Here is a 52,880-nt window from a genome sequence, read left to right on the forward strand (position 1 = left end):
CCCGTCTGGGGCGTCCGCCGAAAGCGCTGTTCGCCGCCGCCTGCGGGCTACTGGAAGGGGTGCTGCGCTATATGGGCCAGCACAACCTGTTGCAAAGTGATATCAGGTTAGCCAGTTTTGACGATCACTATCTCTACGATTCGCTGACAATCCCGGTGGATACCATTCGTCAGGATAACCGCCAGCTGGCGTGGCACTGCTTTGATTTGATTAACAAATTGATCGAAGGGGAGACGCCGCAGCCGTTGCAGCGCAAGCTCAATGCCACCCTGCAGCGACGCTATAAGCCAGCGAAATAGCCCGGTTCGATACTTCAATAACTTTAATTAATTTAAGTTTTGGAATGGCCGATAACCATAAGGAATAATTCTCCTTGAGGTATTGGTTTATGTCGTTGAAAAAGTCGTCCCTGATCGTCCTGTTCTCGCTGCTTTTCTTCTTTGTTGTCAGCACTGTGACCAGCGTTGGCCTCATCATTAAAAGTAATAATTCCCTGGATAACGTCAACAAAGAGATCCAGGTTGTGCTGTCCATTATTGACCCCATCAACCATAGCCGTACGCTGCGCGTGCGGGTGATGGAGTATGTGAAGATGGTGGAAGCGGGCAATTCGGCCGACGGAGCTGCAAAGCTAACCGCCGTGAAGGAGGCGCTGACCAAAGCGGACCACGCCTTTGCGGCCTTTATGGCTTCGCCGCGTCTGACGGATGAAGCGCCGCTGGTGACTGCCTATCAGGACGCCTGGCAAAACTACCGCAACCAGGGGCTGGCGCCGCTGATCGATGCCGCCGAGGCGCACGATGTCGCCAAATTTAACGCCCTGATCCCGGAAGTCTCCCGCCTCGACCGCCAGTACGAGATCGTTCTCGACCAGGTCCTTTCCGTCCACCAGAAATATGCCAAAAGCCTGAACGAAGATGCGAGCAGTAACTTCGTCTCAGGCCTGGCGATCATTGCCGCTATTGCCAGCCTGTTTGTGGTGGTGATTGTCGCCGTCAGCATGCTGATGAAGCGCTTTGTCTTTGCGCCGGTTAACCTGGCGCGCGAGCACTGCAGCCAGATTGCGGCGGGCAAGCTGGACGTTCCGGTACCGGTCAAGGGGAGCGCACATAACGAAATCGATCATCTCATGAGCTCAATGGAGCAGATGCGTCAGGCGCTGCTGGCGACCATCGCCCAGGTGCGCGATGCGAGCCATACCGTAACGCACGCGGCGCAGGAGATTGCCTCCGGGAATATCGACCTGGCGTCACGTACCGAGCAGCAGGCTTCGGCGTTAACCCAGACGGCAGCGAGCATGGAAGAGCTGAGCGCGACGGTGGCGAACAATACCGACAACGTTTACCAGGCCGGGAAACTGGTGCAGGACGCGGTGAAAAATGCCCACACAGGTGAAGCGGTGACCCGTGAAGTGATCGACACGATGAACACCATCGCGGCGAACTCGAAGCGTATCGAAGACATTACCAGCGTGATTAACAGCATCGCCTTCCAGACCAACATCCTGGCGCTGAACGCGGCGGTAGAAGCGGCGCGCGCGGGAACGCAGGGCCGCGGCTTTGCGGTCGTGGCCAGCGAAGTGCGCACCCTGGCGCAGAAAAGCGCGGTGGCAGCTAAGGACATCGAGAACCTGATTGCGCAGTCGGTCTCGAGCGTGAAAAACGGCGCGGAGCTGGTCAGCCGCTCGGGCGAGGTGATTGACTCGATTATTTCGTCGGTGAATAAAGTGAATACGCTTATGGAGCAGATCTCCGTCGCTTCCGAAGAGCAGAGCCGCGGGATCAGTCAGGTCGGCCAGGCGGTGACCGAGATGGATGGCGTGACCCAGCAGAACGCCGCGCTGGTGCAGCAGTCCGCCGCGGCAGCGGCCTCGCTGGAAGAGCAGGCGCAGCAGCTTTCGCGGAGTATTTCGAGTTTTAGTTTGCCGGTGCAGGCTTGATTGTATGAGGGGGGCTCCGCAGGGAGCCTTTTTTGTATCTGGTGTAACCGTTTCTGTATAATTCAGGACGTCTCTATAGGCAGCACAAATCTAATATTAATTATCACCAGGGAAAATTATGTTAATTATTTTTAGTGGGCTACCCGGCAGTGGTAAAAGCACCGTTGCAAAAATAGTTACTCAAAGGCTGGGGGCGGTCTATCTGCGGGTTGATACTGTTGAGCAGGCCATTCGTTCAGTCTATGAACCGGGTGAGGAAACGGGGCCGGAGGGCTATTTTGCCATCTATGGTTTAGCAAGTGAGAATCTTAAGCTCGGCTCCACCGTTGTGACCGATTCCGTTAATGATATTAACCTTGTGCGAGATGCTTTCCGCAATATTGCTCTGTCGTTGAATGTCCCTTTCCTGGAAGTTGAAATTGTCTGCTCAGACGAAAAAGAACATCGTTATCGCGTAGAGAACAGAGTCTCTGATATCCCAGGGCTCACACCTCCTGACTGGAAACAGGTAAAAAACCGTGAGTATGAACCCTGGGAGAGAGAACATCTCATATTGGACACCGCCCTGTTATCAGCGGCAGAGTGTGCAGATAAAATCCTGGAAATTAAGAACGCTCTAAACCGGCCTTAAACGGTGAACAAGCGCCAGCAATGGCTTTCACGGGGCGTGTGAAAATACGCTCTCCGCAAAATTATTCATTCCCCCAAGCAATATTTCCCTTCCTCATCCGTCTACCTCATCACAAGCCATAATCAGTTACTGTAAACGAGGTAAACGCCATGAGAGATTTTGATATGCACGACAGAGGTCACGGGCGCGGATTCGGTCGCCACCGTATGGGCAAGGGTTTAGTCATCGGCGCGGTGATTTTCATCGTGCTCGGCCTGGTGGTGATGACCCTGTGGAACGCCTTGCTCCCGGCCATTCTCGGCGTGAAGGCCATTGGCTTCTGGCAGGCGCTGGGCATTCTGGTGCTGAGCCGCATTCTGTTTGGCGGGCTGGGTTTCCGTCCGGGGATGTTTGGTGCGCACCGCCGGATGCACGAGCGCTGGATGAACATGACGCCCGAACAGCGAGAGGCGTTTATTCAGCAGCGTCGCGAAGGGTTTGGTCGCCACGGTCGCGGCCACTGCGGCTGGCACGGTCATCGTGACGATAAGCGCGACGACGCCACGCCAAAAGCGCCGGAAGCAGAGTGAGCGAAATGAAAGCCGGGGAGGCGGGCGGATCCATGCTGATGTCGGCGCTTAATGCCTGCCGCGCCCGGCTGACAGCCTTCATTCGCGGACGGACGTCCGTTCGCGATGATGCCGACGACATTTTGCAGGAAGTCACCTATCAGCTGATGAAAGTGGAGCAGCCGGTCGAAAACGTTGCCGCCTGGCTGTTCCGCGCGGCGCGTAACGAGATGACCGACCGTGCGCGTAAAAAGCGCGAAGTGTCGCTCTCCGGCTATTTTACGGGCGAAGACGAAGAGGGTTTCCCCGAGGACGAGCTGGCCGAAACCCTGTTCGGCGTACCGCACACGCCGGAAGAGGAGTACCTCAAAACGCTGCTGTGGGAAGAGCTGGGGCAGGCGCTGTCTGAACTGCCACCGCCGCAGCGCGAGGTGTTTGAAAAGACCGAACTCCACGGCTACAGCATTAAAATGCTGGCAGAGGAGACCGGTGCCAGCGAACAGGCTTTGTTATCCCGCAAGCACAAGGCGGTGCTGTTTCTGCGCACGCGGCTGCGCGACGTCTATGACGCGCTGACGGGCGAATAGCGGCGACAGACAAAACCTTACACTTCCGGCACTTGTAGATTCATCACTATCGTTTATGATCGGGGCGTCTTGTTACTCTGGAACGTTATGCGCAACCGTCAGCTCCTCGGAAAATGGCTTTTGATCGTCACCTGTCTCGCGATGGCGCTTTGCCTCGTGCAGCGTGCGGTGATGCTCAACCATTTTTTACAGGGACTGGATCCGCAAATTTCACTGAGTGCAGATGCCCCGGCTCAAAGCAGCAATACCGAACAGCCCGGCCCGTCGCCCTGCCAGCTGGGCGCACACTCGCTGCTTTGCGCCCAGCCGCTGTTCTTCGACGGCGCGCTACCGGCCATTATTATCTTCTTCGCGCTGCTGCAGCTGTTTACGCAAGGGCGGGCATTGGCTCCCGCAGAGCAGCCCGTTCAGGCACCGCCTCCCCGAATACACCTTAAAAACTGCGTTTTCCGTGAATGAAAATCATCGTCCTCACACGATAATTTTCACTATTCACGGAGTAAAACATGGTTAACCTCTTCAGGGGATTCGTCTTCCTGTGGCTGTCCTGCATCGGCATTGTCCATGCGGCGGACACAGGCTGGCTGGTTTCCCCACAAAACGATCACGCCCGCATCCGCTTTCAGGCGGAGAGGGAGCAAACGCACGTTAAAGGCCTGCTCACCGTTGAGCTAAAGCCCGGCTGGAAAACCTACTGGCGATCGCCGGGCGAGGGCGGCGTCGCGCCGAAAATCAGCTGGCCGGAGGGCGTAACGGATAGCTGGTCCTGGCCGGTCCCGTCGCGCTTCGATATCTCCGGCATGACCACGCAGGGCTATCACGACAAGGTCACTATCCCGATTACGCTCGACGGGGTGAAGGGCGACACGCTCGACGGGACGCTCACGCTCTCAACCTGCAGTAACGTCTGTCTGCTGACGGACTACCCTTTGCACCTCGATTTTACCCAGCCGGTAGATGAGGGCTTCAGCAGCGAGTTCGAGCAGGCGATGCGCGCCGTGCCCGGTACGTCAGGCGTATCCAGGGATCTCTCCGCCTGGCTCGCTGGCGACAAGCTGGTGATTACCGGCACGACGGACGGGAAGTGGGATAATCCGGGGATCTACTTTGACCCGCTGGAGGGGGACATTCTTCCCGGCGAGCCGGTCATCAAACACGACGGCAATACCCTTCGGGTGACGGTACCCGTGACCGACGAATGGGGAGACAAGCCCGCCTCGCTGGAGGGCAAGAGGCTGTCGTTTGTGCTGACCAGCGGCGGCAATGCGCAGCAAACCACCATGACCGTTGGCGCGACGCCTGCTGCACCTTCTGCGCCTGAAGGGACGGGCAAAATGGTGCTCTTTGCGCTGCTGGGCGGGCTTATCCTCAACCTGATGCCCTGCGTGCTGCCGGTCATGGGCATGAAGCTTAACAGCATCCTGCAGGCGGGATCGGACAGGCGCGCCATCAGGCTGCGCTTTCTGGCCACCAGCGCCGGGATCCTCACCTCCTTTATGCTGCTGGCGGGGATGGTGACCGCGCTTAAGCTGGCCGGGGCGTCGCTGGGGTGGGGCATTCAGTTCCAGAACCCGTGGTTTATTGGCCTGATGGTCGCCGTCACCTTCCTGTTTGCGCTAAACCTGTTTGGCGCGTTTGAGATGCTGCTGCCTTCCGCCGCCACGGGACGGCTGGCGACGGCAGGGGGATCGGGGATTGGCGGCAGCTTCTGCGAAGGGATGTTCGCCACGCTGCTTGCCACGCCATGCTCCGCGCCGTTCCTCGGTACGGCGGTCGCCTTTGCCCTTGGCGCGCCGCTGCACTCGCTGTGGCTGATCTTCCTGATGCTCGGCGTGGGCATGAGCCTGCCGTGGCTGTTTGTCGCCCTGGTGCCGAAAACGGCCATGCTGCTGCCGAAACCCGGCCGCTGGATGAACACGCTAAAAGTCGTTCTGGGCCTGATGATGCTCGCCTCCAGCCTCTGGCTGGCAACATTACTGAGCGTGCATCTGGGCGAGGCGGTCAGCCAGATTGTGATGCTGGTGCTCATCGCCGTCGCGCTGGCGCTGTTCGCGCTGAAGGGGCAAAAATCCTCACCGCTGTTCTGGCTCGTGGTTATCGCGCTGTCGGCGTTTGGTGGGTATCAGGCGCGCGGGCTGCTTAACGCGCCGCCTGCCGCTCCGGCACAAAATGCTGCGCAGACCATCCCGTGGCAGCCGCTCAGCGAGGAGGCCATCCAGCAGGCGCTGGTGCAGGGAAAACGGGTGTTTGTGGATATCTCGGCGGACTGGTGCGTGACCTGCAAAGTTAACGAGCATCGGGTGCTGAATCAGCCGGACGTTATTGCCGCGCTGCGCCAGCCGGACGTGGTGGCCCTGCGCGGAGACTGGAGCCAGCCGTCCGCGTTTATCGCCGATTTTCTGGCGAAGCGAAACCGTTACGCCATTCCGTTTAACGCAGCGTATGGCCCCGGTCTGCCTGAGGGGAAAATCCTCTCGCCGCTGCTGGACAAGCGCACTCTGATCGCCACCCTGAACAACGCAAAAGGCTAACTGTGTTATGAAAAAATTCCTTATTACGCTTCTGCTCCTGCTGGCGCCGGTTCAGGTGTTCGCTGCCCAGCCGCTAACGCTGGACCAGGAGCAGCGTGCGCAGAAGATGGTGTATGATTTTCTGTTTAACGATCCAAACTCTCCGCGCATCGGCGCGAAAAACCCAAAGCTCACCCTGGTGGTGTTTACCGACTACAACTGCCCGTACTGTAAAAAATTCGATCCGTATCTGGAGAAGATCGTCGAAAAACACCCGGACGTGGCGGTGGTCTTTAAGTTTTTACCTTTCCGCTCGGAAAGTTCGCTAACCGCCGCGCGCGATGCGTTAACGCTCTGGCGTCAGGAGCCCGGGCAGTTTATGAAGCTTAACCACACTCTGATGGCGAAGAAGGGCTACCACGATGACGCCAGCATTCAGGAGGCGCAGAAGCGGGCGGGCGTGAGCGTCGCGACGCCGGATGAGGAGAGCCTGATGACGATCAAGCGCAGCCTGATCGTCGCGGAAAAAATGGGGATCCAGGGCACGCCCGCCACGCTCATCGGCGAGGGATTGCTGCCCGGCTGGGTGCCGTTTGAACAGTTCGACGAAATGGTCAGTGACGCACTGAAAAACCGCTAACCTGAAGGGGGCGGAATGCCCCCGACAAACCGGAGAGGGAAATGAAAAAATTACTGTTACTTTCAGCGTTGACGGCGTCAGGGCTGGCGCAGGCGGCTGAAGCCATACCGGACGTGGTGAAGCACTTCAGCGAGCAGCAGAACATTAAAATTATCAAGAAGCTGGATGCGTCCGGCGGCGCACCGGCCTGGCTGGGGCAGTATCAGGACATGGGCGTGACGCTCTTTTTAACGCCGGACGGCAAGCACGTCATCTCAGGCTATCTGTACGATGACAAAGGAAAAAACCTCAGCGAGGGCTATTTCCAGAAAGAGATCTACGCCCCGATGGGACGCGAGATGTGGAAGAACCTCAACGCGGCGCATCCCCTGAAGGAAGGGGCGGATAACGCCCCGCGTAAGGTCTTTGTCTTCGCCGATCCGTTCTGTCCGTACTGCAAGCAGTTCTGGGCCGAAGCGCAGCCGTGGGTGAAGGCGGGCAAGGTGCAGCTCAACACGCTGCTGGTGGCGTTTCTCAACCCCAACAGCGGACGTAACGCCTCGGCGATTCTGAATGCGAAAGATCCGGTTTCGGCCTGGCGCGAATACGAGCTTTCAGGTGGCAAAAAATTACCGAAGCCAGAGGGCGAGGCTTCCCGCGAAACGGTAGCGATCCTGCAGAAGCACCAGACGCTGATGGACAGCCTGGGCGCTAACGCCACGCCGGCCATTTACTATCTGAATGCGGAAAATGAGCTGCAGCAGGTGGTCGGTATGCCGGATGCGCAGCAGCTTGAGGCGATGTTCGGGCCGAAGCCGTAAAAAAACAGGCAGAAACGGGGCGTTTCTGCCTGATGGCATTTAGCTTCCCCAGCGTCCTTTCAGGTAGTTCACCGCCTGCTGGGTCTGCGGCTGGTTCAGGTAATCTTCCCGGAACAGGATGGTGCCGTTCACGTTGGGCAGCGAATCGTTGAGATCGAGCTGCTTTTTCAGCTCCGGCACGCCGCCCTGAACCGTCCAGTCCGGCTCGTTTCTCGACGGCTCGCCCACCTTGTAGAACGCAATGCCGATATACAGGCGAGTGTGGGTCGGCTTCACGACGTCGGCCCACCATTTGGTCAGCACGTCGTAGCGCGCGGCGTCCCGGGAGAAGGGCCAGTAAATCTGCGGAGCGATGTAGTCCAGCAGGCCCTGCTGAACCCACTGCCGCGTATCGGCGTAGGACTCATCGTAGGCCGCAGCGCCACGGGTGTCCGAGCCTGCCGGGTCAAAGGAGCGGTTACGCCACACGCCCGCCGGGCTGACGCCAAACTCAACGTCGGGCCTGGTCTGTTTAATCGCGCGGGAAACCTGGACGATCAGCTGCTGCGTGTTGTGTCTACGCCAGTCGGCCTTTGAGGCAAATCCCTGGCCGTACTGCCGCCAGGTCTGCGAATCATTGAGCGCGGACCCCGGCGATTCGGCGTAAAAATAATCATCGAACTGCACGCCGTCTACCGCGTAGTTCGCCACCACTTCGGTCACCACTTTGGTTATCCAGTCGCGCACTTCCGGAATGCCGGGGTCGAGCACAAAACGGTCGCCCGAGATGCGCACCCACTCCGGGTGCTGGACATAGACGCTGGACGGGGTCTCATAGGCGGTCCGGTTCAGGGCGGCGATGGTGGACGGTTTGGTGTTGGTCGACACGCGGTACGGGTTGAACCAGGCATGCACCTTCATGCCGCGCTTGTGCGCTTCATCCAGCATAAACTGCAGCGGATCGTATCCCGGATACTCGCCGATGTTGCCCGTCAGCATATCCGACCACGGCAAAATTTTTGATGACCAGAGGGCCGTGCTGTCCGGCTTCACCTGGAAAAACACCGTGTTAATGCCGAGGCGCTTAAGGTTGTCGAGCTTGCTTGTCAGCGCCTGCTTCTGCATCGCGATGCGCTGGTCCGCGCTGCGGCCGTTCACCGAGGCCACCGGCGGCCAGTCGAGACGTGAGACGGTCGCCAGCCAGATCCCGCGCATTGGCTCGTTTGCCTGCTGCGTCGGTTTGCTCGCGGTGGGAAGAGGGGTAACCAGTGATTTCGGCGGTTTGGAGGAGCAGCTCACAAGTAAAAGCGCGCAGGCAGCCAGCGCACCAATCCGTTTTACGTGTCGCGTCATTTGCGTATTAGCTCTTGATAATCCGACTGTTGGCCCAGGGATTAAAGGCGGGCGCCGCCTGTTCTGTGCTTACCTCATCGTTGAGGGAGTCCAGATACAGGGCTTCCACTTCCGCGCGCGCCCACGGGGTGCGGCGCAGAAATTTCAGGCTCGATTTAACGCTGGGATCTTTTCTGAAACAGTTAATTTTGATTCGGTCGCCCAGTTCGCTCCAGCCGTATTTTGCCACCAGGGCATTGACCATCATCTCCAGCGTTACGCCATGCAAGGGATCTTTGGAAATATGTGCAGTCATAGGTGTCCGGATGTCTCAATGTTTGTGGGGGCAGGGTTTCCGGTGAAAGGGTACAAGAAAGCAGGGGAAGCGGCAATTTTCCTTTTCCCTCGCTCATTTTATGACGGACTCCGTGCGCTGATTTTCACCAACCCTTTTTCCCGCCTTGTTTTCAATCGTAAACCCGATCGACACCTCATCCTGACCCACGGGCGTGACCGTCAGCGTTTTGACCATCGTTCCCGAATCAGCGGGGATCGTCATCGTCATCGTCCCCTTTGCCAGCACCTTAGCGCGCTGGGTGATGCGCCACGAAAGACGACACTCGCTGCACGGTTTCCAGGTGTCGTTGATGGCCCAGAGACGCACGGTCGCCGCCGTGCCGGATTTCCACTGCGGGGTGACCGGTTCAATTGAAGGCAGAACAGGCTGGTATGCGCGTTTTAACGCGTAAAAACCGGCTTTAGGCTGACGCAGGTAGTCCACCACGCCCCAGTTGATGGAGGGCCAGGTCTCGACAAACATAAAATGAAACAGGGCCGTCACCGGCTGGTAGCGCTGTCGGCGATAGCTCTCGGCCGCCGTGGCGACGAGCCGGGACTGATACGCCTGGGTATTGCGGATCATTTCCTGAATGTTGTTTCCGCGCGGTATACCGGCAAATTTAAACGTCTGAAAGGGCTGGAAGTTATGGTATTTCCAGACGCTCCAGCCGGGATCGTCGGCGGCGGTCGTTTTGGGCCAGCGATGCGCAGCCGGAATGATGGTTTTTAGCGTGGACCAGCGGGGCAGCGCCTGCGCGCCAAACTCGGTGATGATCCCCGTTTTGGCTGGCGCCAGCAGGTCGCGCACGGTACCGAAGTACCAGCCCGCCCAGTAGTGCTCCTCAACGGCGGAGAAGCGGTGCACGATGCGGGAGGTATCTTCGGCAAGCGTGTCCGCCACCCGCTGCGTGAGCTCGCGGTTGAGGTTTTTGTTCCAGTCCGGGAAGCGTTTTTCCATCCACGGCGAATTCCAGGGCGGTTCGTTATGGCCGCCCCAGACGATGATGGCGGGTGAGTTGCCAAACTGTTCGATCATCTCCCGCGTCTGTCGAACCGCATTTTTGGTAAAGGCGTCGCTGCTGTCGTAGCCCCACTGCAGCGGAACATCCTGCCAGATCATCATGCCCATCTCATCGGCAACGTCATACAGCGCGCGCCCGGCAACGTGTCCGTGCACGCGAATGGCGTTGGCGTTCATGGCTTCTGCCAGACGAAGATCGCGACGATATTTTTCTCGCGTCATGGTTCCGAGCCAGGGAGAGCCAATGTAATTGCTGCCCTTAACAAAAAGGCGCCTGTCGTTAATGAGCCAGCCTTTGTTGTCTGGCTGCTCTACGATCTTGCGCAGCCCGGTTCGGGTGACTGCCGTATCCATTAACCCTTTTTCATCCCGTAATGAGACGCGAACCGCGTACAGATGGGGTTTCCCGGTGCCGACCGGCCACCACAGTTTTGCCGCAGGCATGGGCAGCGTAACACGCGCGGAATGGGCGCCGCTTTCCAGGGTAACCGGAAAGTCTGCCTGGAAGCGTTTGCCGCTGAAATTGGCGGGCGTGGCGGTGAGCCGCACGGTTGCCGGGCCCTGACCGAGCGCGCGATAGCGAATCTCAGCCTTCAGTTCAGGGCTTTTCAGCCCCTGGGACCAGTCAGGCCGAAGGATGATTTCATCCAGGGTGGCGCCCCGGCTCAGATGCAGCCTGACCGGCGCCCAGATGCCGCCAGAGTTGGCGTCCTGTCCTTCCGGCGACCAGGCGCCGCCGGGACGCGTGTCATGCTGATTAAGAATCCCCTTCATGACCGTTTTATGCAGCGGCCAGACCTTATGCGGATCTTTGTAAGGGCTATCCACCCGAACCACCAACTGGTTGTGACGTTGTAACGCAGCGCTGGCGTCCAGCGAAAAGCGCTGAAAATAGCCCTCGTGCTTGCCCAGCGGCTGGCCGTTTAGCGTCACATCGGCAAGATAATCGACGCCGTCAAACACCAGGGTGCTCATCACGTCGGGCGGTTGAAGGGGGAGCGTAAATGCGTGCTTATACCACAGCGCGCCCTGATGATCGTACCCCGCGCTGTACCAGTTGGCAGGAACTTTCAGCCCGCGCCAGCCTGACGCGGGAGGAGGCGTGCCGTCGTTGGCGTCCTGAACCCGCCAGGTGCCAGCAAGTGACCAGCTGACCGGTGTCGGGTTCGCCGCCAGCGGTGGAATAAACAGCGCAAAGAGCAGCGCGCAGCTACGGGTCATGGTTCGTTTATCCCTCGCGCGTTGAGCCACGCCATCAGGCGCTGCGATTCCATTTGAAGTCGCCGGTTTAGCGTCGCAAGCTGTTGCCTGTCCTGCGTGTGCGCCTCGTTCTCCAGCGTCTGCAGCTGACGGGCGAGTAGCCCGAAATCCAGCGTGACGGCTTCTCCGCGCAGCTTGTGGGCCGCGCGGCGCAGCGCTTCGCGGTCATCGTTGTCGATAGCCCGGGCGATCGCTCTTATGGCCTCCTCCAGCCCTTCGCCAAACAGGGCCAGCAGCTCCTGTACCAGGACAGGGTCGTCAGCGCACTGTTTCAGCAGGCGCGCTTCATCAGGAAAAAGGGAGGAATCATCATGACGCTCAAGCACGCGAGCAATCTCCTCAGCGAGACGCTCCTGGCTGATGGGCTTGGCAATATAGCCGTCGAAGCCCATGTTAAGACAGCGCTCTTTATCCCCCTGCATAGCGTGTGCGGTCATGGCGACGGCAGGCTGAGCCGGTCCGGGCCGGGAGCGTTCCTCCTCGCGAAGCAGGCGAATGGCGGTTTCACCGTCCATCTCTGGCATCTGGAGATCGATAAGCAGAACGTCCCACACGCCCGCGCGCCAGCGCTCAAGCAGCGTGACGCCGTTATCGACGATCTGACAGGTATGGCCGAGACGTTCCAGCAGGCGCGCGGCGACCTTCTGATTGACCAGATTATCTTCAGCCAGCAGGATCCGCAGCCCCGTAGCGCCCGGGGCGCCCGGGGCGGCGACGGGGGCGGGGGCGGTTTCCCCCACGGTCTTCGGCGCACGTTCAAACGCCGAGGCAATCGCCTGATGCAGCTCGTCCTGAGCAATAGGCTTATGCAGATAGGTTTTGATGCCGATCCGCTTCAGCATATTGATATCAAAATGTCGGCTCATGGAGCTCAGCATGATGATATGGCTTTCAGAAATCTGCGGCAGCACCGAAAGCTCAAGGGCCAGCGACACGCCGTCCATATCCGGCATCTGCGCGTCCAGCAGGATCAGCGGCCATGCCGTTCCGGTTTTAACCCGGTTGATGGCCTCACTGGCGTTGTTAACGCAGGTGGGTTTCAGCCCCATCTGGCTCAGCATGGCGGCCAGCAGCCGGAGGTTAGTTTCGTTATCATCCACCACCAGCACGGGTTCACCGCTAAAGCGCTGGCTACGCGGGCGTTCCTCCGGGGCAAGAAACTGCGTCGCAAGCGGCAGGACGAAAGAAAATTCGCTGCCTTTCCCCGGCTCGCTGGTGACCGTTAACTCGCCTCCCATGGCCGCAACCAGCCGCGCCGAGATGGTTAGTCCGAGCCCCGTGCCGCCGTAGCGGCGGGTGGTTGAGTTATCCGCCTGGCTGAAGGCTTCAAAAATGGCCTTCTGCTTTTCAGCCGGGATGCCAATACCGCTGTCGCGCACCCGAAAACGCCAGTAGTCCTCGCTATCGCCGGGCTCAACAACCAGGATGACTTCCCCCTGGTGCGTAAATTTCAGCGCGTTGCCCAGCAGATTGGTCAGGATCTGGCGCAGCCGAGCGCCGTCGACCATTAGCACGTCGGGGACATCTGGGGCAATATCAACCAGAAGCTCAATGCCTTTTTCGCTCGCGCCCGGCATATGCGGGCGAATAAGCGACTGGATAAAGGGGCGGACAGGGACAGGTTCCGCCTCCAGCTCCACTTTGCCAGCTTCAATACGGGAAAAGTCGAGAATATCGTTGATGATATGCAGCAGAGACTGGGCAGAACTCATCACCAGCGTCAGGTAATCGCGCTGATCGGCGTTGAGAGTTGTGTCAAGGCACAGCTGGGTCATGCCAATAATGCCGTTCATCGGGGTGCGGATTTCATGACTCATGTTCGCCAGAAATGCACTTTTAGCCTCATTGGCTTTTTGTGCCTCAATGGCCGAGGCGAACGCCTGTATTTCAGCCTCCTTGCGCCGCGTAATATCCTGCAGCGTGCCAATCACGCGCTCGGCGTTTCCCTCAATAGAGAGCGTGACCACCTGGCCGGAGAGCAGCATCCAGCGCAGTCCTTCGGTAGGGTGATGCACGCGAATTTCACATTCAAAGACCGGACGATGATCCTGCTTCGAAGCGTGCAGCGCCTTGCGCAGCGCAGCGCGATCGTTCTCGTGGACCTGATTGAGCAGAAAACGCACCGGATATCGCCACTGGGTGCGCGACTGGCCCAGCATGGCAAGCAGGGTGTCGTTAACCTGTAACGCGTCGCCAGAAACCTGCCAGTCCCAGATCCCAATATGAATGGATTCCGCCGTCAGCAGAAAATCGTCGTGCAGCTGGTGACGCGCGCGCTGCGCTTCATCCAGCTCTGTAATATCGCTGTGCAGGCTGACAATACCGCCGTCCGCCAGGCGCTGATGCTGGACGAAGATCCGCCGCTGGCCCGCCTGCCGAACCTCACAGTGTTTATCCTGCCGACAGTTGCGAATAACCGACTCGCGCAGCGTCTGACGAAGGCCGGGGTCGACATTATAAACGGCGTCGATAAAGCGTTCCGCCAGCGCTTCAAGCGTTGTGCCCGCCTTCAGCCACGGGGTGATGACCGGATAAAAAAGGGCCACGTTGTGATTCCAGGCCTGCAGGCGTTCATCGCGGTCATAAATCATGACGGCAGCTGGCAGCGCGTTAAGATCGTATGTAAATGCGCTCATCGTGATCCTCCCTACGCGCGGTAGTGCAGTTCGGCCTGTCGGCGCAGGTATTCCAGCCCGGGCGCTATCGCCATCGCCCAGGCCGTCAGGATCTCATCGTCGCACTGCGGGTCGCGCTCGCTGACCGCGCTCAACATCGCTTCTCGCCAGAGCGCGAAAAATCGTGGGGGGAGGTGCAGGCCGTCGTCGCTTTGCTCCCGCGCCAGACGCTCGAGAAAATCAGGGACGATCAGGGCGCCGTCCACCGCAAGCATGGCGAAGAAACTTTTAAACAGGGTTTGCTGACCCTCTCGATCCGGCAGGCGAGAAAAATGTTGCTGCGTCTCGGGTGACATATGGACGAAGGCGTCATAGAACGTCTGAAAAAACGCTGTTTTGTCATTATTCGGAAAAACGCGGTTCAGACTGGATTCAAACAGATCGCGGTAAAACTTCACGGCGTCCTCCTTGCGGCGTTTTCGCCCGGCAGACAGTGCCCGACTGGCGTATATTCCTCTGCCACACGGCGCGTAAAGTAGCTCTCTTTCTTAGACCGGCGGGCGTCAAACAGCGGCCCGGCGTTGTGCTTAAAGAAAAGGGCTTCCAGAACCGTGGCATTGGTAGAAAGGGTCAGGGAGGCGTTGGTATCGCCCGTGGCTTCAAGGCGGCCTTCGTACCAGCCTTTCTGCGGATCGTTAAGGTGCTCGGTGACCGACATCAGCACGTCGGTATAAGGGGAGTCCCACAAGGCCCACAGCGCAAAGACCGCTTTTGTCGACACCTGTGCGAAGCGGGTGTAATCCCGGCCATCGTCGCCAACAGAGTTCCAGGCATAGCCATTTCCCCAGACGGTATCCTGTATATGCCAGGGCGCCTGAGGGAGCGCAAAATCTGCCCTTGCCGTCAGGATCTTCTCGGTCTCCCAGCGCGTTTTCTGGCTGAGCCAGACGTTTTCCGCCTGCTTGCGCAGGCGCTTTTGCCGATCGGCCGCAACGCCCTCTGGCTCCCAGCCAAACTCCAGGCCCGGCAGCATATAGGGAAGGGTAGTTATCAGGGAGGGCTGCCACGTGGTACGCGGATCGCGGGCATCCACAGCAAGGCGCCGCTGGGCGATGATGACGTGGTGCGCCGGGGGCGTAAACGCTTTATCCGGGGAAAATCCCCACAGATGAAACGCCGTCGCGGCATATTCGCTTTCGCCCAGGCGCAGCTCCTCACGGACCACCGGCTGGCCGTTTTGCAGGGAAGAGGACCACAGTTCGCCTTCAGCATCGATGACCGGGCAGAAGTTCCAGCGCAGAATGATTTTATCCAGATACTCGCTGTACTGCGGCTCCCGCTCAGCGGTGAGGCGCAAGGCGAGCATCAGACGAGCCATGTCGCGCGCGGACCAGCCATTTTTAGCGGGCTTGCCGCTAAAGTCGATCGTCGCTGCCGTCTGGCTGGAATAGAGCCGTCCTGGCGTCCGGGTCTCGGTCAGCATCAGGCGGTTGAGAGTGCCCATCAGCCGCGTCAGGCGGGCGTCATACTCGGCCTCATCAATCAGCCCCAGCTCTTTTGCCGCCAGCAGGGCGATAAGCGTATCGCCCATTTGCCAGAGCGTGACGCGGGGCTGTTTGTCGCTCCCGTTGACCAGTCCGGTTTGCGGCTGGGTATTGTTGACGAAATAGCGCCAGGCGATCGCCGCCCATTTCTGTTCTTCCGGCGTCAGGGCAGCGATACGCGCGCTGGAGTGCCAGCCGCCATTGATTAGCCAGCGCCAGCCAGCTCCCTGATGGCCAAACAGAGCAAAGATGACCACACCTGCGAGGAGTAATCCCGCGAGCCCTCTGGCTAAGGTTTTAAGCATTGCGCAGTCACCGGAGGCAGTTTAACCGGCTCGTCCGCGCTGCATGACGCGCACTGACAGGCCTGGCAGGCGGGTTTGGTGCGCTGCGTGACGCCGGCCCGGTCGCACCAGCTTTTTACGGCCGGCGTGCTGGCAAGGAACGGACGGCTGCGCAGGGCGTTGTTCTCTTCAAACTGATCGAGCAGCTTTTGATCCCACAGCGACGGCGCAAAATCCTTGCTCTTCGGGTTGTCGGTGTTGAAGGCCAGCAGTTTCCCCTCTTTTTTGAACAACAGGGCCTCCAGCATGATGCCGTTATTGTTCGCGGTGAACTCTTTGATCGGCCCGTCGCCGTTTTCATACAGCCCTTCGTAGTAGCCTTTTCCCTCTTCGTTGGCATTCTCAATGGTGTTCAGCAGGCGATCGGTATAAGGCGAGTTCCACAGGACCCACATTCCCAGCGCCGCCTTCAGTGAAATTGCGGCAGCGTTAGGGACGAACTGGCCTTTGTCGGTAATGGTGTTCCAGTTGTACCCGTCGCTGAAGACGGTGTCATAGACGAAGTATGGCGCTTTATCGAGCTGGTGCTCAGAGCGTGCGGTGAGGACGCCGGTGATGGTGTAGCGGTTCTCCTGAGCCTGATAAACGCGATCGGCAAAGTTTTTCATCCACGTCAGGGAGTAGTCGCGCGGAGCGTTATCCCGATCGGTCGGTTTATCAAAGCCGAACTCCAGACCGTAGAGCAGGTAGGATTCCGTCACGACATAGTTATGCTGAGACGTGTTGCGCGGGTCGCGTGAATCATACGGAACCAGCACGCAGTAGATTTCGGCCAGCTCGTACGGCTGCGGACGGCTGGCTTTACAGGTATTGAACCCCCACAGCTGATAGCCCGCCGCGCCGTACTCTTCATAGCCCAGCCGGCCTTCCTGAACATACTTCGGCTGGCCGTTCTCCAGATAGGCTCCGTACAGCGTGCCGCAGGGGTCGATCGCATGGCTGAAATCCCAGCCGAGCACCACGTTATCAACGCTGTTGCCGTATTCCGGGTAACGTTCTTTGATGATTTTCAGCCAGACCAGCATTCGCCCGATATCCAGAGCCGAGAAGCCAATTTCGCCGGGCTTGTTGGTGTAGTCCACCTTCTGGCCGCTGATGGTGTTATAGGCTTTGTTGGGCAGCTCGTTGCGGAACAGCACCAGGGTGTTTAGCGTGGCGAGAAATTTCAGCATCCGGCGATCGAATTCTGCTTTATCAATGATCCCCAGCTCGCGCGCCGCCGTCAGTGCGGCCAGATAGGAGGCGCTGTCCCACATGGTGGTGGAAGGATATTTGTTGACCGCATTCACCAGCCCCGTCGTGGGCTGATAGTTTGAGACGAAATACTGCCAGGCGTTTTTCGCAATGGTCATCTCTCGGGCCGTCAGCTCGCCGCTGCGAGGGGAGTAACCAGATGCAGGCAGCCCGGTTTCCGCGCGCGCGGTCGAGAGCGCCAGCCAGCAGATCGTTATTCCCGTGAGCAGGTAGAAAAGGATCGGGGATCGTGGCTTCATTGCGTTGCTCCTGCGGGAGTGGATGAATGGGGGGCCGTGTGAAGGCAGGCCAGACAGAGCATCTGGCCGTGCGCGATATACGACAGACTTTCCAGTACGATGGCGTTGGTGTCGGCGTCCACGACGCTATTAACGCTGTTATTAAGATTGAAACCGCGCTGCCAGCCTTTACCCGGCACCAGAAGCGGCAGAACCTGCTGGCGCAGCGCCTCGCTCCAGCTGTTGCGGAACAGGGCATACCAGGCAAACGCGGTGCGGGTGGAGGCGATCGCGACTTTCTCCGGCACTTCGTCACGCAGGGCGCGCGCCTGTACCGGCTGCCTGTTTGGCAGATCGGTAACGTAATCCGGTGCCGGTTCGGCATAATCCGTGCTGATAGAAGGTTTTGGTGAGCGCAGGCCGTGGCGCCGCTGCTGGATCTGCATAATCCGCCACGCAATTTCAGCGCTCTGCGCGTCAAAACCCAGTTCGAGTCCGGTTAGCAGATAGGGCAAACTGATCAGGGAGGTCTGCTTGCCCCAGGGCGTGCGCAGCCCTTCATCGGGAACCATGATCCCATCCAGGTCGATCATTTTTTGCCCTTCCGGCGGATTGGTGACCGCGAGGCCCGCCGCACTGTCAATTAAGCGCAGCGTATGGCTGGCATAGAGCCGATAGCCAAAGCTGTCCCGCTGTTCGTCATTGGTCAGAGTCCAGTGATGGAGCGGCACGGCCGCCTGGCTTTGAGTGCTGCTTTCGATCAGCGTGCCGGTGCTCCAGACGCTAAACAGATCGCGGATGGCCGCCGCGTGCTGAGGATAGCGCCAAAGGAGAGTCTGAAGCGCCGTCAGCAGGCGGCTCAGGCCTATTGCGGATGCGTCAGGTTTTCCCAGAATTTTGAGGATGTCCGCATGGTAATACGCGGCAGGGAGGCCTTTCTCATTAAGCGGCAGCTGCCCCAGCGTAAACAGGGCCGCGCTGACCCTCTCGTCAAACTCATCGGTGGAAATGATATTGAGCTGCTCTGCGGCAGCGGCCGCAAACAGGTAGCTTCCCACGCTCCAGAGGCTCAGCCAGGGCTCACCGTCGCTGGCGTTCGCCAGGCCGTTTGGCTGGGTATTATTCACGTAGTATTGCCAGGCTACCCGCGCCCAGATGGCCTCGTCATAGGTCAGCTCGCGTTTTTCGGGCAGCGGAGGGAAATCTTTACTGAGCGCGATGCCGCCGCTGCTCTCCACGCGCGAAGGCATTTGTTTCTCAACCCATACCACAATGGCAAAGCCGAGCAGGAACCCCAGCAGAATAGTGAGATAACTGCGCGCGGAAAGCAGGGCATCACGTATTCTCATTGGGTGACCTCATCCTCTTCGGCGGGCGTCCACATGGCTGCGAATATCAGCGGCAGCATGGCGGCGATGTTCACCCCTCCCCAGAAAATATTGATCACGTAGCCAGAAGGATCGTCGACCTGGCCGCGTGCAACCTGAATCCCTCCCCAGATAAGCCCTGCGAGGGTCAGCACTACGATGGCAATCTGCGGCTTCACCAGATAGAGAAAACGGCCCGTCTGCCGCTCTTTTGGCGTGACGTGAAATTTGATCTGCTCGCCCCGCAGCACCGTATTGAGCGCGCGCAGATTCATGGAAAAGAAGGAGAGGTAGGAGGCCCTGCCGTCCCAGGCCGAAATCCCCCATGTCCCGAACATAAAGGCCAGTTCGGAGAAAATAAAAAAGGGGAGAAAATGGAGATAGAACGGCGTCGACCAGGCCGATACCGGCGGAATACCGGTGAACAGATAAATAATGGGTGAAATCAAAAACACCGTGTTCCATACGCAGGCCATATAGGACCAGAAGGTTGTGGCATACATCAGCGTCTGGGGGAGTGAAAGCCTGAAGCGACGACGGCTGAAGATATTGTCATGGAACAAAATATCCAGCGAACCTGCGGCATATTTAAAGCGCTGGATCATCCAGGTCAGCATATCCTGCGGAGAGAGCATCTTCGACTCAACGCGCGGGTGCATGACCGAACGCCAGCGTCGTGCGGCGTCACCGTGCAGCAGCACCGAGGTGTAAATATCTTCGGAGACGTGAAATTTGTAGGGTGTTAACTCAGTGTCAAATGCCACGTGGGGGCGCATCGCCTCCTGTAGCGCGCTCCGCGTTTCGTCATCGCGTATGTCGCGGGTATGGCGATGGATCTCCTCTTCGACGGACCAGACGTAGCTTCTCAGCGCGGCCTGCATAACCGCCTCGCGACGGTGGATGGACGCCGCGCCGCAGCAGAATGCGGCGTTGGCCCAGTTGCGCCGCCGCAGGATGACGTCATAGAACATGCGCGGATCGTTAAAAAACGGGTCGCGGCCAACCGTGACCGGGCCGACACACTTTTGGATCAGCCAGCCCAGGCCATAGCCCATTTTTCCGGCTTTCCGCTGGCCCCAGCGCGACAAACTTTCGCCTTCCGGGAGATCGAAGAACCACTGCGGCGTCTGCACCCAGGCCACGTCAGGGTTGCGGAAATAGCCCAGCGTATGGCTGAGAAGGGTGGGAAATACACGGGTATCGGCGTCGCAGATAACAAGAAAATCGCCGTCGGTTTGCTCAAGACCATTGCGCAGGTTACCGGCCTTAAATCCGATGTTGGTCTGGCGACTGATGTAATTGACGCCTTCCTCATCGCAAACGGCTTTCATCTCCGGGCGACGGCCGTCATCGAGGACGTGGATCCGGTAGTCAATCGGGTACGGGTAATCCATCTTCATGGCGTCACGAATGGACAGCCTCACCAGCTCGGTGTCTTCGGAGTAGGTGGCAATGAACAGATCCACCTTAACGGGACGGGGCTCTACGGCCTCCTCCGGTGACAGGCAGTCGTTAATCTCGCTCGGGGGCGGACTCTGGGGAGGATCCTGTTCTTTCCATAAGTTGATGGTAAACAGCACGGTACCGATCCAGGCCAGGGTTTCGGCGAGGACCAGCGGTATGGCGTACCATAACGCGTCCGTGTTCAGGGAGGCGGTCCAGCGCCAGTAAATATAATTTGCGCCCAGAATAAGCGCCGCGACCGCTAACACCTGCCAGGTCATCATTACCCAGCGCGGCGTTTTCAACGGTTCCGGAGGTCGACGATGTTCAAAACGGGAAAAATAAAAATCCATAGTTCCGGCGTTCCTGATTCCGTGAATATGCAGACCCATTCTGCTGCAAAGGCAGTTGCCAGAAGGTCAAAGAAAATAGCGAATAAACAAGATTTAAGGTAAGTGTAGAACGCCGAATAAAAGTGTCCAGCCACGTTCATTACTATTATTTAGTGGGGGTTAATTAAGGTTTAATTCTGCTTAATTCGCCTCATCTGTTCACGATAAATTGCGGTTACTATTCCTTTAGGCTATCTACTTTATTTAGACGTTAATTTTCGTTTCCAGGTAAAGGATACCCTATGAGCCATATTGCGCCGCCGATCGCGCAAGCGGATATAGTAAAATCAAGATTATGGCGGTATGCCATTGCAGGTGCCCGGGACCTGAGAATTGACTTTATGCGCGGGATTGCCCTCGTCATGATGGTCGTGGCGCATACGGAAGTGATGTCGGTATTTAATATATTCTCCTGGGAGCGTTTTGGGTTAACAACCGGCGCAGAAGGCTTTGTCATTCTTTCGGGATTTATGTTGGGGATGTTGAATCGCGCTCGCCTGCAAAAAGTCGTATTACTCACGGTTTCGTGGGGGCTTTATCTCAGGGCGTGGAAAATATATCGTGTAAATATCATTATCATAGTGTCGTTTATTCTCCTGGCCTATATCCCGCATATTAATCTTTTCGAGGTTACTCATTTTACCGACCGCTTTTCGGGTGAAAGCTGGTCGCTTTATCCGGTCACGCCACAAATAAAAGAGACCTGGTTCAACATTATCCTCTATTTACAGATTGGCCCCCATCAGACGCAAATTCTGGGGCTATATATCTTTTTGCTGCTACTCAGCCCGCTATTTTTGGGGATGCTACAGAAGGGTAAAGTCTGGTGGCTGCTGGGAGCGTCTCTGCTAGTGTACGGCCTTTGGCAGCGGTGGCCGCTCCGGCTGACGCCGTCGGAATTCGAATTTGCCTTTCCGCTGCTGGCCTGGCAGTTCATCTTTGTGCTGGGCATGGCCAGCGGGTGGTATAAAGCCGAACTGATCTCTTTCGCACGCACGCCTGCAGGTAAAGTGGTGGTGGTTGCGCTGGTGATAGTGGCGCTCATTCTGGGGTTCATAGCACAGAACCATACCAACCCGTTTATGCCCCCCGCGCTGCTGATGCACGTGATTCCGCCTGACGGCTTCAACACCTTTTATCACACCTGGGCGGCGAAAAATGGGCTGGGCCCGGTGCGGGTATTAAACGATATCGCCCTGATGGTTACCGTCTATCTGGTGCTGACATACTGCTGGACGCCGCTCAACCGCATGCTGGGATGGTTTCTTATTCCGTTAGGCCAGCACTCGCTTTATACCTTCATTTTGCATGTGTACGTGGTGCTGCTGGTGAGTCAGTTCATCGCCTTCGATTTGTGGCGTCATGCCTGGATAGAAAATACGTTAGTGCATGCTGCGGCACTGGGCATTTTGTGGCTCATGGCAAAATACAACGTCGCTGCACGCTGGATACCTAACTAAGGATGGCGGTTATGCGCGAAAAATGGCTCCTGGCGGGCGTCTTACTCGCCGCAATACCCGCGGCGGATGCGGCGCAAAGCAATGAGAAAGAGACGTTGCGCGATAAAAACGGCGAGCCCGTTCAGGCAGGCGTTTTTACCAGCCGGTGGGGGCGCCTGTTCTCAGGCAATGACAAGAAATTTTCAGGCGCTCTGAGCTTTAGTTCTGGGCTGAAAGAGCAGATGGTGAGCGTGCCCAACAGCTCGGACAGCGCCGCGCAGGCGAAAAAAATTAACCAGACGCTGAATCTTAGTCTGCAGTATTCCCCCTACAGCTTCTGGTTTGCCAACATTACCTCCCGGCTGCCGGTCAGGGATACCAACCGCTACACCGCGGATTTTCGCTACAGCTTTGGCTATGACGACTGGCACGCCAACACGTTCAGCCTGGTCTACGGCAACTACGGCGATAACCACTTCTGGACGTCGGGTAGCCGGAGACACACCTATTTCGAACAGGGCGCCTTTACGCTGGCCTATAAGTTTTCGCTACCGAAACCGGTTGAAAACGCGCTCCTGATTAATAAAGGGGACTCTATCATTTGCCAGGTCGGGTACAGCTGGGTTCCGCGCTACTACGACCTCAGCAGCGATGACATCCGCAAAAATAAAAACGTCATGCTCGGCGGCTGCGGCTATACCTTCAAACAACATTTCTTCGTTCGCGCAACGGCGTTCTGGTTCCCGGACAGCAGCCAGCAGCAGCCCTGGAACGGCGATTACAGCTACAGCTTTGGCTATGCGGGCTATACGCCAGGTTCGTTCTCCATCCAGTACGCGAACTATGCGGGGACCCGCTATCCGGGGCACGGCAACGGTAACGCAAAATTCAGGGAAGGGACCGTGAGCCTCATTTGGTTCTTACCGCTATAGGAGGGATACATGTCAGCGCTGCACGTGTTAATCGTTGAAGATTCGCTGATTTATCGTCGGTTACTCTCCCGAATGCTCACCCAGTGGGGGTATATCGTGAGCGAGGCGGAAAATGGCGTCGCCGCGCTGGAAATATTGTCCAGCCAGCCGATCAGCATGGTGATAAGCGACTGGGAGATGCCGGAAATGGACGGGCTTACGCTCTGTCAGACGATCCGCAGCCGTCAGTTTGGCCATTATGTGTATATCATTCTGCTCACGGCCCGCGAGAATGCAGGAGATTTAACGCAGGGTTTTGATGCCGGGGCGGATGATTTTTTAAGCAAGCCCGTCGAACAGGCTGAGTTACGGGCGCGGCTCCATGCCGGGGTACGTATTTTGACGCTGGAAGCGACCCTCGCGGCGCATAATAAGCGCCTGAGTGAAGCGTTACGCCAGATTGAACAGGATCTTGAGCTGGCGGCGCGCGTTCAGCACTCGGTTCTGCCTTCACACCGCCTGCGCTTCGGGAACTACTTTTCCGACTGGCTTTTCTTACCGTCTGCCTGGGTATCGGGCGATGTCTTCAATATTTTTCCTCTGGACTCTCATCTGGGGTTCTACTGCGTTGATGTCTCCGGTCACGGCGTGGGGGCAGCAATGATGTCCCTCGCCGTGGCGCGTCAGTTCCTGCACGGCCGGGTGGTGGATCGTTTTTTGTTTACCGCAGAGGGCGGAATTCAGTCGCCTGCCGAGGTCGTCAGAATACTGAACAGCCGCTTTTGCAGTGAAGAAAACGACATCACCAGCTATTTCACCATCATCTACGGCGTGATCGACCCCGTCAGTGGTCAGGGGTTGTTGTGTCAGGCGGGGCATCCTACTCCCGTGATTGTGAACGCAGAGAGTGCCGTCACTTCCGTTGGCGAGGGTGGACCGCCGGTCGGGCTTATCCCCGACCTCAGCTGGGAGGACGTCGCTTTTACCCTCAATTCAGGGGATCGCTTATGCTTATTCAGTGACGGCATCACGGAATGTGAGAACAGCGAGAGCGAGCAGTTTGGCCCGCAACGTCTGGAACGCTGGCTTCATGAACATGCCCATCTGCCGGTAGACGAGCTCCTGCTGCGTTTCGGACAACACCTGACCGGCTGGCGCAATGCAAATCGTGATGAACCGACCGCCTTAACCGATGACGTTTCACTGTTAGTGATTGAGCGTCAGGGAGAACAGAATGATTATTAACACTGAACGATTACCGAATGCCAACATTCTTACGCCAGCGGTCCGGCGGCTGGATGCGTCCATTGCCGCGACGTTTAAGGCCACCGTCACGGAAGAAATTGGCAGCGATCGTAAAGCCTTAATTGTCGACTTCAGCAAAGTGGACTTTATCGACAGCAGCGGGCTGGGGATGCTGGTGTCGTTGTTTAAGCTGATGAACGGGAAAGGCGACATGGCGCTGTGCTCCCTTAACCCCGGGATCATGAATATGTTCACCCTGACCCGAATGGATCGCATATTCCGCATCTATCCGGATAAAAACAGCGCGCTTGCGCAGCTGGGGCAGTAGATGCAGACGCCGGAGCATGCAGAATTTCCGGCGGAGCTCGGCTCCCTGACGCCGCTGGCCGGCTGGCTGGGAGACCGTCTGAGCGCGCTTGCCGTTGACGATGAGTGGCGTTTCGCGCTCGACCTTGCCGTCTGTGAAGTGGCGACGAATATCATCCGGCACGCGCTGCATGAGGATGCTTCACGTACATTTAGCGTAGAGTTCGACATCCGGGACCATAATGTCCGCGTTGTCTTTACCGACGCAGGTGATGCGTTCCCGCTGGAGCGGCTCGAGGCCGCCAGACGAGACCGTTTCTGTGAAATATCGCCGTTACTGGAGAGCGGCAGGGGGCTGATGCTCATTTTGCTGAGCGTCGATCGTTTCTCCGTGGAGCGAAAGGCAGATAAAAATATTGCCGCGCTTGAAAAGAAAATAAGCGTATGACCTGCGGGCCATACGCCCGAAATTTCCCTATTTCTTATCAGCGAACAGCTCCGGCGCCCACGGACGCGGATCCACCTCCATAAACGGCGCGCGCTCGAAGCGGTCCTTCAGCGCCCACGGCACCGTGCAGTCGAAGATGGTCTTGCAGGAAATGCCGTTTGCGCGAATTGAGGTGCTGTAATCCGGCGACTGGGACGGATCCAGCTGGTGGCCGCGGATCCCCGGAATATTGGTGATGCTGACATCGCCCTGCATGCGGGTGGTCATCGCCCACAGGATGTCGTCGCTGTCGAAAATATCCACGTCTTCGTCGACAAGAATGATGTTCTTCAGCTCCGAATAGGTGGCTAAGGCAATGAGCGCCGCCTGTCCCTGACGGCCTTCGTCTGACGGCTGGCGTTTTTTCACCTGCAGGATCCCGAGGAATTTACCGCCGCCCGCGGTATGCGCATAGACGTTTTGCAGGAAGCCCGGAATCGCCTCTTCAACGGCATTGCGGATGCTGGCTTCCGTCGGTAAACCGGCCAGGGTGGTATGCTCTTCCCCCGGTCCCACCAGCGTTTGCAGGATCGCGTGGTTTCGCATGGTCACGGCTTTCACTTTGATCACGGGCAGGGACGGGTTCGCCTCGCCGCAGTAGCCCGGGAACTCCGGCATCGCGTGGCCGGTGTTGGTATGCTGATCTTCTCTTACGCGCACGCCCGGAAGCAGTTCGCCCTCGATGATGATTTCCGCCCGCGCGATTGCTTTCTCTTTTACCGCCACGCCCTGCACCAGTTCGACCGGCTGCTGGCGCAGCGCCCCGGCGACGCCCAGCTCGTTGTAGCCAAACGGCGTGGTGGGCGCCTCAAAGCACGCGCCGATATAGATGGCAGGATCGAGCCCCATATTGATCGTCACCGGCAGCGGTTTTCCGGCCTCTTCCGCCTTTTTGCGGAAGACTTCGATATGCCGACCGGCGGCAAGGAACATGGAAAGCTCGTCGCGCTCCTGAACGCAGAGGCGGTGGATGGTGACATCCGTCAGCGAGCTGTCTTCCGGATCGCTTGCCAGCACCAGCCCCAGACAGAAGAACGGGCCCGCATCAATCGGCGTGTTTGTGGGGGCCGGAAGCAGCTTGCGCAGGTCGAAGTCAGGGTCGTCTGCGTAGAAAACCTGTTCCTGGCAGGGCGCCTGCGAGGCCGGAACCACAACCGGCGCAACCGGCTTTTTCACCGCCTGGCCGACGTGTTTTGCGAGTTCAGAGGGCTCGCAGCCCAGAAGGAGCGCCGCGCGCTCGCGGCTGGCGTGCATGCCCACCAGGATGCGGGAGCCCGGATAGCCCTTCACGCTGTTGAACATCATGGCCGGGCCCGTACGGGTTGGACGTTTTACCGTGCCGCCCGCGCCGATATGGCGGTAGACTCCCGCCAGCTCCGCGTTGGGATCGACCGGATGATCGGTTTCAAGATACTGCCCTTCGTGGCGCTGAAGCAGGGCGATGGCGCTGCGGAGATCGTTGATCGGGTTTTCCATAATTTCCTCCCTCGTTTTGAATACCTCCATTTTTATGGCAATGACCAATAGCATCAATTGCATCATTACTGCTAAATTGATAAGTAAACTCATATCAAAAAAGGAAGCGTTCCGTGCAGTTTCGTCAGATGCGCCATTTCATCGTGGTGGCCGAAGAGCTCCACATGCACCGGGCCGCTGAGCGTCTGAACATGGCGCAACCGGCCCTGAGCCAGCAGATAAAGGCGCTGGAAGAACGTTTAGGCGTCACGCTCTTTAGCCGGGCGAACCGCCGCTTAACCCTGACGCCCGCGGGTGAAGCGTTTCTGGTGAAAGCCAGGCTCGCCATCTCCCTGACCGAGCAGGCGGTTCTGGACGCCAGGCAAACGGCACGGGGCGAGCAGGGGGTATTAAACCTGGGGTGCGTGTCGAGCGCGATGTTCGACGGCAGGCTGCCCGCCGCGCTGCGCCAGATGCATACGCGCTGGCCGGCCATTACCATGTCGCTGGTGACGGGAAACGTGCAGACGCTCTACGCGGCCGTGCAGAGCAACCAGCTCGATGTGGCTATTATCCGGGCGCCGCTGCCGTCGCTGCCTGACGATCTGCAAAGCCGCCCGTTCACGTCAGAGAAAACGGTCCTGGCGCTGTATCGTCAGCATCCGCTGGCGGGATCTTCCGCGCTGACGCTTTCGTCGGTGAAGGACGAAAAATGGATCTCCCTGCGCGACCCGGAGGGAATGGGGCTGGAACAGTACTTTTATGACGCCTGCAGCGGGGCGGGCTTTCAGCCGGACGTGGTGCAAAACGCGACCGACGTGCCCACCGTGATAAGCCTGGTCTCGGCGGGGTTTGGGCTGGCGCTGCTGCCCGCCTCGGCAAAGGCGGTGAGCGTTGAGAACGTGGTGTACGTGGACATCCTCGACCGGCTCCGGGAAAGCGAGCTGACGCTGGTTTGCCACCGGATTATTCGCTCAGAAGTGCTTAAAAAATTCCTGATTACCCTCGATCATACCTGACGCCCGGCGGCCTGCAGCAGCTGCTCGCGCAGCCAGGCATTTGCCGGATCCTGGCTGTTTTTCGGGTGCCAGTACATGTAGATGGTAATCGGCTGGAGCGGCAGCGGCGGCGCAAAGAGATCCAGCGTGCCGGCAAACTGTTTCAGCATCCGTTCCGGCAGGGTGCACACCAGGTCGGTACCGGCAACAAGCGCAGGCGCCATGGCGTAGCTCTGCGTGGACATCGCGACGTGCCGCTGGTAGCCCAGCCCGGCCAGGGTTTGATCGACAAAGCCGGTAAACGGATCTCCCGCCGATGACACCACCAGATGAGAAAGCGCGCAGTAGCTTTCCAGGTCTAACGCTCCGGTCCCGCGCGGATGGCCTTTGCGCTGGGCGGTGGCAAACGCATCGTCGAGCAGTTTGCGCCTCACCCAGCCGTCATGGGCGCCCGCGCTTACGCCGATGTAGATATCCACATCTCCGGTTTCGAGCTGCTGCGGCAGTTCGGACATCTGTGGCAGGGCGAAGCGCAGGCGAATACCTGGAGCTTCGGTACCCACCTGGTTAAGCAGCCCGGTGCCCAGCATCAGCGCCGGGTTTTCGTGCAGCGCGATAACAAAGGTTCGGGTGCTGGTCTGGGCATCAAACGTGGTGGGAGAAAACATCGCGCTGATGCCGCGCAGCACGCTCTCCACCTGCGGCTTAAGCGCTTCCGCTCGCGGCGTCGGTAGCACCCCACGTCCATGTGGGGAGGGAATAAACAGCGGTTCGCCAAACAGCGTTCGCAGACGCGCCAGACGAGCGGACAGCGCGGGCTGGCTGATGCCCAGCCGCGCGGCCGCATGGGTGATATTCCTGTCCTGAAGCAGGGCGTCCAGGGTCAGGATCAGGTCGATGTCCATGTCAGAGACGGGCGTCATTTTATTTCGCGCTGCCGGCGTCCCGGTTGGTATAGGTCACAGGAACCCAGGCATAGCCGCCGTTTTCGCCTTTGGTGACATACCCGATACCCGGGAACGGCAGATGGGGCGCGGCAACCAGGTCTTTATTTTTCACAAAGTCCGCAAACGCGTGTTCGCGCACGCCTGCCGCTTTGTTCTGATCTTCATCGTAGGTAATGGTCACGTCAGGCTGCGGGAACTGAACCGCCGCGGCATGAATGATGTCGCCGACAAAGGTGATCTTCCCGCCTTTGCTCGTCAGCGTGTAGAAGGCTGAACCCGGCGTATGGCCGGGATGAACCGTGCCGGTCAGCCCCGGGAGAATCTCAGATGTGCCGCTAAACGGCACCACTTTACCGGCGTCAAGATAGGGTTTTAAGGTCTTCTGCGCGACGTCAAAGTAGTTCTTGCCGTAGCCGGTTTTTTTCTGATTCTCGTCGTTAAAGAAAAAGTCGACGTCCGGTTTGCCAACGAAAACGCGCGCGTTGCTGAACACCACCTTGCCGTCTTTCACCAGGCCGCCCGCGTGATCGGAGTGGGCGTGGGTCAGCAGGACTTCAGTAATGTCCTCGGGTTTAATCCCCTGGGTGGCGAGGCTCTCAATCAGACGTCCGCCGTTGCCGGGGCCAAAGAGCTGGCCTGAGCCCGTATCCACCAGAATTTTATGTCCGGGCATCGCAATCAGGAACGCGTTGATGGACACTTCAGGCGGGTTGGTCTGGAAATTTTTCGCGAGCAGCGCATCAATTTTTTGCGGCGTTGTCCGGCGCAGCAGCTTGTGCAGATCCTGCGCGACGGTCCCGTCGGTAAACGAGGTGACCAGAACGTCGCCGACCTGGACGCTGTATCCGCCCGCCGGTTGTTTAACGACGTGCTGGGGCGTCTCTGCCGACGCCTGCAGCGCAGGGTAGAAAAGCAATGAACTGGAAATCAGCGTAGAAAGAGCAAGTTTTTTCACGGTAAGCATACGAGTCTCCTTTGAAAGCACTCATCTTACTTCTTCGTAAAATTATAAGAACCTGCCCAGAAATGATAGGACCTATAAACGCAGTGGATAGCACAACGCAGAAGCCGGGTGGCGATGCTGCCTTTCCCGGCCCGTAACACCTTATTTTTTCAGCGGCGCGTTCCAGCTGTCCGGCGTGGCTTTGGACCAGGAGCCATAAGCGGCATTTGGCAGCACAATCCAGTCGTTTCCGAAGTGTTCCGCGCTGGCTTCAACCAGCTCACGCTGCTGCTCGCTCGGCTTTTTATTTTTAAACTGCACGGCGAAATCCGGCAGGCTGTCGCCAAACAGCATCACGATCTGCTGCTTTTTGAGGATGCTCTGGCGACGCTCTTCCTTGCTGACCGTGTCCAGAAGCACGCTTTCATCGGACACCTGCGGAAGTCCCAGGGCTTTTAACGTCCTGAGCGTATCGGCTTTATTTTCCTGCATGCGGTCCGAAACATAATAGATACGGACCTTGCTTTGATTCACATGGTCAAGAAACGCCTTCGCGCCCGGAATTAAGCCGGGTTTTCCCTGTTTTTCCCAGTCGCTCCAGGTGTCCCATTTTGTATAGTCGTGACACTGCTCGGTGTCGCGCACCAGCAAAGGGGTGTTATCCAGCACCGTTTCATCCAGGTCCATTACCACGGCGTAATTTTCAGGCGTTTTCAGCTCTTTTAACTTTTCGTTGAAACGCTCGGTGGCAAACCGATACGTCTGCAGCTGAAGAGCCACGATCTCTGCCGATTTCTGCTGATAGCGCAGCGCCATTTCGTACGCTTTGGGTTCACACAGCTCGCCCCCGGCGGCCGTCGCCGCTGCCGTTGCACTCAAAACAGGTAATGCCAGCAGTAATGCCTTAGCCATTGAATTCACACTTTTTTCCTCAACACCCTGGTTAAAATCCCGAAAGCGTAATGAAATTCAATGACAGAAATATGAAGGCCGCGCCGTTAGACCAGCATGTAATACCAGAACAGGGCGACTTCGTCCTTTTCCGGTAAGGCGTTGTAGAGATAACGATCGTATCCGCCCAGGGTAAACCCGTAGTTGCGGTAAAACAGACAGGCAGAGACGTTCACATTTTGTGTTTCAAGCCGTAATCCCGGCGCGTTTACGCTGCGGGCCCAGACGTGCGCGGCGGCCATTAATTTTTGCGCGGCGCCGGTTCTGCGTTTCGTGCGCTCCACGGCAATGTAATCCACCGAGATAAACTTATTCCAGCCGATAGACGCGGTAATAAATCCGGCAATTTCCCCGTCATCCGTTTCGGCAATAAGAAATATGGCGTCCGGATTAACGCAGTGGTTTTCAAGGGTTTGGATATCGAGCTCGTAGGTTTTAATCCAGGGCTCGGCGACGGCTTCGATATGCAAATCGCAGTGGATAAAGGGCTCTCGCGCAATGTGGCTAATGGTGAAAGAAAAGTCACAGCATTCAAGGCGAGCGAGGTCGGTATTGAGTCCTTTTCGAATCTGCATAGTCTTCCCGGTAGTGAGTTATTTCATAAAGAATAGACGAAGCGGTTAAATTCGCTGGCCTAACACACTTTTAATCCTGAACTAAGCTTGTACTTCGTTCCGCGTAAAATGTGGGTCATTCGAGGACAATGAATGGAATTCAGGACATTTCAAAAGCAGTGGGGTGCTGAGTTTATTTCCGATGACGTTGTACGTTTTCGCGTCTGGGCAGAAGGACAGAAAGAACTAACGCTACGTCTGGCCGCCGCCGACGTGCCGATGACGGCAGCTGGCGACGGCTGGTTTCAGGCAGACGTATCCGGCGTCACGCACGGTGCAGAATATCAATTTGTTCTGCAGGACGGCATGACGGTGCCCGACCCCGCCTCGCGCGCGCAAAAAGGCGACGTTAACGGCCCCTCCATCGTTATCGATCCCCAACGCTATCAGCCGGTCAACCGGGACTGGGCAGGGCGGCCGTGGGAAGACACGGTTATCTACGAGCTGCACATCGGCACGTTTACCCCGGAGGGCACCTTCCGGGCCGCCATCGACAAGCTACCGTATCTGGCAGAGCTTGGTATTACCCAGCTTGAAGTGATGCCCGTCTCTCAGTTTGGCGGAACACGCGGCTGGGGGTATGACGGCGTGCTGCTGTACGCCCCGCACTCTGCCTACGGTACGCCGGAGGATTTCCACGCGTTTATCGACGCCGCGCACGGGCTGGGACTCTCCGTGGTGCTGGATATCGTGCTCAACCACTTCGGCCCCGAGGGGAACTATCTGCCCCTGCTGTCGCCCGCGTTTTTTGATGCACAGCGGATGACGCCGTGGGGCAACGGAATTGCTTACGAACGCGAGCCGGTGAGGCAGTACATCACCGATGCGCCGCTCTACTGGCTGAAGGAGTACCGTCTGGACGGCCTGCGCTTTGACGCCATCGACCAGATTAAAGACACCTCGGAGACGCACATTCTGGAGGAGATTGCCGCAAAAATCCGCGAGGCGATCCCGCACCGCCACGTTCACCTGACCACGGAAGACAGCCGCAACGTGATTTTCCTGCATCCGCGCGATGAACAGGGCAACACGCCGCTGTTCACCGCCGAGTGGAATGATGACTTCCACAACGCTGCCCACGTGTTTGCCACCGGCGAGACCCACGCGTATTACCAGGATTTTGCCTTTGAGCCGGAGAAAAAGTTCGCCCGGGCGCTGGCGGAAGGCTTTGTCTACCAGGGCGAGATTTCGCTGCAAACCGGCGAATCCCGCGGGGTGGAGTGCCAGACGCAGCCGCCGCAGTTCTTCGTCGATTTTATTCAAAACCACGATCAGACCGGGAATCGTGCCCAGGGCGAGCGGCTGATCGCCCTGGCGGGGGCCGACAAGACGCGGGTGCTGCTTGCCGCGCTGCTGCTTTCTCCCCATATCCCGCTGCTGTTTATGGGCGAGGAGTTTGGGGAAACGCACCCGTTCCTGTTTTTCACCGATTTTCACGGCGATCTGGCAAAGGCGGTGCGGGAAGGGCGCGCAAAAGAGTTTACCGGCCATGCCGGGCACGATGAAACCGTCCCGGATCCGAACGACCTGAACACGTTTATCCGTTCAAAGCTCGACTGGAATAAGATTGCCACCGACGAAGGCAAAACGTGGCTGCGCTTCACGCGCCACCTGCTGACGCTGCGTCATCGCCATAACGTTCCGCTTCTGCGTCATGGCGGCGCCGTTGAGAGCAAGGTAATCAAGACCGCGCCCGGCATGGTGGCGGTGAGCTGGCATTTCCCGTCGGGGACACTCTCTCTGGCGCTGAATATCGGTAGTAAGCCCGTCGCGCTGCCCGATCTCGCGGGTGAGACGCGCTTTGCCTGGCCGGAAGTCACTGACGTTTTACCGCCGAACGGTATTGTCGTTCGCTTTGCTGATGGAGAAGCATCGTTATGATCCCTTCCGCCACGTACCGTATTCAGTTCCGTAATGGCATGACCTTCGATCGCGTTGCGGCGCTGGTGCCTTACCTGAAAGATCTCGGCATCAGCCATCTCTACGCATCGCCCGTATTTACCGCCACAGCGGGTTCCACCCACGGCTATGACGTGACCAACCCGAATGAAATTGACCCCGCGATCGGCGGACGAGACGGTTTCGACCGCATGTCGGCAGCGCTTAAGCAGGCCGGCATGGGGCTGATTCTGGATATTGTCCCGAACCATATGTCCACCTCGCTGGCAAATGCCTGGTGGCGGGACGTGATTGAATACGGCCAGCAGAGCCGCTATTTCCGCTATTTCGATATCGACGGGTCGCGCCCGCTAACGCTGCCGTTCCTCGGTGACACCTTTGAGGCGGAGCTGGAGAAGGGGGCGATCGCTCTAAAACGTGACCCTGTCACGTACAAGGCCGCGCTGGTTTACTACGACGCCGAGTATCCGCTCAACCCCGGTACGTACAGTGAGGATAAGAGCATCGCTGAGCTGCATGACGCGCAAAGCTGGCGGCTGATGTCCTGGCGGGAAGCGCCGAAGCAGCTCTCGTGGCGGCGCTTCTTTGAGATCACTGGTCTGGTGGGCGTTCGGGTAGAAGACGACGCGGTCTTCGACGATACGCACCGGCTGATCCTGGAGCTGGTTCACGCTGGCGTGGTGGACGGCCTGCGAATCGACCACGTCGACGGCCTGGCCGATCCGCTGGGGTATCTGCAGCGCCTGCGGGAGAAAACCGGGCCCGACTGCTACATCACGGTTGAAAAAATTCTCGCGAAGGGAGAACAGCTCCCCGCCGACTGGCCGGTATCCGGCACCACCGGCTACGAGTTTATCGCCTCGCTGGCGGAAGTGCTGGTCGACGACGATAACCTGTCGCGCCTGGAGACCATCCACGACGAAACGCTGGGGATAACGGTCGATCGCCACGCGGAACTGCGCGATGCCAAGGGCCTGATGACCGATCGCAATTTTGAGGGTGAATTCACCACGCTGCTTAACCTTGCTGACGATCTGGCCGGCCGTAATGAGGTTGCGCTACCGCGCGAGGAGATCCGCCACGCGCTGCGCGAGCTGCTTATCGCCTTTCCGGTCTACCGCACCTACGGCACCCGGGAGGGATTAACCCCGCCGGACGTGGCGCTGCTTAACCGCGTGATCGCCGGCGTGGAGACGTCTGAAGCGGCGCTGAGCCTGCTTGTGCGCATTCTTACCGGCGACCTGCCGGAAGATTGCCGCGAGTCCGCCGCGCTGTTCAGAACCCGCTTCCAGCAGCTTACCGGGCCGCTGATGGCGAAGTCCGTTGAAGACACGCTGTTCTTTCGCCACAACCTCGAGCTGGCGCTCAATGAAGTGGGCGCCGACCCGACGCCGCGCGCGTTTTCATTATCCCGCTTCCACCAGGAGATGCGCATTCGTCTGGCCCGTCAGCCCGACGCGCTGCTGGGCACCTCCACGCACGATACCAAGCGCGGGGAAGACGCCCGGGCGCGTCTCTACACCCTGACGGAAGCGCCGGAACGCTGGGGGGAAAATCTGGCCCGCTGGCGACAGATGAACCAGACTCAGGTGCGTTTTCTCAATGACGGTACCGCGCCGAACGCTGCCGATACCTGGATGATCTATCAGGCGCTGGCGGGCGTCTGGCCCGCCACGCAGTCACCGGACGACGCCGAAGGGCTTAAAGCACTCGACGCGCGATTCATCGGCTTCCTCGAGAAAGCGCTGCGCGAGGCAAAACAGCGCACCGACTGGATCGACAGCAACGAGAGCTATGAGAGCGTGGTGCTGAGCTACGCGCGGCACCTGCTTTCGCCGGACAACGCGCTGTTCCTGCAGGATTTTAGCGAGGCGATGCAGCCCTTTATCCGCGCCGGGCTGATGAACAGCCTCAGCCAGACGGTAATCAAGCTGACGGCTCCCGGCGTGCCGGATATCTATCAGGGCAGCGAGGCGCTCAACTTTAGCCTCGTCGACCCGGATAACCGACGGGAGCCGGACTTCAACGCGCTGGTGCACAACCTCAGCGCGGCGGATGCCACGGTATTTGATAACCCGGCCTGCTGGCGAGACGGGCGCGTTAAGCAGTTCGTCACCGCCACGCTGCTGCGGCTGCGTCCGCATTACGACGCGCTTTTCCGCTACGGCGACTGGCTGCCGCTTAAGGTCACCGGCGAGCGCGAGGAGAACCTGATTGTCTATGCCCGCGTTAAGGACGAGGAGGCGCTGATTGTCGCCGTACCGCGTCTGGTTTTTGATGTCACCGATAATCATCAGCTGTGGGTCAATACCAGGGTGGCGATACCCGAAGAGCTGACGGGGAAACGCTATCGGGATCTGTTCAGCGGTGAGAGCCGCATTCTGCAAGAGACGCTGGATTTAACGTCAGAAAAGGGATGTGTACTGGTTCTGCTTACCTGCGAATAATCGTGGAGAACGAAAATGGCAAAGGATACTACGTTTGAAATTCGGGCCGGTCATGGCCAGCAGTTGGGGGCGAATTATGACGGGAAGGGCGTCAACTTCGCGCTGTTCTCCGCTCACGCCGAGCGGGTGGAGCTCTGTCTGTTTGATCCGTCCGGGAAAAACGAAATCGCCCGGCTGGAACTGCCGGAATATACCCATGAGGTCTGGCACGGCTATGTGCCGGACCTGAAGCCCGGCGCGCTGTACGGCTATCGCGTCTACGGGCCCTACGATCCGGAAAACGGTCACCGCTTTAACCCGCACAAGCTGCTTATCGACCCTTACGCCCGCGAACTGGTGGGCGATATCGACTGGAACGACGCCCATTTCGGCTATGAGCTGGGGCATGATGAACTGGACCTCAGCTTTGACACGCGCGACAGCGCGCCGTTCACGCCGAAGTGCAAGGTCATCGACCCGAACGCCTTTGACTGGCAGGACAACAGCCGGCCAAACGTGCCCTGGCCGCATACCGTCGTCTATGAGAGCCACGTGAAGGGCTTTACCCAGATGAACCCGGCCATCCCGCAGGAGCTGCGCGGCACGTTTGAGGGGATGGGACACAAAGCCTCGGTCGACTACATCAAGAGTCTTGGCATCACCTCGGTGGAGCTGCTGCCGGTGCACTGGTTCCCCGACGACCAGCACCTGCTCGACCGCGGCCTGAAGAACTTCTGGGGCTATAACACCCTCGGCTTTTTTGCTCCGGCGTCGCGCTACTACGGCCCGGCGGGGATCCAGGGCTTTCGCGACATGGTGCGCGCGTATCACGATGCGGGCATCGAGGTGATTCTGGACGTGGTGTACAACCATACGGCGGAAGGAAATGAGCTTGGCCCCACGCTCTCGTTTAAGGGGATTGATAACTACAGCTATTACCGCACCCTGCCGGACCAGCACAGGTACTACATCAACGACACCGGGACGGGAAACACGGTCAACACCTCGCACCCGCGCGTGCTGCAGATGGTGATGGACTCCCTGCGCTACTGGGCGGAGTCGATGCATATTGACGGTTTTCGTTTCGACCTTGGGACGATTCTTGGCCGCGAGCCTGAAGGGTTTGACCCGCGCGGCGGTTTCTTCGACGCCATGACTCAGGATCCGGTGTTATCAAGACTCAAGCTGATTGGTGAACCCTGGGACATCGGTCCCGGCGGGTATCAGGTCGGCGGTTTCCCGCCGGGCTGGGGGGAGTGGAACGACAAATACCGCGATACCGTACGCGAGTACTGGAAGGGCGATAACGTCTCCAACGACTTTGCCGCACGCCTTCTGGGATCCGGGGATCTGTACGACCTGCGCGGGCGTCGTCCGTGGGCCAGCGTCAACTTCATCACCGCTCACGACGGCTTTACGCTGAATGACCTGGTGTCGTACAACGAGAAGCACAACGCCGACAACGGCGAGGACAATAACGACGGGCATAACGATAATCGCTCGTACAACTATGGCGAAGAAGGGCCGACGGAGAACCCGGATATTATTGCTACCCGCGAGCGGCAGAAGCGTAATTTCCTGACCACGCTGCTGTTTTCCCACGGCACGCCGATGCTGCTGGCGGGGGACGAGTTTGGCCGCACGCAGAAGGGCAACAACAACGGCTACTGCCAGGACAGCGAGATCTCGTGGATCGACTGGAACGGGATAACCGAAAACGACGCTGCGCTGCGCGAGTTTACCCGACGGCTCATTGACCTTCGCGCGCAACAGCCGCTGCTGCGCCGTGAAAGCTGGCGCGACGGGCTGGAGATCCGCTGGTTCAATGCCGGCGGCGGCCCGCAGCAGGCCGAGCAGTGGGATGAAGGCTCGACGCTCGGCGTCTCCATCAGCAGGCCCGATCTCAGGCAGGAGGACGGCATCTGGCACGACGTGCTGATGCTGTTCAACCCGTTTGAAGGGACCGTGCCGTTCCAGATCCCGCAGTTTGGCGAAGGGGGATGGGTGCTGGAGCTGTCTACGGCAGATGGCGCTGCCACCGGGACAGCGTTCACCGAAACCGTAGAGTACGAACTGGCCGGACGCAGTATTACTCTCTTCAGACGTCCTTAGCCCTAGAGTGATGCCGCCGCGCGGGCGGCGGTGTCATACAGGGAGGAGATCGTGCGTAACAGCTGCGCGGTCTCGCCAATCGACTTCCCGGCAATGCCGCTCTCCGCGTGGATAGCGATCAGACACGCCTCCCGCACGTCCCGGTACTTCATGCACAACGCTTTCCCTTCCTCGGTAGTCGAGAAAAAGAGCTCTTTGCCCGCTTTCTCGCTCGTCACGTAGCCCGCTTTGACCAGCTTTTTCAGGGCGTAGGTCACCACGTGGGTATCTTCCACGTTAAGAACGAAACAGATATCGGCCAGCTTTTTCTTGCGGTCGCGGTGGTTTACGTGATGCAGCAGCGAGACGTCAAATGCGCCCATATCGGGCTCGCCGGCTGCGGTCATGCAGCGCACCATCCATTTATTGAACGCGTTACTGGTCATGATCAGCGCGTACTCCAGCTCTGACAGTTCCGCGCAGCGCTCGGACACCAGATGGCGGGACGAGACGATCCGGCCGTCGTTGATATCGTCGTGAGGGGGTGTAGCACTCTTTTCCGAGGTCATAACGTTCCTTAGCCAGAAATGTAAACTCATCGATAAAATAAGAACATTTTATTGATAATTTGTTTACATGTTTTTGAGGTTCAGATATAGCTTTTTAGCGCAGGTTTTCCGAAACCTGTCGAAAAACACAACATCGCTCGCCGCAAAATAAAAAAATAGCCGTCGGCGCGCAACGCTCACTTTGGATAGGGTAAACGTTATGGACGGTACTACGCTGTTGCCGCTGATCGGGATACCGATCGTGGTTATTGGTTTTGCACTGCGCTTCAACCCGCTGCTGGTGGTCGTAGTGGCGGGGCTGGCGACGGGTCTGCTGGTCGGTATGGATTTCGGGATGCTGCTGGAGACCTTTGGCGAAAAGTTCGTGAATAGCCGATCCCTGGCGACCTTCATTCTGATCCTGCCGGTGATTGGTCTGCTGGAATATTACGGGCTAAAGGAGCGCGCCCAGGCCTGGGTTGCGAAGATCGCCAGCGCGACCTCGGCGCGTATTCTGATGCTCTATTTTGTCGCCCGTGAAGGCACCGCCGCGCTGGGGCTGATGTCGCTGGGCGGTCATGCCCAGACGGTGCGTCCGCTGCTGGCGCCGATGGCCGAAGGGGCGGCGCTAAACGAATACGGCGAGCTGCCGCAGCACATCCGCGACAAAATCAAAGCCCATGCCGCCGCGTGTGACAACATCGCGGTCTTCTTTGGGGAAGATATCTTCATTGCCTTCGGCGCGGTGCTGCTGATCGACGCGTTCCTGAAAGAGAATGGCATTCCGGGCATCGAACCGCTGCATATCGGCCTGTGGGCCATCCCAACCGCCATTGCGGCATTAGTTATTCATATGACGCGCCTGCTGCGCCTGGATGCCAGCATCCGTCGCGACGTCATGGCCTGGCGCGCGGAGCAGAGCACGCGGGAGGCCGCGCAATGATGACGCTTATCACCATTAACCGCGTGTACTACCTGATCGGCTTCGTCGTGATGCTGCTGGTTGTGATGACCCTGCGCGATCGCGCCAATCCGAAGCGTTTTACCACGGCGCTGTTCTGGTTCTTATTCGGCGGGATCTTCCTGTTCGGCGACCTGATGGTGCAGGAGCTGGGGAAATCGCTGGCGTACCGGATCATTGGCGGCGGCGTTATCGCTATCGCGCTGCTGGCGGGCTTTGGTCTGGTCGGGAAAGGGCACTATAAAATGTCGACCGAAGACGAACGTCTCGCGTCGTCAAACCGCCTTAAAAACTGGCTGTTCCTGCCCGCGCTGATGATCCCGGTGGTGACGGTTATAGGCACCCTGTTCCTGAAAGGGGTTTCGGTTGGCGGCGTGTTCCTGCTCGATCAGAAGCAGCTCACTCTGGCGGCGCTGTGCGTGGCCTGCGTCGCGGCGATCCTCACCGGCTGGTGGCTGACCAAAGGCACGCCGCTGCACGCCATTCGCCAGTCTCGCCGTCTTGTCGACACCATCGGCTGGGCGGTGATCCTGCCGCAGATGCTGGCCATGCTCGGCGGCGTGTTCGTGGCGGCCAATACCGGTGACTCGGTGCAGAAGGTGGTGAGCCTGTTCGTTAACCCGGATAACCGCTTTATGCTGGTGGTGATTTACTGCGTGGGGATGGCGCTGTTTACCATGATCATGGGGAATGCGTTTGCGGCCTTCCCGGTGCTGAGCGCGGGGATCGCGTTGCCGTTTCTGATCAACGTGCATCACGGCAACCCGGCGCCGCTGCTGGCGATTGGCATGTACGCGGGCTACTGCGGCACGCTGATGACGCCGATGGCCGCTAACTTCAACATTGTTCCCGCCGCGCTGCTGGAGCTGAAAGATAAGTATCAGGTGATCAAGATCCAGATCCCGACCGCGTTAACCCTGCTGGTGGTGAACGTGTTCCTCATGTATTTCCTCGTGTTTCGCTAAGGAGCTGTTATGGAATTAACGCAACATCAGGCTGACGCGTTTGCCCGCATGCCTTTGACCTATTTGCGCCAGGAATACCCGAACCACATCATGCACCTGCTGAATGATGATGGTGACGTTCTGCCGCCGCGCGAACTGCACCCCATTTTCTACGGCTGTTTCGACTGGCACTCGGCGGTGCACGGCTACTGGCTGCTGCTGCGCTGCGTGCGCCTCTACCCGGAGCTGCCGAGCCGGGACGCGATCGTCGCGCTTGTCGACGAGCACCTGACGGAAGAGAACGTGGCGAAGGAGCTGGCCTATTTCACCGCGCCGTTCCGCGCCTCGTTTGAGCGCCCGTATGGCTACGGCTGGCTGCTGGCGCTGGCCCAGGAGCTAAAGCAGTCGTCGCTGCCGCAGGCCGCAGGCTGGTACCGGACGCTTGAGCCGTTAACCCAGGATATTCGTAACCGCCTGGTGGATTACCTCAGCAAGCTCACCTATCCGATCCGCGTCGGGACGCACTACAACACGGCGTTTGCCCTCGCGCTGGCGCTCGATTACGCGCGAGCCGTGGAGGATAGCGCGCTTGAGCAGGCGATTGTCACGGCGGCGGAGCGGTTTTATCTCGCCGACACGCGCTATCCGGCCCACTACGAGCCCGGCGGTGATGAGTATATTTCCGGCGCGCTGACGGAAGCGCTGCTGATGAGCAAGGTGCTGAAAGACTTCCCGGCCTGGTTTGACGCGTTTCTCCCAGAGGCGGGCACCATTGCGGCGCTGATGAACCCGGCGGAAGTGAGCGACCGTACCGACCCGAAAATTGCCCATCTCGACGGGTTAAACCTCAGCCGCGCCTGGTGCATGAAGCACATTGCCAGAGCGCTTCCCGCAAACCATCCGGCGCAGCAGCCGCTGCGCGAGGCGGTGGCGAAACACTTGACGGCAAGCGTTGAGCATGTGGTCGGCAGCCACTACAGCGGCGGGCACTGGCTGGCGAGCTTTGCGCTGCTGGCGCTGGAGTAAAAGAACGCGCTGCGCTGCAAGGTGCTGCATCAGTCTAGGCTGACGCCCGAACCGCAGGGCTCAGCCTGCTCACGCTAAACAACACCGATCCCGTCGAGGCTATCACTGCAATCCAAAGCGCCAGATGCACGGCCCGGTCATGGTCTGATCCGGCCGTTGCAAGCAGCACGCCCACCGCGGCGGCGCCGAGACACTGGCCGAATGTCCTCACAATCGACAACACGCCGGAGGCATAGCTGGCATATTCCCGCGCCACGTTAGAGAGCATCTCCCGGTTATTGGGGCTCTGGAAGCAGCCAAACCCAATCCCGCAAACCAGACTGCGCAGGCAGATATTCCATGCGGATGGGCTGTCCGGCAACGTCGCCAGCAGGACCAGTCCACCGACAAAAATCATCAGCCCGATTGTCGAGATCAGCGGCGCGGAAATCGTATCTGCCCATCGTCCCGCGTGCGGCGCGATCAGCACGATGCCAATCGGCCACGGGGTGAACAGCAGCGCGGAGACCACCGGGCTGTAGCCATACACGCTCTGAAACAGAAACGGCAGCGCGACAAAGGTGATGCCCTGACTGACAAACGAGGCCAGCGAGGTCAGGGCTGCAAGGGTAAAGCGTCCGTTTTTGAACATGACGGGCGGCAGTATGGGACTTTGCGCGCGCCGAATCCGCCAGATAAAGGCGAGGGCGCTGGTCAGCGTAAGAATCCCCCAGCCGAGGGTCTCCTGGCTAATGTGTTGCGTCACGCGCTGAAGGCTGTCGGCCAGCATAATCGCCGAACCTAACAGCGCGGCGGAGAGCACGGCGCCCGGCGCGTCAAAGGGCGAGCGGTCAACGGCCGTTTCCCGCGGCAAGGCCCACCACGCCAGCAGCAGGGCGACGCTGCCCGGAACAATGTTAATGGCGAACAGCCACTGCCAGCTCAGCGCGTCCAGTATGGTTCCACCCAGCACGGGGGCAATCGCCGTGCTGGAAGCGATAAGCAGGGCGTGCAGCCCCAGAATGCGGCCAAGCAGTCGACCCGGAAAAACGGATCGCAGGATTGCCGGGGCGATACTCAGGGTGGCCGCACCGCCGATGCCCTGCAGAATACGCATGCCGGTTAACATTTCCGGCGTCGCTGCCAGCGCGCAGCCGAGCGAGGTGAGCGTAAAGGTGGCAAGCCCAACAAGAAACACCGGGCGATAGCCCACGCGCGCCGCCAGCGCCGCGAAGATGGCTAACGTCATTGCCGCTGAAAGCAGGTAACCGTTGGCGAACCAGACCGCAACGTTCGCGGGTACCTGCATCGCCCTTGCCATGGAGGGCAGCGCGATGTTGATCATGGTGCCGTCAAAGACGCCCATCAGCGTGGTGGTCATGACGGCGGCCATGACCCGGGCGCGTTCATGACCGGGTAAGCCTTCATCGCCGGGCAGGTTTGAAAATAGCGTCATCGTCGTTACTCCAGATAAGAATAGTGATGACGAAACTATAAGCATGCGGTATACAGGGCGGAAGACGCATCAGCTGCATTTAATCGTTGCATATAACGCCTTATCTAAGGAGTCATCGTGTCCGATCCTGACTTTAACCTTCTGGTTGCGCTCGACGTTCTGCTGGCCGAAGCCAGCGTGGCGGGCGCGGCGCGACGTTTGAACCTCAGCACCTCCGCCATGAGCCGCACCCTGAGCAGGCTGCGGGAGGTGACCGGCGATCCTATTCTTGTGCGGGCCGGTCGCCATATGGTGCTGACGCCCTGGGGAGAAGCCACGCGAGACCGCGCCAGAACTGCCGTGCATGAGGCGAGGGCGGTGCTGCAGCCCTCCACCGACGCGCTGAAGGTTGAAAGTCTCGAGCGGCTGTTCACCATCAGAGCCAACGACGGTTTTGTGGTGGCGTTTGGGCCGCTGCTGATTGCGGCGGTGGCGAGCGTTGCCCCCGGGGTGTGCATCCGCTTCTCGCCAAAACCTGAAAAAACGTCGCGCTATTTGCGCGAAGGGCTGGTCGACCTGGAGATCGGCGTGCAAAGCAATATGGGGCCGGAAATACGGCTGCAACGGCTCTTTCAGGATCGGTTTGTTGGCGCGGTGCGTAAGGGACATCCGCTGTCATTACGGCCTGACGTCAGCCTTGACGAGTATGTCGCGTGGGGCCACGTGGTGGCCTCGCCGGACGGATCGCTACACGGGTTTGTCGATGACGCGCTGGCGGAACGGGGGATGAAGCGCAAGGTCGCCAGCGTGGTGCCCGGATTTCCAACGGCGCTATCCGTGGCGCTGGCGTCCGATCTGATTGCCATGGTGCCGGCGCTGTACCTGCTCAATCAGCCGATGAACGAGCGCGTACACGTCTTTGAACTGCCGTTTAAAACCCGGACCATTACGGTATCACAGATGTGGCATCCGCGCATGGAAAGGGACCCGGGACATCGATGGCTCAGGGAAAAGGTACTGGAAGTGTGTCGGGCCGTGCGCTGACGCTCAGGCCACTTTTCCCGGCACGGAGAGGATGAAGCGCGTCGATGCCGCATCCGATTCCACGCGGACTTTTCCGTGGTGCGCGGAGACGATGGACTTCACGATGGCAAGCCCGATCCCGCTGCCTTCGCCTTTGCGCTGCCTTGACGGATCGACGCGATAGAAACGGTCAAACAGCTTTGGCAGATGCTCTTGCGGGATCGGCGTACCGGGATTTTCTATCATCAGTTCAACGTCGTTATCCTGTTCTCTGATGGAGACCGTCACCGCTTTCCCGGCTGGCGTATAGCGCAGGGCATTGGAGAGCAGATTATTTACTGCTCTTCTGAACATCTGCGGATCGCCTTCTATCAGGCAGGGCATCCCGTTAAATTTCAGCGTAACGTTGCGTTCTTCCGCCCAGGCTTCGAAGAAATCGAAGACTTTCATGACCTCCGCACTTAAATCAAACACCACCCGGTCAGGGACGAGCTGGTTATTATCCGCCTGCGCCAGGAAAAGCATGTCGCTGACCATCCGGGTCATCCGGTTGTACTCTTCAAGGCTGGAGTACAGAACGTCTTCCAGCTCTTTCTGCGAGCGGTCCTGGCTCAGCGCGATTTCCGTTTGCGTCACCAGGTTGGTGATGGGGGTTCTGATTTCATGCGCGATATCGGCGGAAAAATTCGCCTGGCGGGTAAAGACATCTTCAATCTTTTCGATCATATGGTTGAAGGAGATGACCAGCTGTTCCAGCTCAACGGGCACGCGGGACGGCTCCAGCCGCGCGTCGAGGTTTTCTGAAGTGATATTTTTAATGGCGTTGCTGACGTTACGCAGGGGCAAATGACCCTGACGAACCGCGATGCGAATGACAAGAATAATCAGCAGGCTGATCGCCGCGGCAATCGCCAGGAGATTCTTTTTCAGCGCCTCAAGGTAGTGCAGATGAAAATTGATGGAGAGCCCGATCAGCATCACGTAGCCCTGCGTTTTGCCCTGCAGCGTCGCCGTGCCTGAAGAGGCGATAATCCGGTACGTTTCCATTTTCATGTCGGACCCGGCGTGCATGTTTGCGGCAGGGTCTTCAACCGTCCAGAGAAACACATCCTGCGCGCGGCGGTGTTCGCTGAAGTCCGCCGCGTTCATCGCAGGGCGCAGTGCTGCCCCTTGCGCCGAGCTGAACAGGATATTGCCCTGCGGATCCAGGAGCAGGACGGCCACATTGCGGTAGCTGGCGATAGACTCTTTGATTTTACTGATTTTCTTTTGGTCAGGATCGACCGGAGACTGCAGGATGCGGTGCATCGCGGTGCTGATTTGCTGCAGGTCGCTGACATCCTGCTCGGCGAAGTGCTTTTCAACGGAATGCAGCATAAACCAGGTAAAGGCGAAAAAGGCCAGTATCGTGGAGAGACTGATAAAAAAGGTCAGCCGCAGGGCAAGCGAAAAAGGGCGCCCGGGAAGCTTAACGCGCATCCGGCACCTCCAGCATATAGCCTACGCCGCGCACCGTCTGGATCAGCTTAGGTTCAAAATCGTTATCGATTTTCGCGCGAAGCCGCTTTACCGCCACGTCAATTGCGTTTGTGTCGCTGTCAAAATTCATGTCCCACACCTGGGAGGCAATCAGGGAGCGGGGTAGCACCTCTCCCTGATGACGCAGGAAAAACTCCAGCAGGCTGAACTCTTTGCTGGTTAACGAGATGCGGCTTCCGGCCCGGCTTACCTTTCTCGACACGAGGTCAACCGTCAGGTCCGCCACCTGAAGCTGGCTTTCCGCGATCACCGTATTACCGCGTCTCAACAGCGTCCTCACCCGGGCGAGCAGCTCGGCAAAAGCGAATGGCTTAATCAGATAGTCATCCGCGCCCAGCTCAAGCCCTTTAACCCGGTGTTCAATCGTGCCGAGAGCCGTGAGTAACAGGATGGGCATCCCTTTTCCCGCAGAGCGGAGCATGCGGACAATGTCCCAGCCGTTCACATCGGGCAGCATGATATCCAGAATCAGCAGATCGTATTCAGCGGTCATGGCGAGATGGTAGCCGTTCAGGCCATTATCCGCGTGGTCCACCACAAATCCTGCTTCAGTCAGCCCCTTACTCAGGTACTCACCGGTTTTCATTTCGTCTTCGACGATCAGTATTTTCATCGTGCTCCCCTGACTGGCTGCTGATGACATTCTAGTGAGCGTACCGCCGTTAACAATGACTTACGCTAAAAATGACAACATTGTCATTATCCTGTCACCCGTCAAACAGGATGCGTTGCGTAGAGTAGCCCTAAAACTACTCTGGACTTTATTTGAACCGTTATGTTCCTGTTAAAACGACTAAGCATCAGTACGGTATTTATTCTGGCAGGCTGCGTCTCGCTGGCCCCGGAGTACCAGCGACCGGAAGCACCTGTCCCCCGGCAGTTTTCGCTCTCCCGTAACGACCTGACGCCCGCGGCGGCGGGGTATCAGGACACCGGCTGGCGCAACTTTTTCGTCGATCCTCAGGTTGCCGGGCTGATTACGGAGGCCCTGAAGAACAATCGCGATCTGAAAATGGCCGCCCTGAAGGTCGAAGAGGCACGGGCGCAGTTCAACGTGACGGATGCGGATCGCTACCCTCAGCTGAATGCCTCTTCGGGCATCACGTACAGCGGCGGGCTGAAAAGTGACAAACCCACCGCGCAGCAGTACGACGCGGGCCTTGCGCTTAGCTATGAACTCGATTTCTTCGGCAAGCTGAAGAACATGAGCGAGGCCGACCGACAAAACTATTTCGCGAGCGAAGAGGCCCGTCGCGCGGTGCATATCCTTCTCGTCTCTAACGTTTCCCAGAGCTATTTCAACCAGCAGCTGGCGTACAAACAGCTGCGCATCGCGCGGGATACGCTGAACAACTACCGGCAGTCTTATGCGTTCGTTGAGCAGCAGCTGGTGACGGGCAGTACGAACGTCCTGGCGCTGGAACAGGCCCGGGGACAGATCGAAAGCACGCAGGCAGAGATTGCCAAAAGAGAGGGGGAGCTGGCGCAGGCCAATAACGCCCTGCAGCTGGTCCTCGGCACGTATCGCGCGCTGCCGGGTGACGGCGGTATGAACGCCAGCGACGTTGCGCCGGTCAAACTGCCTCCCCACCTTTCCTCAGCGATACTGCTGCAGCGCCCGGATATTATGGAAGCGGAGTATCAGCTTAAAGCGGCCGATGCGAATATCGGTGCGGCGCGCGCCGCTTTTTTCCCGACCATATCACTCACCAGCGGGCTTTCAACCGGCAGCACGGAGTTGTCCAGCCTGTTCACGTCAGGGAGCGGGATGTGGAATTTTATTCCTAAAATCGACATTCCCATTTTTAATGCGGGCAGAAATAAGGCCAACCTGAAGCTGGCCGAAATTCGCCAGCAGCAGTCGGTTGTGAATTACGAACAAAAAATTCAGTCCGCCTTCAAACAGGTTGCCGACGCGCTCGCGCTGCGTGACAGCATTAACCAGCAGCTTGCTGCGCAGCAGCGGTATCTTGATTCTCTTCGCATCACCCTGCAGCGGGCCAGAGGATTATATTCCAGCGGTGCGGTCAGCTATATCGAAGTGCTTGACGCGGAACGTTCTCTTTTCTCCACGCAGCAAAATATTCTCGACCTTATTTATGCCCGGCAGGTTAATGAAATTAATCTCTTCACCGCGCTCGGCGGCGGTTGGGTCGAATAATCTTATTTAATTAAACAGGAAAATAACCATGCGCAATTCACTTAAGGCCGTTGTATTTGGTGCAATCTCCATTGTGTTTTCTGCCGGCCTCCAGGCTGAAGTTCATCAGCACGAGATGATGAGTGCTGCCAGCGAAGGGACCTCAGAGCAGCTCATCACGGGAACCGGCATCGTGAAAGACATTGATCTCACGAATAAAAAAGTCACGATTTCCCATGAAGCGATCCCGGAAATTGGCTGGCCCGCGATGACCATGCGTTTTACCTTTATTCAGGCTGACGAGAGTATTAATGCCTTAAAAATCGGTAACCACGTGAATTTCTCGTTTGTTCAGCAGGGCAATCTCTCTTTACTCAAGAGCATTAAATAGCGAGACGCGGCATGGCCTCAGTAAAAATAAAATATGCCGCCGTGATAGTCAGCAGCCTTATTGCGGGAGGGCTGATATCGGTGACGGCATGGCAGGCGCTTCATTCATCTGAAAAAACAGAAAATAGCGCACCAGAAAGAAAGGTGCTTTTCTGGTATGACCCAATGAAGCCAGACGTGAAATTCGATAAGCCCGGTAAATCGCCGTTTATGGATATGGATCTGGTACCGAAATATGCGGATGAAAATGAGAATAAAAGCAGTGCCGGTATCCGTATTGACCCGACGCAGGTTCAGAACCTGGGATTAAAAACGCAAAAGGTGACGCGCGGAACGCTGAATTATGCCCAGACGATCCCGGCCAACGTCAGCTATAACGACTATCAGTTTGTCATTGTGCAGGCGCGCGCGGAAGGCTTTGTGGAAAAAGTGTACCCGCTGACGACGGGCGATAAGGTGAAGAAAGGCACGCCGCTCGTTGATATAACCATTCCTGACTGGGTAGAGGCGCAGAGCGAGTTTCTGCTGTTATCCGGCACCGGCGGAACGCCGACGCAAATCAAAGGGGTTCTGGAACGGCTTCGGCTGGCGGGTATGCCGGATGAGGATATTCAGAGGCTGCGTGCGACCCGTACTATTCAGACCCGGTTTACCATCAGGGCGCCGATCGACGGAGCGATCACGGCCTTTGATCTGCGTACCGGCATGAATATTTCCAAAGATAAGGTGGTAGCGCAAATTCAGGGGATGGATCCGGTCTGGATCGGCGCGGCAGTGCCTGAATCCATTGCTTATCTGCTGAAAGAGACCTCGCAGTTTGCGGTTTCGATACCGGCTTATCCGGATAAATCCTTCCCGGTTGAAAAATGGAGTCTTCTGCCGAGCGTGGATCCAACCACCCGTACGCTGCAGGTGCGCCTGCAGGTCTCTAACAGGGATGAGCTGCTGAAACCGGGCATGAACGCGTACCTGAAGCTGAATACTCAAAGCCAGGAAATGCTGCTGATCCCTTCCCAGGCCGTTATCGATACCGGTAAAGAACAGCGCGTGATTACCGTCGATGCGGACGGGAATTTTGTACCTAAAAGGATCCACGTTCTGCATGAATCTCAGCAGCAGTCCGGCATTGGTAGCGGACTGGAAGAAGGGGAGTCGGTAGTGGTCAGCGGTCTGTTCCTGATTGACTCGGAGGCCAATATTACCGGCGCGCTGGAGCGCATGCGTCACGCTGAAGCCGCTGACGACGCGCATTCTGGCCATTAAGGAGACGATGATGATTGAATGGATTATCCGGCGGTCGGTCGCCAACCGTTTCCTGGTCATGATGGGGGCGCTGTTCCTCAGCGTCTGGGGCACATGGACGATTATTAACACGCCAGTCGATGCCTTGCCCGACCTCTCTGACGTTCAGGTGATTATCAAAACCAGCTATCCCGGCCAGGCCCCGCAGATTGTTGAAAACCAGGTCACCTATCCACTGACGACCACCATGCTGTCGGTTCCCGGCGCAAAGACCGTACGCGGTTTTTCGCAGTTTGGCGATTCGTACGTGTACGTCATTTTTGAAGATGGCACCGATTTGTACTGGGCCCGTTCGCGCGTGCTGGAGTATCTGAACCAGGTTCAGGGCAAGCTGCCTGCCGGCGTGAGCTCAGAAATCGGTCCTGATGCCACCGGCGTGGGCTGGATATTTGAGTATGCGCTGGTGGATCGCAGCGGAAAACACGATCTCGCAGAGTTGCGCTCGCTGCAGGACTGGTTCCTGAAATTTGAATTGAAAACCATCCCGAACGTGGCCGAAGTGGCCTCCGTTGGCGGCGTGGTGAAGCAGTATCAGATCCAGGTCAATCCGTTAAAGCTGGCTCAGTACGGCATTAGCCTGCCGGAGGTTAAGCAGGCACTTGAGTCGTCTAACCAGGAGGCGGGGGGATCGTCAGTTGAAATGGCGGAAGCGGAGTATATGGTCCGGGCCAGCGGCTATCTGCAGACGATGGATGATTTCAATAACATTGTCCTGAAAGCCGGAGAGAACGGGGTACCGATTTATCTTCGCGATGTCGCCCGCGTACAAACGGGGCCGGAAATGCGCCGCGGCATTGCCGAATTAAACGGGCAGGGGGAAGTTGCGGGTGGCGTGGTGATCCTGCGTTCGGGTAAAAATGCGCGTGAAGTCATCACGGCGGTGAAAGATAAGCTGGAGACGCTGAAGGCCAGCCTGCCGGAAGGCGTTGAGATTGTGACTACCTACGATCGCAGCCAGCTCATCGATCGGGCAATCGACAACCTGAGTTCCAAACTGCTCGAAGAGTTTATCGTGGTGGCCATCGTCTGCGCCCTGTTCCTGTGGCACGTTCGATCTGCGCTGGTCGCGATTATCTCTCTGCCGCTTGGCCTGTGTATTGCCTTTATCGTCATGCATTTCCAGGGGTTGAACGCCAACATTATGTCGCTGGGAGGCATCGCCATTGCCGTCGGCGCGATGGTGGATGCCGCCATCGTCATGATTGAAAACGCGCACAAACGGCTCGAAGAGTGGGATCACCAGCATCCGGGAGAACAGATTGATAACGCCACGCGCTGGAAGGTGATCACCAACGCCTCTGTCGAGGTTGGCCCCGCGCTGTTTATCAGCCTGCTGATTATCACCCTGTCCTTCATTCCCATCTTTACTCTTGAGGGGCAGGAAGGGCGGCTGTTTGGTCCGCTGGCCTTCACCAAAACGTACTCCATGGCGGGTGCGGCTGCGCTGGCTATAATCGTTATCCCCATCCTGATGGGGTTCTGGATCCGGGGTAAGATTCCCGCTGAGACCAGTAACCCACTGAACAGGCTGCTGATTAAAGCCTACCATCCGCTACTGATTAAGGTGCTCCACAGGCCAAAAACAACCCTGCTGGTTGCGGCCTTGTCCATCTTCACGGTGATCTGGCCTCTCAGCCAGGTGGGCGGCGAGTTTATACCGAAGATCAACGAAGGCGATCTGCTGTATATGCCGTCAACATTGCCGGGCGTTTCTCCGGCAGAAGCAGCGGCGCTGTTACAGACCACGGACAAGTTAATCAAAACCGTGCCAGAAGTGGCCTCCGTTTTTGGTAAAACGGGTAAGGCTGAGACCGCAACGGATTCCGCTCCGCTCGAAATGGTGGAAACCACCATCCAGCTCAAACCTGAGAATGAGTGGCGGCCCGGCATGACGATTGACAAGATTATTGACGAACTCGACAAGACCGTTCGGTTGCCCGGCCTGGCGAATCTCTGGGTTCCGCCCATTCGTAACCGCATCGATATGCTTTCAACCGGGATCAAAAGCCCGATTGGTATCAAGGTGTCGGGTACCGTTCTGTCGGATATCGACGCCACGGCGCAGAGCATCGAGGCGGTAGCCAAAACGGTGCCGGGCGTGGTGTCTGCCCTGGCTGAACGTCTGGAGGGCGGGCGCTACATTGACGTTGATATCAAGCGGGAAAAAGCCTCGCGCTACGGGATGACGGTGGGCGATGTGCAGCTGTTCGTTTCATCAGCCATCGGCGGGGCGACGGTGGGGGAAACGGTCGAAGGCGTCGCCCGGTACCCGATTAATATCCGCTATCCGCAGGACTACCGAAACAGCCCGAACGCCTTGAAGCAAATGCCGATCCTGACGCCGATGAAACAGCAGATCACGCTGGGCGATGTGGCGGATATCAACGTGGTTTCCGGCCCCACGATGCTGAAAACGGAGAATGCCCGGCCTGCGAGCTGGATTTATATTGATGCCCGCGGCAGGGATATGGTGTCGGTGGTGAACGACATTAAGACGGCCATCAGTCAGAACGTAAAGCTGAGGCCGGGTACCAGCGTGTCATTCTCCGGGCAGTTTGAGCTGCTCGAACACGCCAACAAGAAACTGAAGCTGATGGTGCCGATGACGGTGATGATCATCTTCATTCTACTGTATCTGGCGTTCCGCCGCGTGGATGAAGCGCTGCTGATCCTGATGAGCCTGCCGTTCGCCCTGGTCGGCGGGATATGGTTCCTCTACTGGCAGGGCTTCCATATGTCTGTGGCAACCGGCACCGGCTTTATCGCCCTGGCCGGGGTGGCGGCAGAATTTGGCGTAGTCATGCTGATGTATTTGCGTCATGCCGTTGAGGCGCATCCGGCGTTGTCCCATCAGGACACGTTCACCGAACAGGGGCTTGATGACGCCCTTTACCATGGCGCCGTGCTGCGCGTGCGGCCAAAGGCAATGACCGTCGCGGTGATCATTGCCGGTCTGCTGCCCATTCTTTGGGGGACGGGGGCAGGGTCAGAGGTCATGAGTCGGATAGCGGCGCCGATGATTGGCGGGATGATCACGGCGCCGCTGTTATCGCTGTTTATTATTCCTGCGGCATACAAGTTAATCTGGCTGCGCAGGCAGAGAAAGGCATAAAAGAATCCCGCCAATAGCGGCGGGATTCTTATGGGAAGAATTCTCAGCTGAATATTTAAGCTTCACGATATCGCTTTGCTCAAATCATTAATATTGTTTGTTAGGTCTATGATTTCTTGATGTTTTCTCATTATATAGTTTCTGCACTCTATGAGGCACCCATTTCCTGCTATGCCTAAACTTTCGCAACCAGCATCCATTTCATTACCAACAGTCTGTATCGCTTTGTAAAAATCCCAGTCAGCTTCTGGAGAAAGGAACGAAAGAAGGATGATTTTCGATGCTGTCATTTCACGCATTTCGTCCATCCACTGATTATGGATGACATCTAACTCTTCTATAGAGGCGTTTTTTTCTGCTAATCCATACGCATGTTGACGAAGGCTTGCTTGAGTGGCGTGAGATAAAAATCTGGCACAAGAATCACGAACACCATTGCAGTTCTCCTTTTTCAACGCAACTTCGGTTGCCAACTGAGTGTTTATCTTGAGTGTACTGACTTGTTGTTCAATCCCCAATTTAAACTCGGTAGCCTGACGCTCTGAGCTTTTATCAAATTGGCGATGCGAGTTTTTCATGGCCAGCCATGCAACCCCAGCAGTAGCTGCAGCGGGCAGAACTGCTTTTGCAAGATCAATCCAAGGGGCCAGTTGATTTTTTTGGCTTGCAATCTGGACTGTAACCACGTCTTTAGCGGGTTTCAGCACTTCGAGTAACTGAATGATATCCATGACGTTAACTCATTTAAAAGAAAAGTAGTATAACTCCAAACCATAACCGCACGTCACGCATAGTGTCAGCAAACGAAAGATATGGGAGGGGACTTAATTCTATATTCCTATTATTTTATTAGAGCCATAACCATCTTAGGTAAAGAAGATATTTAACATAATATACATTATGCGTACCAATGTGGAATCAGAAGAAATCTGGCATCTTATGGACACGTTGGGCCTGGATGCTGATGTCCTCTGATAGTGTCTTCTCACGTGCTGCTATCGCCATG

General features: G+C 57.8%; 44 protein-coding genes and 1 pseudogene. 26 read left to right on the forward strand and 19 right to left on the reverse strand.

Going from position 1 to position 52,880, the window contains the following annotated elements:
* From ACWKXN_RS21175 to dsbG, 9 genes and pseudogenes are all read left to right on the forward strand, one after another.
* Positions 1-299 (forward strand): annotated as a pseudogene (locus tag ACWKXN_RS21175) (transcriptional regulator); the annotation flags it as partial.
* A gap of 89 nt (positions 300-388) precedes the next feature.
* On the forward strand, positions 389-1,939 hold the full coding sequence (locus tag ACWKXN_RS21180) for a methyl-accepting chemotaxis protein (RefSeq protein ID WP_454544290.1): 1,551 nt from the start codon (positions 389-391) through the stop codon (positions 1,937-1,939).
* Positions 1,940-2,057: 118 nt separating this feature from the next.
* On the forward strand, positions 2,058-2,570 hold the full coding sequence (locus tag ACWKXN_RS21185) for an AAA family ATPase (RefSeq protein WP_454544291.1): 513 nt from the start codon (positions 2,058-2,060) through the stop codon (positions 2,568-2,570).
* Positions 2,571-2,719: 149 nt separating this feature from the next.
* Positions 2,720-3,139 carry a hypothetical protein gene (locus ACWKXN_RS21190; protein WP_029741320.1) on the forward strand — a complete coding sequence of 140 codons (420 nt, stop codon included), beginning with the start codon at positions 2,720-2,722 and terminating at the stop codon, positions 3,137-3,139.
* 5 nt (positions 3,140-3,144) lie between these two features.
* Positions 3,145-3,705: an RNA polymerase sigma factor gene (locus tag ACWKXN_RS21195; RefSeq protein ID WP_080277788.1), complete on the forward strand. Its 561-nt coding sequence runs from the start codon at positions 3,145-3,147 to the stop codon at positions 3,703-3,705.
* A gap of 87 nt (positions 3,706-3,792) precedes the next feature.
* Positions 3,793-4,164, forward strand: a complete 372-nt coding sequence (locus ACWKXN_RS21200) for a hypothetical protein (protein ID WP_033145608.1) — start codon at positions 3,793-3,795, stop codon at positions 4,162-4,164.
* Positions 4,165-4,211: 47 nt separating this feature from the next.
* On the forward strand, positions 4,212-6,236 hold the full coding sequence (locus tag ACWKXN_RS21205; protein ID WP_454544292.1) for a protein-disulfide reductase DsbD family protein: 2,025 nt from the start codon (positions 4,212-4,214) through the stop codon (positions 6,234-6,236).
* Between the two features lie 7 nt (positions 6,237-6,243).
* Positions 6,244-6,855, forward strand: a complete 612-nt coding sequence (locus ACWKXN_RS21210; RefSeq protein WP_320718226.1) for a DsbA family protein — start codon at positions 6,244-6,246, stop codon at positions 6,853-6,855.
* A 41-nt stretch (positions 6,856-6,896) separates the two neighbouring features.
* Positions 6,897-7,655, forward strand: coding sequence for a thiol:disulfide interchange protein DsbG (gene dsbG, locus ACWKXN_RS21215; protein ID WP_454544293.1), 759 nt, complete (start codon positions 6,897-6,899; stop codon positions 7,653-7,655).
* A gap of 39 nt (positions 7,656-7,694) precedes the next feature.
* On the opposite strand, the gene ACWKXN_RS21220 is transcribed toward dsbG, so the two are convergent.
* The 9 genes from ACWKXN_RS21220 to ACWKXN_RS21260 form a co-directional block, all read right to left on the reverse strand.
* Positions 7,695-8,987: a glycoside hydrolase family 10 protein gene (locus ACWKXN_RS21220; protein WP_048974802.1), complete on the reverse strand. Its 1,293-nt coding sequence runs from the start codon at positions 8,985-8,987 to the stop codon at positions 7,695-7,697.
* Positions 8,988-8,994: 7 nt separating this feature from the next.
* Entirely contained in the window at positions 8,995-9,282 is a 288-nt protein-coding gene (locus ACWKXN_RS21225) for a VF530 family protein (protein WP_033145603.1), read from the reverse strand.
* 93 nt (positions 9,283-9,375) lie between these two features.
* Entirely contained in the window at positions 9,376-11,547 is a 2,172-nt protein-coding gene (locus tag ACWKXN_RS21230) for a glycosyl hydrolase 2 galactose-binding domain-containing protein (protein ID WP_454544294.1), read from the reverse strand.
* Complete coding sequence (locus ACWKXN_RS21235; protein ID WP_454544295.1) at positions 11,544-14,222, reverse strand: response regulator; 2,679 nt, start codon at positions 14,220-14,222, stop codon at positions 11,544-11,546. Before ACWKXN_RS21235 ends, ACWKXN_RS21230 begins: the two co-directional genes overlap by 4 nt.
* 11 nt (positions 14,223-14,233) lie before the next feature.
* On the reverse strand, positions 14,234-14,659 hold the full coding sequence (locus ACWKXN_RS21240; protein WP_033145600.1) for a globin: 426 nt from the start codon (positions 14,657-14,659) through the stop codon (positions 14,234-14,236).
* A complete protein-coding gene (locus ACWKXN_RS21245; RefSeq protein WP_454544296.1) occupies positions 14,656-16,050 on the reverse strand; it encodes a DUF3131 domain-containing protein in 1,395 nt (464 codons plus the stop codon). Before ACWKXN_RS21245 ends, ACWKXN_RS21240 begins: the two co-directional genes overlap by 4 nt.
* Positions 16,035-17,582 (reverse strand): DUF3131 domain-containing protein, encoded by a 1,548-nt coding sequence (locus ACWKXN_RS21250; RefSeq protein WP_087822611.1) that lies wholly within the window; start codon positions 17,580-17,582, stop codon positions 16,035-16,037. Before ACWKXN_RS21250 ends, ACWKXN_RS21245 begins: the two co-directional genes overlap by 16 nt.
* Positions 17,579-18,910: a DUF3131 domain-containing protein gene (locus ACWKXN_RS21255; protein WP_454544297.1), complete on the reverse strand. Its 1,332-nt coding sequence runs from the start codon at positions 18,908-18,910 to the stop codon at positions 17,579-17,581. The genes ACWKXN_RS21250 and ACWKXN_RS21255 overlap by 4 nt, the downstream gene beginning before the upstream one ends.
* Positions 18,907-20,724: a glycosyltransferase family 2 protein gene (locus ACWKXN_RS21260; RefSeq protein WP_033145596.1), complete on the reverse strand. Its 1,818-nt coding sequence runs from the start codon at positions 20,722-20,724 to the stop codon at positions 18,907-18,909. Before ACWKXN_RS21260 ends, ACWKXN_RS21255 begins: the two co-directional genes overlap by 4 nt.
* Positions 20,725-21,005: 281 nt before the next feature.
* Between ACWKXN_RS21260 and opgC the strand changes: the two genes are divergently transcribed.
* From opgC to ACWKXN_RS21285, 5 genes are read left to right on the forward strand one after another with little or no spacing between them, the layout of a single operon-like run.
* On the forward strand, positions 21,006-22,223 hold the full coding sequence (gene opgC, locus ACWKXN_RS21265; protein WP_454544298.1) for an OpgC domain-containing protein: 1,218 nt from the start codon (positions 21,006-21,008) through the stop codon (positions 22,221-22,223).
* A gap of 11 nt (positions 22,224-22,234) precedes the next feature.
* Entirely contained in the window at positions 22,235-23,134 is a 900-nt protein-coding gene (locus ACWKXN_RS21270; protein ID WP_083239568.1) for a hypothetical protein, read from the forward strand.
* A gap of 9 nt (positions 23,135-23,143) precedes the next feature.
* Positions 23,144-24,358, forward strand: a complete 1,215-nt coding sequence (locus ACWKXN_RS21275; protein ID WP_182931975.1) for a PP2C family protein-serine/threonine phosphatase — start codon at positions 23,144-23,146, stop codon at positions 24,356-24,358.
* Entirely contained in the window at positions 24,348-24,686 is a 339-nt protein-coding gene (locus ACWKXN_RS21280) for an STAS domain-containing protein (protein ID WP_182931976.1), read from the forward strand. The genes ACWKXN_RS21275 and ACWKXN_RS21280 overlap by 11 nt, the downstream gene beginning before the upstream one ends.
* The gene (locus tag ACWKXN_RS21285; RefSeq protein WP_454544299.1) at positions 24,687-25,112 is read left to right on the forward strand and encodes an ATP-binding protein; all 426 of its coding nucleotides are present in this window, start codon (positions 24,687-24,689) and stop codon (positions 25,110-25,112) included. It begins immediately after the preceding gene.
* A 27-nt stretch (positions 25,113-25,139) separates the two neighbouring features.
* On the opposite strand, the gene ACWKXN_RS21290 is transcribed toward ACWKXN_RS21285, so the two are convergent.
* A complete protein-coding gene (locus tag ACWKXN_RS21290) occupies positions 25,140-26,627 on the reverse strand; it encodes a UbiD family decarboxylase (RefSeq protein ID WP_039262417.1) in 1,488 nt (495 codons plus the stop codon).
* A gap of 113 nt (positions 26,628-26,740) precedes the next feature.
* Between ACWKXN_RS21290 and ACWKXN_RS21295 the strand changes: the two genes are divergently transcribed.
* Complete coding sequence (locus tag ACWKXN_RS21295; protein WP_033145589.1) at positions 26,741-27,625, forward strand: LysR substrate-binding domain-containing protein; 885 nt, start codon at positions 26,741-26,743, stop codon at positions 27,623-27,625.
* Here ACWKXN_RS21295 and ACWKXN_RS21300 read toward each other — a convergent pair.
* The 4 genes from ACWKXN_RS21300 to ACWKXN_RS21315 all read right to left on the reverse strand — a co-directional run bounded on the left by ACWKXN_RS21300 (position 27,616) and on the right by ACWKXN_RS21315 (position 31,020).
* Entirely contained in the window at positions 27,616-28,527 is a 912-nt protein-coding gene (locus ACWKXN_RS21300) for a LysR family transcriptional regulator (protein WP_240608208.1), read from the reverse strand. The two genes, ACWKXN_RS21295 and ACWKXN_RS21300, sit on opposite strands and share 10 nt — an antisense overlap.
* 1 nt (position 28,528) lies before the next feature.
* On the reverse strand, positions 28,529-29,515 hold the full coding sequence (locus tag ACWKXN_RS21305) for an MBL fold metallo-hydrolase (protein ID WP_454544300.1): 987 nt from the start codon (positions 29,513-29,515) through the stop codon (positions 28,529-28,531).
* A 141-nt stretch (positions 29,516-29,656) separates the two neighbouring features.
* Positions 29,657-30,406, reverse strand: a complete 750-nt coding sequence (locus tag ACWKXN_RS21310; protein ID WP_226852640.1) for a 5'-nucleotidase, lipoprotein e(P4) family — start codon at positions 30,404-30,406, stop codon at positions 29,657-29,659.
* Positions 30,407-30,492: 86 nt separating this feature from the next.
* Positions 30,493-31,020 carry a GNAT family N-acetyltransferase gene (locus ACWKXN_RS21315; protein ID WP_039262423.1) on the reverse strand — a complete coding sequence of 176 codons (528 nt, stop codon included), beginning with the start codon at positions 31,018-31,020 and terminating at the stop codon, positions 30,493-30,495.
* A gap of 132 nt (positions 31,021-31,152) precedes the next feature.
* Between ACWKXN_RS21315 and treZ the strand changes: the two genes are divergently transcribed.
* Genes treZ through glgX form a run of 3 tightly spaced genes read left to right on the forward strand, consistent with a single transcriptional unit; the run spans position 31,153 to position 37,496 of the window.
* Positions 31,153-32,940 (forward strand): malto-oligosyltrehalose trehalohydrolase, encoded by a 1,788-nt coding sequence (gene treZ, locus ACWKXN_RS21320; protein WP_454544301.1) that lies wholly within the window; start codon positions 31,153-31,155, stop codon positions 32,938-32,940.
* The gene (gene treY, locus ACWKXN_RS21325; protein WP_454544302.1) at positions 32,937-35,405 is read left to right on the forward strand and encodes a malto-oligosyltrehalose synthase; all 2,469 of its coding nucleotides are present in this window, start codon (positions 32,937-32,939) and stop codon (positions 35,403-35,405) included. The genes treZ and treY overlap by 4 nt, the downstream gene beginning before the upstream one ends.
* Positions 35,406-35,420: 15 nt before the next feature.
* Positions 35,421-37,496: a glycogen debranching protein GlgX gene (gene glgX, locus ACWKXN_RS21330; RefSeq protein ID WP_047060903.1), complete on the forward strand. Its 2,076-nt coding sequence runs from the start codon at positions 35,421-35,423 to the stop codon at positions 37,494-37,496.
* 2 nt (positions 37,497-37,498) lie between these two features.
* Here glgX and ACWKXN_RS21335 read toward each other — a convergent pair whose 3' ends face one another.
* A complete protein-coding gene (locus tag ACWKXN_RS21335; protein WP_039262429.1) occupies positions 37,499-38,044 on the reverse strand; it encodes a winged helix DNA-binding protein in 546 nt (181 codons plus the stop codon).
* 199 nt (positions 38,045-38,243) lie between these two features.
* Between ACWKXN_RS21335 and ACWKXN_RS21340 the strand changes: the two genes are divergently transcribed.
* Genes ACWKXN_RS21340 through ACWKXN_RS21350 form a run of 3 tightly spaced genes read left to right on the forward strand, consistent with a single transcriptional unit; the run spans position 38,244 to position 40,954 of the window.
* Positions 38,244-38,966, forward strand: coding sequence for a DUF969 domain-containing protein (locus ACWKXN_RS21340; RefSeq protein ID WP_454544303.1), 723 nt, complete (start codon positions 38,244-38,246; stop codon positions 38,964-38,966).
* Positions 38,963-39,949 (forward strand): DUF979 domain-containing protein, encoded by a 987-nt coding sequence (locus tag ACWKXN_RS21345; protein WP_033145579.1) that lies wholly within the window; start codon positions 38,963-38,965, stop codon positions 39,947-39,949. The genes ACWKXN_RS21340 and ACWKXN_RS21345 overlap by 4 nt, the downstream gene beginning before the upstream one ends.
* 9 nt (positions 39,950-39,958) lie before the next feature.
* Positions 39,959-40,954 (forward strand): DUF2891 domain-containing protein, encoded by a 996-nt coding sequence (locus ACWKXN_RS21350; RefSeq protein ID WP_454544304.1) that lies wholly within the window; start codon positions 39,959-39,961, stop codon positions 40,952-40,954.
* A gap of 34 nt (positions 40,955-40,988) precedes the next feature.
* Here ACWKXN_RS21350 and ACWKXN_RS21355 read toward each other — a convergent pair whose 3' ends face one another.
* Positions 40,989-42,389, reverse strand: coding sequence for an MFS transporter (locus ACWKXN_RS21355; RefSeq protein WP_454544305.1), 1,401 nt, complete (start codon positions 42,387-42,389; stop codon positions 40,989-40,991).
* Positions 42,390-42,506: 117 nt separating this feature from the next.
* On the opposite strand from ACWKXN_RS21355, the gene ACWKXN_RS21360 reads away from it, so the two are divergent.
* Positions 42,507-43,412, forward strand: a complete 906-nt coding sequence (locus tag ACWKXN_RS21360) for a LysR family transcriptional regulator (protein WP_454544306.1) — start codon at positions 42,507-42,509, stop codon at positions 43,410-43,412.
* Positions 43,413-43,415: 3 nt separating this feature from the next.
* Here the strand turns inward: ACWKXN_RS21360 and ACWKXN_RS21365 are convergent, their stop codons facing one another.
* Both ACWKXN_RS21365 and ACWKXN_RS21370 read right to left on the reverse strand, forming a co-directional pair.
* Positions 43,416-44,870, reverse strand: coding sequence for a Cu(+)/Ag(+) sensor histidine kinase (locus tag ACWKXN_RS21365; RefSeq protein ID WP_048981336.1), 1,455 nt, complete (start codon positions 44,868-44,870; stop codon positions 43,416-43,418).
* On the reverse strand, positions 44,860-45,543 hold the full coding sequence (locus ACWKXN_RS21370; protein ID WP_039262437.1) for a copper/silver response regulator transcription factor: 684 nt from the start codon (positions 45,541-45,543) through the stop codon (positions 44,860-44,862). The genes ACWKXN_RS21365 and ACWKXN_RS21370 overlap by 11 nt, the downstream gene beginning before the upstream one ends.
* A gap of 162 nt (positions 45,544-45,705) precedes the next feature.
* Between ACWKXN_RS21370 and ACWKXN_RS21375 the strand changes: the two genes are divergently transcribed.
* The 4 genes from ACWKXN_RS21375 to silA are packed head-to-tail and all read left to right on the forward strand — an operon-like array spanning position 45,706 to position 51,874.
* Positions 45,706-47,091: an efflux transporter outer membrane subunit gene (locus ACWKXN_RS21375; protein WP_454544307.1), complete on the forward strand. Its 1,386-nt coding sequence runs from the start codon at positions 45,706-45,708 to the stop codon at positions 47,089-47,091.
* A 28-nt stretch (positions 47,092-47,119) separates the two neighbouring features.
* A complete protein-coding gene (cusF, locus tag ACWKXN_RS21380) occupies positions 47,120-47,461 on the forward strand; it encodes a cation efflux system protein CusF (protein ID WP_045888224.1) in 342 nt (113 codons plus the stop codon).
* An 11-nt stretch (positions 47,462-47,472) separates the two neighbouring features.
* A complete protein-coding gene (locus tag ACWKXN_RS21385; RefSeq protein WP_454544308.1) occupies positions 47,473-48,723 on the forward strand; it encodes an efflux RND transporter periplasmic adaptor subunit in 1,251 nt (416 codons plus the stop codon).
* Positions 48,724-48,733: 10 nt separating this feature from the next.
* Positions 48,734-51,874, forward strand: coding sequence for a Cu(+)/Ag(+) efflux RND transporter permease subunit SilA (silA, locus tag ACWKXN_RS21390; RefSeq protein WP_454544310.1), 3,141 nt, complete (start codon positions 48,734-48,736; stop codon positions 51,872-51,874).
* Between the two features lie 62 nt (positions 51,875-51,936).
* Here the strand turns inward: silA and ACWKXN_RS21395 are convergent, their stop codons facing one another.
* Positions 51,937-52,605 (reverse strand): hypothetical protein, encoded by a 669-nt coding sequence (locus ACWKXN_RS21395; RefSeq protein WP_454544309.1) that lies wholly within the window; start codon positions 52,603-52,605, stop codon positions 51,937-51,939.
* Positions 52,606-52,880: the final 275 nt, after the last annotated feature.

This window comes from Enterobacter sp. UPMP2060, assembly GCF_053709655.1.

Bases quoted from the DNA above. Each gene is read 5' to 3' on its own strand.
- treZ (WP_454544301.1), top strand. From the start codon at position 31,153: ATGGAATTCAGGACATTTCAAAAGCAGTGGGGTGCTGAGTTTATTTCC.
- ACWKXN_RS21355 (WP_454544305.1), bottom strand. From the start codon at position 42,389: ATGACGCTATTTTCAAACCTGCCCGGCGATGAAGGCTTACCCGGTCAT.
- glgX (WP_047060903.1), top strand. From the start codon at position 35,421: ATGGCAAAGGATACTACGTTTGAAATTCGGGCCGGTCATGGCCAGCAG.
- ACWKXN_RS21305 (WP_454544300.1), bottom strand. From the start codon at position 29,515: ATGCTTACCGTGAAAAAACTTGCTCTTTCTACGCTGATTTCCAGTTCA.
- ACWKXN_RS21275 (WP_182931975.1), top strand. From the start codon at position 23,144: ATGTCAGCGCTGCACGTGTTAATCGTTGAAGATTCGCTGATTTATCGT.
- ACWKXN_RS21185 (WP_454544291.1), top strand. From the start codon at position 2,058: ATGTTAATTATTTTTAGTGGGCTACCCGGCAGTGGTAAAAGCACCGTT.
- ACWKXN_RS21210 (WP_320718226.1), top strand. From the start codon at position 6,244: ATGAAAAAATTCCTTATTACGCTTCTGCTCCTGCTGGCGCCGGTTCAG.
- ACWKXN_RS21285 (WP_454544299.1), top strand. From the start codon at position 24,687: ATGCAGACGCCGGAGCATGCAGAATTTCCGGCGGAGCTCGGCTCCCTG.
- ACWKXN_RS21310 (WP_226852640.1), bottom strand. From the start codon at position 30,406: ATGGCTAAGGCATTACTGCTGGCATTACCTGTTTTGAGTGCAACGGCA.
- ACWKXN_RS21190 (WP_029741320.1), top strand. From the start codon at position 2,720: ATGAGAGATTTTGATATGCACGACAGAGGTCACGGGCGCGGATTCGGT.
- ACWKXN_RS21220 (WP_048974802.1), bottom strand. From the start codon at position 8,987: ATGACGCGACACGTAAAACGGATTGGTGCGCTGGCTGCCTGCGCGCTT.
- ACWKXN_RS21270 (WP_083239568.1), top strand. From the start codon at position 22,235: ATGCGCGAAAAATGGCTCCTGGCGGGCGTCTTACTCGCCGCAATACCC.
- opgC (WP_454544298.1), top strand. From the start codon at position 21,006: ATGAGCCATATTGCGCCGCCGATCGCGCAAGCGGATATAGTAAAATCA.
- ACWKXN_RS21370 (WP_039262437.1), bottom strand. From the start codon at position 45,543: ATGAAAATACTGATCGTCGAAGACGAAATGAAAACCGGTGAGTACCTG.
- ACWKXN_RS21250 (WP_087822611.1), bottom strand. From the start codon at position 17,582: ATGAAGCCACGATCCCCGATCCTTTTCTACCTGCTCACGGGAATAACG.
- ACWKXN_RS21230 (WP_454544294.1), bottom strand. From the start codon at position 11,547: ATGACCCGTAGCTGCGCGCTGCTCTTTGCGCTGTTTATTCCACCGCTG.
- ACWKXN_RS21335 (WP_039262429.1), bottom strand. From the start codon at position 38,044: ATGACCTCGGAAAAGAGTGCTACACCCCCTCACGACGATATCAACGAC.
- ACWKXN_RS21375 (WP_454544307.1), top strand. From the start codon at position 45,706: ATGTTCCTGTTAAAACGACTAAGCATCAGTACGGTATTTATTCTGGCA.
- ACWKXN_RS21180 (WP_454544290.1), top strand. From the start codon at position 389: ATGTCGTTGAAAAAGTCGTCCCTGATCGTCCTGTTCTCGCTGCTTTTC.
- ACWKXN_RS21205 (WP_454544292.1), top strand. From the start codon at position 4,212: ATGGTTAACCTCTTCAGGGGATTCGTCTTCCTGTGGCTGTCCTGCATC.
- ACWKXN_RS21195 (WP_080277788.1), top strand. From the start codon at position 3,145: ATGAAAGCCGGGGAGGCGGGCGGATCCATGCTGATGTCGGCGCTTAAT.
- ACWKXN_RS21260 (WP_033145596.1), bottom strand. From the start codon at position 20,724: ATGGATTTTTATTTTTCCCGTTTTGAACATCGTCGACCTCCGGAACCG.
- ACWKXN_RS21395 (WP_454544309.1), bottom strand. From the start codon at position 52,605: ATGGATATCATTCAGTTACTCGAAGTGCTGAAACCCGCTAAAGACGTG.
- ACWKXN_RS21300 (WP_240608208.1), bottom strand. From the start codon at position 28,527: ATGACGCCCGTCTCTGACATGGACATCGACCTGATCCTGACCCTGGAC.
- ACWKXN_RS21350 (WP_454544304.1), top strand. From the start codon at position 39,959: ATGGAATTAACGCAACATCAGGCTGACGCGTTTGCCCGCATGCCTTTG.
- ACWKXN_RS21255 (WP_454544297.1), bottom strand. From the start codon at position 18,910: ATGAGAATACGTGATGCCCTGCTTTCCGCGCGCAGTTATCTCACTATT.
- ACWKXN_RS21225 (WP_033145603.1), bottom strand. From the start codon at position 9,282: ATGACTGCACATATTTCCAAAGATCCCTTGCATGGCGTAACGCTGGAG.
- ACWKXN_RS21290 (WP_039262417.1), bottom strand. From the start codon at position 26,627: ATGGAAAACCCGATCAACGATCTCCGCAGCGCCATCGCCCTGCTTCAG.
- ACWKXN_RS21345 (WP_033145579.1), top strand. From the start codon at position 38,963: ATGATGACGCTTATCACCATTAACCGCGTGTACTACCTGATCGGCTTC.
- dsbG (WP_454544293.1), top strand. From the start codon at position 6,897: ATGAAAAAATTACTGTTACTTTCAGCGTTGACGGCGTCAGGGCTGGCG.
- ACWKXN_RS21235 (WP_454544295.1), bottom strand. From the start codon at position 14,222: ATGAGCGCATTTACATACGATCTTAACGCGCTGCCAGCTGCCGTCATG.
- cusF (WP_045888224.1), top strand. From the start codon at position 47,120: ATGCGCAATTCACTTAAGGCCGTTGTATTTGGTGCAATCTCCATTGTG.
- ACWKXN_RS21365 (WP_048981336.1), bottom strand. From the start codon at position 44,870: ATGCGCGTTAAGCTTCCCGGGCGCCCTTTTTCGCTTGCCCTGCGGCTG.
- ACWKXN_RS21385 (WP_454544308.1), top strand. From the start codon at position 47,473: ATGGCCTCAGTAAAAATAAAATATGCCGCCGTGATAGTCAGCAGCCTT.
- ACWKXN_RS21340 (WP_454544303.1), top strand. From the start codon at position 38,244: ATGGACGGTACTACGCTGTTGCCGCTGATCGGGATACCGATCGTGGTT.
- treY (WP_454544302.1), top strand. From the start codon at position 32,937: ATGATCCCTTCCGCCACGTACCGTATTCAGTTCCGTAATGGCATGACC.
- ACWKXN_RS21200 (WP_033145608.1), top strand. From the start codon at position 3,793: ATGCGCAACCGTCAGCTCCTCGGAAAATGGCTTTTGATCGTCACCTGT.
- ACWKXN_RS21245 (WP_454544296.1), bottom strand. From the start codon at position 16,050: ATGCTTAAAACCTTAGCCAGAGGGCTCGCGGGATTACTCCTCGCAGGT.
- silA (WP_454544310.1), top strand. From the start codon at position 48,734: ATGATTGAATGGATTATCCGGCGGTCGGTCGCCAACCGTTTCCTGGTC.
- ACWKXN_RS21315 (WP_039262423.1), bottom strand. From the start codon at position 31,020: ATGCAGATTCGAAAAGGACTCAATACCGACCTCGCTCGCCTTGAATGC.
- ACWKXN_RS21280 (WP_182931976.1), top strand. From the start codon at position 24,348: ATGATTATTAACACTGAACGATTACCGAATGCCAACATTCTTACGCCA.